The organism is Micromonospora coerulea (assembly GCF_016598485.1).
In the GTDB taxonomy this organism is placed as follows: domain Bacteria; phylum Actinomycetota; class Actinomycetes; order Mycobacteriales; family Micromonosporaceae; genus Micromonospora; species Micromonospora coerulea.
Genome location: NZ_JAEMUW010000015.1, coordinates 1 through 57671 on the forward strand (window position 1 = coordinate 1; position 57671 = coordinate 57671).

The following is a 57671-nucleotide window of genomic DNA, read 5'->3' on the forward strand; positions in this document are numbered from 1 at the left end:
TGGGCCGGGTCGAGTAGGCGTACGCCGTCGTGATGCCGGACAGCGGGCGGTGCGTCAGCCTCAAGGGCATCGAGGATGCGGACGGCGAAGGTTTCGTTCATCTCGGCGCTTACGCGTTCCGGGGTCCACCAGTCGACTGCCGCTGACTCCTCGCTCGGGTGAGGCGTGCCGTCGACGAGCTGGGCGCGGAAGACCAGGGCGACGACGCCGAGCTTCAGGCCTGTCCAAGCTCATCCTCACCACCGCACCCACCCCGGCGTCGGCCGACGAATCCGGCCCGGCTGCGGTGCCGGCCACGCCGGTCGAGTCGACGCCGACCGCGTCCGTGCCTGAGCCGGTCGCCCTGGTCCCAGTGGAGCCGACCCGTCCGGCCCGGGTCGCCCCGGTGCCGTCGACCGCGTTCGTCGGCCGCAACGGCACCCCGCTCACTCGGGAGGTAACCCGATGATTGACCACCTGCTCTCTGGCCTGTTCCTGGTCGCCGGCCTCGTCCTGTTCTGCTGGGACCAATACTGGCTCTACGTCGCCCGCTACGAACTCGCCGCCCTCCAACGCGCCTCCCTCCGCGACGGGCTGACCGGGCTCGCGAACCGTGCCGGCCTGGCCGACGCCTGGACCCAGCTCGCGCCGCTGCGGCCGTGGGTGGTCGTGGTCGACCTGGACGGCTTCAAGCCGGTCAACGACACCCACGGCCACGCCGCCGGGGACGCCCGTCCCGGTGGAGCTGGTCGACGTGACCTCGGGCGACCCGGTCCGGCGCTCCGTGCCGCTGTTGTTCACCACAACGCGGGGCAACCCGTTCACCGACCGCACCTGGTCCCGAGAGTGGGCCACTTGGCGGGAAGCCGCTGGCTGGCCAAAGGAGCACGGAACCTTCCATGCGCTGCGGCACTTCTTCGCCACGACGCTGATCACCAACCACGCCGAACCGCAGGACGTCCAGCGGCAGCTACGGCACAAGACGCTGCGGATCACGTTGGAGACGTACGTGCACTGGTGGCCGAAGCGGGACCGGCCTCGCGGCATCGTTGGGAACGTCCTGCGGTCGGCGCGATCAGGTCAAGATCAAGCCTGATCTGTACTGACGTTGTACTAGTCGATCAAGCAAAACAAGAAACCGCAGGTGAGGAGTGGAAATGGTGGAGCCCAGGGGACTTGAACCCCTAACCCCTGCCTTGCAAAGGCAGTGCTCTGCCAGTTGAGCTAGGGCCCCGAGGGCGGGCAGCGCCGCCTGGTGCTGGCAGTCGTGAGCCGGACGCTCAGCGCAGGTCGGGCGCGGTGGTCGCCTCGTGCCACAGGGCGCGCTCGTCGTTCGAGGCCTTGACCTTCTTGGCGAGGACGGCGGCCACGCCGACGACGCCGACCAGGATCAGCAGCTTCTTGAACATTGGGGCGACCCCTTGCGCTCGACAGCCGTCGGACGGTGTGCGGTGGGGCTAGCTGGAATCGAACCAGCGACCTCAGAGTTATCAGCTCTGCGCTCTAACCGACTGAGCTATAGCCCCGCGTAGCGACGAGCAAGGGTAACCCATCGCCGCGGCCGGCCCCAAATCGGGGTAACCGTGGCGCGGCCCTCACCCGTGCCAGATCGAACCTACCCGGATATGCGACGCCGGGGCGACCGCTTTACGCGGTGCCCCGGCGTCGGCGCTTGGTTCAGTCCCGCTCGGCGAGCGTCAGCTCGATCCCGCCGACCAGGTCGGCGCAGACGTTGTAGACGAACGCGCCGAGGGTGGCGAGCGCGGTGAACAGCACGACGTTGACCAGGCCGACCAGCGCGGAGCTGAGGATCACGCCCTTGGCGGTGATCCGGAAGCCGTTGGTCCCCTGCCCGCCGGCGTTGACCAGGTCGGTCAGGCTGTCGTTGACGCTCTTGAACACGCCCATTGCGTCCAGCGCCAGGTAGAGCACCGAGGTGGCGACAACCACCACGATGAAGAGCACCACCGACACGGCGAACGCGAACTTCATCACGGACCACGGGTCGATCCGCTTCAGGTTCAGCCGGGCCCGGCGCGGTCCGCGGGACGCGGCCGAACTGACCGAGGTACGCGCGGCGCGTACCGCCTCACCCACCCGCGCGGCGCCGACGGCCGCCGCGCCGCTGATGCCCGGCGGCAGCCCGCCGCCGTTGGCCGGGCGGTTGGGCGTGCCGCGCGGACGGCCGCCGTCCGGGGACGGCTTGGTGGCGGTGCCGGCGCCGGCCATCACCCGCGGCTGGGTGCCGGTGGTGCCGGTCGACGGCCGGGCCGCGGCCGCCGCCATCGGCTGTGTCGTGACGGGCTTCGCGGTGGCTGCCGGGGCGGCCAGGCCGTCGGCCGACGTCGGAGCGTCGACCTTGGTCTGCTCGGCCTTGTCGCTCGCCCCCGAGTCCTCCCCGGGATTTTCCGGCGGCGGAGTCATGCCGGGGGCGCGGGTGAATTTCGGGGCAGGCGCGTCGGCGGGGACGGTGGCCCGGCCCACGGCCGCGCGGCCGGTCGCTGGTGTGCCGCCCTTGGCGGCCTCCTCGTCGACCGGGTTGGCCGAGGTCCCCGTGTTCCCCGACTTCGCCTGTGTCTCCGTCATTCAACTAGTCCTGTTCGTCAGGCTCGTCGGCATTGCGAGCAATCGCCACGATAGTCACGCCGTCCGGGAGGTCCATCAGCTTGACCCCCATTGTGTTCCGGTCACGCGTACGGCGTACAGGCTTCACCGGAGTCCGGATGACACCACCGTTGCTGGTGATGGCGAACAACTCGTCGTCCGGGTCGATCACCACCGCGCCGACCAGACCACCGCGTCGCTCGGTGATCTTCGCAGTCAGCACGCCCTTACCTCCCCGGCCCTGGACCGGGTATTCCTCGATCGGGGTGCGTTTCGCGTATCCCCCGTTCGTCGCGACAAGCACGTCCAAGCCCTCGCGGACGACCTCCATGGCCAGCAGGACGTCGTCCTCGCTGAACCGCATGCCGATCACGCCCGAGGTGGCCCGGCCCATCGGCCGCAGCGCCTCGTCGGACGCGTTGAACCGGATCGCCTGCGCGTTCTTGGAGACCAGCAGCAGGTCGTCCTGCGGCCCGACCAGGGCAGCACCGACCAGCTCGTCCTCATCGCGCAGGTTGATCGCGATGACGCCGCCGGAACGGTTGGAGTCGAACTCCTCGAGCCGCGTCTTCTTCACCAGGCCGTTCTTCGTGGCCAGTACCAGGTAGGGGGCCACCTGGTAGTTCGGAATTTCGATGATCTGCGCGATCTGCTCGTCGGCTTGGAACGCGAGCAGGTTGGCCACGTGCTGGCCCTTGGCCACCCTACTGGCTTCGGGAAGCTCGTACGCCTTGGCCCGGTAGACCCTGCCCTTGTTCGTGAAGAACAGGATCCAGTCGTGGGTGGAGCATACGAAGAAGTGGCTGACAATGTCGTCCTGCCGCAGCGTCGCGCCGCTGACACCCTTGCCGCCACGCCGCTGCGAGCGGTAGAGGTCGACCTTGGTGCGCTTGGCGTACCCGGTGCGGGTGATGGTGACGACGACGTCCTCGCGGGCGATCAGGTCCTCCATGGAGACCTCGCCGTCGAACGGCACGATCTTCGTCCGCCGTTCGTCGCCCCACTTCGCGACGATCTCGCCCAGCTCCTCGGAGACGATCTTCCGCTGCCGCTCCGGCTTGGCGAGGATGTCCTTGAGGTCGGCGATCTCGATCTCGAGCTTGGTGAGGTCGTCGACGATCCGCTGCCGCTCCAGGGCGGCCAGGCGGCGCAGCTGCATGTCCAGGATCGCGGTCGCCTGGATCTCGTCGATCTCCAGCAGCCGGATCAGGCCCTGCCGGGCGTCGTCGACGGTGGGCGAGCGCCGGATCAGGGCGATCACCTCGTCGAGGGCGTCGAGCGCCTTGGCCAGACCGCGCAGGATGTGCGCGCGCTCCTCGGCCTTGCGCAGCCGGAACGCGGTCCGCCGGCGGATCACGTCGATCTGGTGCTCGACGTAGTAGCGGATGAACTGGGCCAGGTTCAGCGTGCGCGGCACCCCGTCGACCAGGGCCAGCATGTTGGCGCCGAAGGTCTCCTGGAGCTGGGTGTGCTTGTAGAGGTTGTTCAGCACCACCTTGGCGACCGCGTCGCGCTTGAGCACGAGCACGATCCGCATGCCGGTACGACCGGAGGACTCATCCCGGATGTCGGCGATGCCGGCGAGCTTGCCCTCCTTGATCAGCTCGGCGATCCGCTCTGCCAGGTTGTCCGGGTTGACCTGGTAGGGCAGCTCGCTGACCACCAGCGCCGGGCGACCCCGCTTGTCCTCCTCGACCTCGACCACGGCGCGCATCCGGATCGAGCCGCGCCCGGTGCGGTACGCGTCCTGGATGGCGGCGTGGCCGACGATCAGGCCGTGGGTCGGGAAGTCGGGGCCCTTGACGATCTCCAGCAGCGCTTCGAGGGTGGTCGCCTCGTCGGCCTCCGGGTGCTCCAGGCACCACTGCACCGCCGCGCCGATCTCGCGCAGGTTGTGCGGCGGGATCTTGGTGGCCATGCCGACCGCGATGCCCTCGGAGCCGTTCACCAGCAGGTTGGGGATCCGCGACGGCAGGATGGTGGGCTCCTTGGCCCGGCCGTCGTAGTTGTCCTGCAGGTCGACGGTGTCCTCGTCGATGTCCCGCAGCATCTCCATCGCCAGCGGGTCGAGCTTGCACTCGGTGTACCGCATGGCGGCGGCCGGGTCGTTGCCCGGGGAGCCGAAGTTGCCGTTGCCGTCGACCAGCGGGTAGCGCAGCGACCAGGGCTGGGCCATCCGGACCAGCGCGTCGTAGATGGCCGAGTCGCCGTGCGGGTGGAACTGACCCATCACGTCGCCGACGACCCGGGAGCACTTCACGTAGCCGCGGTCCGGCCGGTAACCGGAGTCGAACATGGCGTAGAGGATCTTGCGGTGGACCGGCTTGAGCCCGTCCCGGACGTCCGGCAGCGCCCGCCCGACGATGACGCTCATCGCGTAGTCGAGGTAGGAGCGCTGCATCTCGACCTCGAGGCCGACCGGCTCGATCCGGTCGTGCTGCGCGACGACGGCGGCGGGTGTCTCCGGGATCTCCGGCTCGTTCGGGGTGGACTCGGGAGTATCGGTCACTGTTAACCCTTATCAGACTCAGAGTCGTGTTCGTGCTGTGGATAACGGCTGTGGAAACCGGCCAAGTTGTGGATAACCCTGTGGACCACCGAGCCGGTCGGTGGATCTCCGGCCGGCCCGGGTTGGTCCGTCAGATGTCGAGGAACCGCACGTCTTTGGCGTTGCGCTGGATGAACGAGCGGCGGGCCTCGACGTCCTCACCCATCAGCACGCTGAACAGCTCGTCGGCGGTTGCGGCGTCGTCGAGCGTCACCTGACGCAGCGTACGGGTGGCCGGGTTCATCGTGGTCTCCCACAGCTCGGGATAGTTCATCTCGCCGAGACCCTTGAACCGCTGGATGTCGTCCGGCTTGGCGTTGGCCTTCTTCTGCTGGCGCAGCGCGATGAGTCCGTCCCGCTCCCGGTCCGAGTACGCGTACTGGGCGTCGTCGCCCTTCTTGTTCCACTTGATCTTGTAAAGCGGCGGGGCGGCCAGGTAGACGTGGCCCAGCTCGACCAGCGGCCGCATGAAGCGGAACAGCAGGGTGAGCAGCAGCGTCTGGATGTGCTGGCCGTCGACGTCGGCATCGGCCATCAGCACGATCTTGTGGTACCGCAGCTTCTCGATGTCGAAGTCGTCGTGGATGCCGGTGCCCAGCGCGGTGATCAGCGCCTGGACCTCGTTGTTCTTCAGCACCCGGTCGATCCGGGCCTTCTCCACGTTGAGGATCTTGCCGCGGATCGGCAGGATCGCCTGGGTCCGCGGGTCGCGACCCTGCTTGGCCGAGCCACCGGCCGAGTCGCCCTCGACGATGAAGACCTCCGACTCGCGCGGGTCGGTGGACTGGCAGTCGGCCAGCTTGCCCGGCATCGAGCCGGACTCCAGCAGCGACTTGCGCCGGGCCAGCTTCCGCGCCTGCTGCGCGGCGATCCGGGCCCGGGCGGCCTGGGACGCCTTCTGGATGATCGTCTTCGCCTCGGCCGGGTTCCGGTCGAACCAGTCGACCAGCCACTCGTTGCAGACCCGCTGCACGAAGCTCTTCACCGGGGTGTTGCCGAGCTTGGTCTTGGTCTGGCCCTCGAACTGCGGGTTGGCCAGCTTGACCGAGATGATCGCGGCCAGGCCCTCGCGGATGTCCTCGCCGGAAAGCTTCTCGTCGCCCTTGAGCAGCTTCTTGTCCGCGCCGTAGCGGTTGACGACGCTGGTCAGCGCGGCCCGGAAGCCCTCCTCGTGGGTGCCGCCCTCGTGCGTGTTGATCGTGTTCGCGAAGGTGTAGACCGACTCGCCGTACGACTCGTTCCACTGCATGGCGATCTCGACCGACATGCCCTCCTCCTCCGCCCCGAACTCGACCACCGTCTTGTGGATCGGGTTCTTCGAGGCGTTGAGGTGCCGGACGAAGTCGGCGATGCCGCCCTCGTAGAAGAAGGTGACCTCGCGCAGCTTGCCCTCTTCTCCCTCCGGGACCCGCTCGTCGAGCAGATGGATGCGGAGGGCCCGGTTGAGGAAGGCCATCTCCTGGAGGCGCCGGTAGATGGTCTGGAAGTCGAAGTCGACGGTCTCGAAGACGCTCTCATCCGGCCAGAAGGTCACGGCCGAACCCGTGCGGTCGGTGGTCTCGCCCTTCTCCAGCGGCGACGGCTTGGAGTTGTGGTACTGCTGCCGCCACACGAAACCGGACTTGTGGATCTCCACGGCCATCTTCGTGGAGAGGGCGTTCACCACGGAGACGCCGACGCCGTGCAGACCGCCGGAGACCGCGTACGCCTTGCCGTCGAACTTGCCCCCCGCGTGCAGCACGGTCAGCGCGACCTCGACACCCGGCTTCTTGAGCTTCGGGTGGAGGTCGACCGGGAAGCCACGGCCGTTGTCGGTGACCTGGACGCCGCCGTCGGCGAGCAGCACCACGTCGATGGTGTCGCAGTAACCGGCCAGCGCCTCGTCGACCGCGTTGTCCACGACCTCCCACACCAGGTGGTGCAGACCGCGTTCACCGGTGGACCCGATGTACATACCGGGCCGCTTCCGGACCGCCTCCAGCCCTTCCAGGACGGTGATCGACTCGGCGCCGTACTCCTGCTTGTCCTGCGCTGCCACCCTCGGCCACTTTCTCGCGCCGGCCGCGCCAAGGCGCGGAGGCGCGGGTTCGGCGGACAGGACACGACGTCGGCGCACGGACCGGCCCCGGATACTCCAGGTCACGGATCGCGTACGCCGGTCGCCGCGGTTGCCCGCGGATCGCGATCGGCTCGACCCGATCCGGGACAATGATCAAGGGCCCTCGGGGGCCCGTGTCCATCACTCCGGGTCGGGTCTTCGTCTCTCGGTCAATCTTACTGTGCGCACACGACTAAACCGCCACTCGGCACCCCTGCGCGGCGGCTGAGACCTCCGTAGCCGGCCGAACCGTGCTGTCCGCGACTCCCCCTACACGCCAAGCCCTCATCGAGGGCGCGACCGGCCACCGGATCGGTACCGGTGCGTAACCGCCCGGGGGTCGCGGCGGGACCGGCGGTGCCGTAGCTTTGCGGCGCCCGCCGCTGCGGTCTTGATCTTTCCGGCCCCGAACCGGGACGATCGACCCGATCGGTCCGACAACGCGCTTGTAAGAGGTGACGCCAGATGGGGCTGGACAATGTCGCGGTGCACTGGCCGCGGACCGGCCGCTTCTACGACCCGGTCGCGCCGGCCGAGTTCGTCGACTTCGGCGAGATCGTCGACCTGCCACGGATCTCCGCCCCGACCGCGGCGCTCGCCGAGCTCATCGCGAAGACCGGGACGGTGCGGGCGACCGCGTACACCGAACTGGTCGACCTGATCCTCGGCCTGGAAAATGTGCTCTACGCCACTGAGGCCGCCGCCGAGGACGAGGATCCGGTGATCGACCCCGACGGGTGCTCGTGGATCGCCGGCGGGGTGGAGAAGTTCGTCGCCCAGCACCGGCCGTTCGGCGAGACGGTGACCTTCGAGTCGGTGAGCGAGGTGCTCCGCTCGCTGCTCTCCGACGGCCGCCTCGCCGAGCAGCAGCTGCGCTGGCTGGACAGCCGGCTCGACGGGCTGCGCGACGAGGACGGCAACCCGCCGCAGTGGAACTTCACCTGCGCCGAGCTGGGCGTGCTCGCCGCCTTCTACCGGCGCTGCGCCGACCGCGGCTTCGCGGTCTATGCCGACGCCTGACCGGGCTGGTCGCCGGCGACCGGAGCGTCCGTCACGGCCCGGTTGGCCGCGGCGATCACCTGGGTCAGCACGGTGTGCAGGTGCCGCAGGTCCGCCAGCGGCAGGCCGAGCCGGGCCACGATCGCCGGCGGGATCTGCTCGGCGCGCGCCCGCAGCGCCTGACCGCTGGCGGTGAGCGAGACGGCGAGGCTGCGCTCGTCGGCGGCGTCCCGCTCCCGCCGGACGTAGCCGGCGGCTTCCAGCCGCTTCAGCAGCGGCGACAGGGTGCCCGGATCGAGCTGAAGCAACCGGCTCAGCTCCCGGACCGACAGCGGCGCGTACTGCCACAGCGCCAGCATGACCAGGTACTGCGGGTGGGTCAGGCCCATCGGCTCGAGCAGCGGGCGGTAGACCGCGACGACGCCGCGCGCGGCGACGGAGAGCGCGAAGCACACCTGCTGCTCCAGCGCCAGGGGATCCCCCTCGGGCTGGTCGGACACGTGGACCTCCTGTCCGCTTCGTCGTTGCGATGATACCGACGATTGGTGTACCAATTATTTGTACACCAATCCTTTGGGGTGGGAGAGAGGCCGGGGCGGATGAGCGACGAGAAGCGGGCAGCCAAGGCGCCCGGCGAGGGCGGCCGGCTCATGGCCTGGGCCTTCAAGAACCTGGCCGGTCCGCCCGAGGTGCAGGGCGCGGTGCAGGGCGGCTCGAACGAGGCCCGGGATGCCTGGAAGCAGGACCTGGAGCGGCGCAAGCAGTGGAGCCGCGAGCAGCGGGAACTCAAGCGCGCCGAGCGGGAGGCCCGGCGCGCCGGGCGCTGACCGTCAGCCGTACGTGTCGCGCGGGCCCCGGCCGCGGACCCGGCGCGGGCCCCGAGACCACGACGGCGCCGCCGGGCCGTGGATGTGCAGCTTGCTGACCACGTTGTGGCCGACCTCGCGAGCGATCTGCTGGATCAGCGACCCGGCGAGCAGCCGCAGTTGGGTGGCCCAGGCGGTGGAGCGGGCTTCCACGGTCAGCTCGCCGTTCTCCAGCTTCACCGGGCGGCTGTGCTCGGCCACCTCCGCCCCGACCACCCGCTCCCAGGCGCCGAAGACCGTCGCCTCGGCCGCCGGCTGCTGCCAGCCGCGCGCCTTGACCAGGCGGTTCAGCACCGCGCCGAGCGGCTGCGGGTCCCGCGGGTCCGGCCCGGGGCCGGAGTAGCCGCGCAGCCGCCGCTCGCTCCCCCCGCCCTCGCCGCCCACCGCGTTCCGGCGCGGCCTGGCGGCCGTCTGCCGCCGAGCCTTGGCCGCGTCCAGCACCGCCCGGGCCAGCTCCGGCCCCGCCGGGGCGTCACCGCCGGCCGCGCCGTCGCGGTTTCCACCGTCGGTGGCCCCAGGCGCGGGCCTGCCTGCGCCGTCCGCCCCGGCATCCGGGGTACGGCCACCGCGTCCCGGCCCCAGCCGGGCCGGTGGGAGCTGCGGCTCATCCGACACGGCGTACCGTCCCCTCGCCCACCTCGTACCGGGTGCCGAGCAGGGCCGCCGGCACGTCGTCGTCCACCGCGCAGGTCACCAGCAGCTGGCTCGCCCCGCCGACCAGCTCGGCCAACCGCTCCCGGCGGCCGGCGTCCAGCTCGGCGAAGACGTCGTCGAGGACCAGCACCGGCTCGATGCCGTCCGCGCGCAACAGGTCGTACCCGGCCAGCCGCAGGGCCAGCGCGTACGACCAGGACTCGCCGTGGCTGGCGTACCCCTTGGCGGGCATCGGGCCCAGGGTGAGCGCCAGCTCGTCGCGGTGCGGCCCGACCAGCGTGGTGCCGCGTTCGATCTCCGCCGACCGGGACTCGACCAGCGCGGCGGTCAGCGCCTCGGCCAGTGCCGCCCGGTCCACGCTCAGGTCGGGCAGCTCCAGCGACGGCCGGTACGCGATCGCGGCCGCCCCACGGCCCGCCGCCACCGCGTCGTACGCCTTGGTCACGTGCGGCGCGAGCGCGGCGACCAGCTCCAGCCGGCCGGCGAGCAACTCCGCCCCGTGCTGCGCCAGGTGGGTGTCCCACACCGCGAGGGTGGAGAGGTCCCCGCCCCGCGACCCGCCCGTCTTGCGGGCCAGGTACGCCGTCCGGAGCAGGGCGTTGCGCTGCTTGACCACCCGCTCGTAGTCGGCGCGCACCCCGGCGTACCGGGGCTGCCGGAGCACCAGCAGGTCGTCCAGGTAGCGGCGGCGCTCGGCCGGATCACCGCGGACGAGTTCCAGGTCCTCCGGGGCGAAGAGCACCAGCCGCAGCGCGCCGAGCACGTCCCGGGCGCGGCGGGCCGGCGACCGCCCCAACCGGGCCCGGTTGGCCTTACCGGGAACGATCTCCAGCTCGATCAGCAGCTCGCGCCCGCCGTGCACCACCGCGCAGCGGATCACCGCCGAGGTGGCCCCCATCCGGACCAGGGGGGCGTCCGTGGCGACCCGGTGCGAGTCCAGGGTCGCCACGTAGCCCAACGCCTCGAGCAGGTTGGTCTTGCCGACGCCGTTGGCGCCGATCAGGACGTTCGGTCCCGGCTCCAGGTCGACGCCGACCTGCTCGTACGAGCGGAAGTCGACCAGTTCGAGCCGGCGGACGTACACAGGCTGTGGATACCGGTCAGCTCTTGCGCCGGACGACGGCGTGGCCGCCGAACTGCTGGCGCAGCGCGGCGACGGCCTTCATCGCGGGCGAGTCGTCCTGCCGGGAGGCGAACCGGGCGAAGAGCGAGGCGGTGATGACGTTCAGCGGCACGGCGAGGCGGACCGCCTCGTCGACCGTCCACCGGCCCTCGCCGGTGTCCTCGGTGTAGCCGCTCAGCTCGGCCAGCTCCGGGTCCTCGTCCAGCGCGCGGTCGAGCAGGTCGAGCAGCCAGGACCGGACCACGGTGCCCTCGCGCCAGGACTTGAAAACGCCCGGCACGTTGGTCACGATCTCGGACTTGGCGAGCAGCTCGTAGCCCTCGGCGTAGGCGTGCATCAGGCCGTACTCGATGCCGTTGTGCACCATCTTGGCGTAGTGGCCGGCGCCGACCGGTCCGGCGTGCACGAAGCCGAACTCGCCGGCCGGCTTGAGCGCCTCGAAGACCGGCATCAGCCGGTCGACGTGCTCCTGCGCGCCGCCGACCATCAGGCCGTACCCGTTCTTGACGCCCCAGACGCCGCCGGAGACGCCGACGTCGAGGTAGCCGATGCCCTGCTCGTTGAGGCGCTCGGCGCGGGGGCCGTCGTCGCTGAACCGCGAGTTGCCGCCGTCGATGATGATGTCGCCCTCGCCGAGCACACCGGCGATCTCGTCGATGGTGGCGTCGGTGACGCCGGCCGGCACCATCACCCAGACGGCACGCGGCGACTCGAGCTTCTCGGCCAGTTCCGCCAGGCTCGCGACGTCGCTCAGCTCCGCGTTGCGGTCGAAGCCGACCACCTCGTGGCCGGCGGCGCGCAACCGCTCGCGCATGTTGCCGCCCATCCGGCCGAGTCCTACCAGGCCGAGCTGCATCTGCTCCTACCTCCGTGCGTCTGGGTCTGCTGGGGCGCGATCAGCGGGACACGCGGATCGGCATGATGAGGTACCGGTACCCCGGGATGACCTCGCCATCCTCGCCGGCAGGGGAAATCACCGCCGGCTTGAAGGCGTCGACGAACTTCAGCAGCGCGTACTGGGCGCCCAGGTTGGCCAGGCCGTCGATCAGGTACTGCGGATTGAAGCCGATGGTCAGCGCGTCGCCGGTGAAGGTGGCCTCCATCGCCTCGCTGGCCCGGGCCTCCTCGGTGCCACCGGCCTCGACGACCAGACCGTCGGCGCTGAAGCTCAGCAGCACCGGCGTGGTCCGCTCGGCGACCAGGGCGACCCGCTTGACCACCTCGATCAGGGTGCTCACCGGAACCCGCGCCTCGGCGTTGTGGTTGGCCGGGAAGAGCGAGCGCACCGGCGGGTAGTTGGCCCCGTCGAGCAGCCGGCTGGTGGTCCGGCGGGTCCCGCCGGAGAAGCCGATCATGCCCTCGCCCGCGGCGCCCTGCGACAGCGCCATGGTGACCTGACCGCCGAGTGGGCCGAGCGCCTTGGCGGTGTCGTTCAGGGTCCGGGCCGGCACCAGCGCGTTGATGCTCACCTCGGGGTCGTCCGGGTACCACTCCATCTCGCGCAGGGCCAGGCGGTAGCGGTCGGTGGCGAGCATCGCCAGGGTGTTGCCGGAGAGCTCGACGCGGACGCCGGTCATCATCGGCAGCGTCTCGTCGCGGCCGGCGGCGACGGCGACCTGGGAGACGGCGGCGGCGAAGGCGGCGGCGTCGATGGTGCCGGCGCTCGCCGGCATCTCCGGCAGGGCCGGGTAGTCCTCGACCGGCATGGTCGGCAGGGTGAACCGGGCACTGCCGCAGACCAGCTCCAGGTGGGCGCCGACGGCGGCGATGTCGACCGGCTTGGCGGGCAGGGCCTTGGTGATCTCGGCGAGCAGGCGGCCGGAGACGAGGGCGGCGCCGTCGGCGTCACCCTGCACCTCGACGGTGACCTGGCTGGACACCTCGTAGTCGAAGCCGGAGACCTGGAGGTTGCCGTCGGTGACCCGGAGCATCACCCCGGCCAGCACCGGTACGGAAGGTCGGTTGGGCAGGCTCTTGGCGGTCCACGCGACCGCCTCGGCGAGCGCGTCGCGCTCTACTCGGAACTTCATCAATGCCTCCGCGTCGACGTCAGCGACAACTCTCTCATGCCGACCGCTGCCTACCGACCCGCCTGACCGTGCGGGTACCCATCGCACCTTAGGGCGCGTGGGCATCGGCTGTGCGTCCGACCCCGTGGATCCAGGTGCCGGAGCGACCGCCGGCGGCGGCTCCGGGCCGATCCACAGGAAGTCCAACGGTGATGATTGGTTTTTGATTCTTTTAGAAGAGATAACTCATCGTCTTCATCGCACCTGTGCAAACTGTGGAGAACCCGCGTCTACGCAGCTCAGACAGGTTATCCACCGGTGGGTTCGCTGTGGAGAACCCGGGGTGCAACCCGTGTCGCGATCCACAGGCGCCGTCGACCCCCGGGTTGTCCACGGTTGTCCACCGGTTGTCCACCGGTAATCCACGGGTTTTCTCCCCAGGGCTGTGGACGGGCCGGACACCGGAGATCGACGTCATCCCCAGAACCTTCAACAGGCCGCCCACAGGTCGAGCGTCGTCGGTGGACAACTTCACCGCTGTCCCCAGGCGTCCACAGCCTCGTCCCCAGGAGTTGTCCACAGTCTGTGGGTAACCGAGCCTGGACGGAGCGTGGTTTTCCACCGCCTGTGGAACAGGGGATGTGGACAAGCGGGTGATCCTGTGGACGAACATGACCGTGATCCTGGGCCCTCAAGCCGGTTGAGGGTCAACCCGGGCCGCCCACGGATGCGAAGAACGCCCGGCCGAGGCCCGGCCGGGCGTTCCAGGTGCCAGCTCCGGCGGCGCGCCGGCGTGGCGTACGACTCAGGTGTTCTGCTTGATCCGGTTGGTCAGCTCGGCGATCTGGTTGTAGAGCGAGCGCCGCTCGGCCATCTGCTGCCGGATCTTCCGGTCGGCGTGCATGACGGTGGTGTGGTCCCGGCCACCGAAGGCCTGCCCGATCCGGGGCAGTGATAGGTCGGTCAGCTCCCGGCACAGGTACATGGCCACCTGGCGGGCGTTGACCAGCACCCGGGAACGGGAGTGGCCCCGCAGGTCCTCCAGGCTCACCCCGAAGTAGTCGGCCGTGGAGACCATGATCTGGTCGGCGGTGATCTCCGGCCCGGCGCCGTCGGGCATGAAGTCCCGCAGCACCTCCTCGGCCAACGACAGTTCGACGGTCGACCGGGTGAGGCTGGCGAACGCGGTGACCCGGATCAACGCCCCCTCCAGTTCCCGGATCGAGTTCGACACCCGGGAGGCGATGAACTCCAGCACGTCCGGCGGGGCGTACAGCCGCTCCTGGGCCGCCTTCTTCTGCAGGATCGCGATCCGGGTCTCCAGGTCCGGCGGCTGGATGTCGGCGAGCAGCCCCCACTCGAACCGGGTCCGCAGCCGGTCCTCCAGCGTCGCCAGTTGCTTCGGCGAGCGGTCGGAGGAGATCACGATCTGCTTGTTGGCGTTGTGCAGGGTGTTGAAGGTGTGGAAGAACTCCTCCTGCGTCCGCTCCCGGTTCTCCAGGAACTGGATGTCGTCGATCAGCAGGATGTCGACGTCCCGGTAGCGGCGCTGGAACGCACTGGTCTTGTCGTCCCGGAGCGAGTTGATGAAGTCGTTGGTGAACTCCTCGGTCGAGACGTACCGGACCGAGCGGGCGTTGCCCAGCGTGGTGGCGTAGTGCCCGATGGCGTGCAGCAGGTGGGTCTTGCCCAGCCCGGAGCTGCCGTAGATGAACAGCGGGTTGTACGCCTTCGCCGGTGACTCGGCCACCGCGACGCTGGCCGCGTGGGCGAACCGGTTCGAGGAGCCGATGACGAACGTCTCGAACATGTACTTCGGGTTGAGCCGGTTGCCGCCGCTCTCCGCGCCGCCGGGCAACCGGCGGTCGTCCCGGCCGCCGGGCCGGCGGTCCACCCCGCCGCGACCCGGTCCGCTGTCCGTACCGCCGTCCCGGGGCAGGCCGCGCATCGACTGCGGGTCGGCGGCGGCGTTCTCCCGGTACCGGGGCTCGTACCCGCGGCTCTCCGGCGGCTCGACCCGGGCCCGTTCGTCGAAGCCCCGGCGCTCGCGTGCGGGCCGGGGGGCGCGCAGCGGCTCGGCGAAGGCGGTACCGAAGAGGGTGTCCTGGCCGTCCCGGCTGGCCGGAATGAGCTGCGGCCGGCCGCCGTCGGCGGTGCGCTGCCGCGGCGCCGGCTCCTCGGCCGGTGGCTCCGAGCGCTCCTCGGGGTAACCGGGTTCGTCGGTCCGAGACGGGTAGCCGGTGTCGTCGGCTCGGGACGGGTAGCCGGTGTCGTCGGTCCGGGACGGGTAGCCGAGACCGGGGAACGCGGTGGCGTCCGGGGCCGGGCCGGTCTGGTCGAAGTTGGTGAGCAGGTCCTGGGGGCCGTCGAGCTCAGCCGGTCCGGGGCCGCCGCGGTAGCCGGTGCCCGCGGGCCGACCGGCCGCCTCCTCGGCCACCCGTACGGTGACCGCCACCTGGATGGCCCGGCCGAGCAGCCGGCTCAGCGCCTCGGTGATCGCCGGGCGGAGCCGCGACTCGATCACGTCCCGGGTGAACGCGTCCGGGACGGAGAGCAGCGCGGTGTCCTCGACGATCGCCCGCAGGCGGGTGAGGCGCAGGTACGCCCGTTGCTGCGCGGAGATGATCTCGTCGGCGAGTTCGTCGGTCGCCGCCGCCCACACCGCGGCGAGGTCGGTTGTTCCGGTCACCGTCGTGCACCCCCTCGCCTCTGCTCCCGGCCGCCGCTGCTGTCCAGCGACCGTTCCGGGCCCGCCACCGCGTTCGCGCGGGTGGTACGTCACACCCACCCGGACGGCTGACCGGTCGTCATCCACAAGTTATCCACAGCCTGTGTGTACCGACCGATCGGGGCCGCCCACCGGACGCGGGTCGGACCTGCCCCCTTGAGGTACGGGAGGCGCTGAAGCGGGTTCACCGTGCCGAACGATTCACTACCTTGTCCGGTCTTGCCGGCCAGCGACAACCGGACCCCCGACGCTGACCGCAATCGGGCACGCTAACAGCGCGGACCCCGCGTCTTCAACCGCCGAACCGGTGGCACCCTTGTCAACATCAGTGAAAACCGCCCCTTCGGCCGCGCTTCCAGCGCGGCGGAGAGGATGAGTGTGACGTTTGACGGTCATTGCGCCCCTGCGTAGGCTGGAGCGGCTGCTCTCTCGCCCTCTGCTAGGGTGATGGGTGCTTGCTGTCCGCGGTCGCTTCCCCGCATCGCCGAGGTCCCGCGTCGCCGGGCAGCACCGATCGGGGCCACCGTCGAGGTGGCCTGGACCACCACACGACCCCGGGCGATCCCCCGCGTGGGGCGTACGAAAACGGAGAGCCTGACGTGAGCAAGCGCACCTTCCAGCCGAACAACCGCCGGCGCGCGAAGACCCACGGCTTCCGGCTGCGCATGCGCACCCGAGCCGGCCGCGCCATCATCTCGACCCGTCGCGCCAAGGGCCGCACCGTCCTGTCGGCCTGACGCCGACCGGTCCGGGGACGTGGGCAGTCGTGCTGGCCGCCGCACAGCGACTGCGGCGCAGTAGCGACTTCGCCGCAGCGGTCCGGGGTGGCCGACGCGTCGGCCGTGGTGGCCTCGTGGTGCACCTGACCCTTCCCCCGACCACCGGGCCCGACGGGACCACTTTGCCGGAGCCGGCGCGGGACCTCGGTGTGGACACCTCCGCACCGAGCCGCGCCGGCTTCGTCGTGTCCAAGGCCGTTGGCAACGCGGTGGTCCGCAACACGGTCCGACGCCGGCTCCGCCATCTGGTCCGCGAGCGGCTCGACCAGCTCCCCGCCGGCAGCACCCTGGTGGTACGCGCGCTGCCCGCGGCCGCCGAGGCGTCGTACGCCCGGCTCGGCGCCGACCTGGACGCCGCGATCGCCGCAGCCCGGTCGCCACGGGGTCGGCGGTCCCGGTGAGCGGCGGAAACACCGCGCCGCGGCCCCCGTCAACCGGTGCCCGAGTGCTGTTGGCGCCCATCATCGCGTACCGTCGTTGGATAAGCCCGGCGCTGCCGGCCCGCTGCCGGTTCTACCCGTCGTGCAGCGCCTACGCCGTGGAGGCGGTCTCCCGGCACGGTGCTTTGCGGGGAGCCTGGCTGACGGTCCGGCGGCTGTCGCGCTGCCACCCCTTTCACCCGGGTGGACACGACCCGGTGCCGGAGCCGGGCGGTCGCCCCCGTGCCGATGTGACTGGAGCCTGAGAATTGAGTCTCGACTGGATCTACTTCGCGATCTCGTGGATCCTGCTGACCTGGCACTCGGCCTGGGACGCCATCGGGGTGTCGGTCGACGCGGTGCTCGGGACGAACTGGTCCTGGATCCTCGCCATCATCTTCCTGGTGGTGACGGTCCGGGTGATCCTCTTCCCGGTTTTCGTCAAGCAGATCAAGTCGCAGCGGGCGATGCAGGCGCTCCAGCCGAGGGTCAAGGAGCTCCAGGAGAAGCACAAGGGTGACCGGGAGACGCTCCAGAAGGAGATGATGGAGCTCTATCGGAAGGAAAAGGCCAACCCGTTGATGGGCTGCCTTCCGATGTTCCTCCAGATCCCGGTCTTCCTGGGCCTCTTCCACGTGCTGCGCCGGCTCGACCCGGCCAAGCAGAGCAAGTCCCTGTACGGCTGGACCGTCGACCAGTTCGACAGCGCGTCCAACGCCAAGCTCTTCACCGCCCCGATCGCCGGCAAGTTCGGCTCGACGGCCGACGAGCTGGCCCGCCTCGGCGCCAACGGCGGCACGGTCAAGCTGATCGCCGGGATCCTGGTCCTGATCATGATCGCCACCACCTACCTGACCAGCCGTCAGATGATCCTCAAGACCGGTTGGGCGGAGGACCCGCAGCAGCGGATGGTGCAGCGGCTGATGCTGTACGGCATCCCGGTGTCGCTGCTGGTCTCCGGCTCGATCTTCCCGATCGGCGTGATCATCTACTGGGTCACCAACAACCTCTTCACCCTCGGCCAGCAGCAGTGGGTGCTCCGCAAGTTCCCGCCGATGGTGACCGCCAAGCCGGGTGCCACCGCCGGCCGCCCCGCCCAGCCGGCCAAGACCGGCGGCCTGCTCGGTCGCAAGGCCGCCCCGGCCCCGGCCAAGCCGCAGGTGACCACCCCCAAGGTGGCGGGGCCGAAGCCCGGCGCCAAGCCGGTCAACCCGAAGAAGACGCGCCCCGCCAAGCGGCAGGGCTGAGCCCTCGGGCCGTCGTCGGTTTCCGGCGGCGGCCCGTTCCGGCCCCGTGCAGCCACCGTACGGTCGGCGCCGGGCCGGAACCGCCGCGCGCAGCGCGGTCACGGGCGAAACTGCCCGTACAGACGTGCCCGTGGGCACCGGCGAGACCTCCCGCCGGCCACGGGAGACCAGCGGACCCGACGGTCCGGCCGAGCGAGTACGGAGATGAGACCGTGACCGACACCAGCATCCCCAGTGCCGAGCAGTCCCTGGACGAGGAGACCGCGCCGGCCACCGTCGTCGAGGAAGCCGAGGAGACCGAGGGCGGGTTGGCCCGGGAGAAGAAGGCACCGGCCGAGAGCGAGCTGTTCCGGCAGAGCGAGATCGCCGCGGACTACGTCGAGGGACTGCTCGACATCCTCGACTATGACGGCGACATCGACGAGCTCGTCTCCGGCGGCCGTCCGGTTGTCGAGGTGGTAGGTGCAAGCCTGCAGAACCTGGTCGGCCAGCGCGGCGCCACCCTGGAGGCGCTCCAGGAGTTGGCTCGGCTGGCGGTCTTCCGGCAGACGGGCACCCCGAGCCGGCTGCTGCTCGACGTCGGCGGCTACCGGGCCAACCGGCGCAAGGAACTCGCCGCCGTGGCCAAGAACGCAGTGGAAAAGGTCAAGGAGTACGGCGAGCCGGTGCGCCTTGAGCCGATGTCCGCGTTCGAGCGCAAGTGCGTGCACGACGTGGTGAACGCGATGAGCGGCGTGGAGAGCGAGTCCGAGGGCGTCGAGCCGAGCCGGCGCATCATCGTCCGGCCGGCGGACTGACCTGGTGACCCACGACGAGACGACGGCTGGTGCCGTCTCCGGCCCGGGCGGTGCGCCGTCCGGGCCGTCCCCTGTCCGGCCTGAACCCACCGCCGAACCCGCCCCGCTCTTCTCCGACGGCATCGCCGACTCCGCGCAGTCGCCCGCTGGCGCGCCCCGGTCGGGTCCGCCGTCCGGTCCGGTAGACGAGCCGGTCACGAACGCGCCGGCGGGCTCGATCGAGCCGGCCTTCTCCGGTACGCCTGCTGGCACCGCCGATCCGGCGTTCACCGCCAAACCGGCCGGCTCGGTGGACCCGGCGTTCGTCGACGGCCCGGCCGGGTCGGTCGATCCGGCGTTCGTCGACGGCCCGGCCGAGCTCGACCCGGCGTTCGCTGCCGAACCGGCCGGCTCGGCGGATTCGACACTCGTCGACGGACCGGCCGGCTCCACCGCTCCGGGTTCCGCCGACGAGCCGTCAGCCGATCTCTACGCGGAGGCGGACGATCCTGCCGTCGAGGCGTCCGAGGAACTTCCGTCTCCCGCCGCGGTGACTCTTCCGCCCGAGCTGGCCCAGGCCGCTCGCACTCTCTTCGGTGACCGCCTCGACCTCGCCGCCGCGTACGCGGAACTGCTGGCGACGGACGGCGTGGTCCGCGGCCTGATCGGGCCGCGGGAGGCGCCCCGGATCTGGGAGCGGCACCTGCTCAACTGCGCGGCGGTGGCCGAGCGGATCCCCGAGGGCGCGACGGTGCTCGACGTCGGCTCCGGTGCCGGACTACCCGGTCTGGTGCTGGCCATCGCCCGACCCGACCTGACCGTCACCCTGATCGAGCCGCTCGCCCGGCGCACCTCCTTCCTCATCGAGGCGGTGCAGCACCTGGGCCTGACCAAGATGGTGCGGGTCTTCCGGGGTCGCGCGGACGAGGCGGCCGCCGGCTCGCGCGACGCCGCACCACTCAGCGGCGGCATCGTCACTGCGCGGGCGGTCGCCCCGCTGGACCGGCTCGCCGCCTGGTGCCTGCCGCTGGTCGTGCCCGGCGGTCGGCTGGTCGCCCTGAAGGGGGCCTCCGCCCCAGATGAGATCGCCGAACACGCCGAGGCGGTGATCCGCCTGGGTGGCGGACAGCCGGAGGTGCGTCGCTGTGGAGAGGGCGTGATCGAGCCACCCGCGACGGTGATCGAGGTGGTCCGGGAGCGGATCGTCGGTCCGGTGCGCAAGAAGGCCGCGGCGAAGCGGTCCCGGGGCGGCCGGCGCAGTGGCCGGGGTCGGGATCGCTGATTCCGCAAGGGCTTTCCGGTGGAGGGACCGGTCGTTGAAACGGTGCGAGATCACCGACCGGGCAGAACCCGACATGGACCCGCTGCGCCCGTCCGCCGTAGGCTGACCGCGCGTCGATAGTGTGGAACGGCGGTGCCGGACGGCACCGGACCCCGACCGTTCCCGCCGGGCCGTAGCCGTGCGCGGTGAGCGCGGGTGCGACCGATTGACGGGGTGCGGACCGACCATCCGGAGCGGGTAGGGATGACAGGTGCATGACGACGGCAGCTACGACGATCCACCAGTGACCGGGCCAGGAGGGCGATCCTCTGCCGCCGACCCCGTTTCACGTGAAACCGACCAGCAGGGGTGGTCGCGAGGCGCGGAGTTCCGCGACCCCGCGCCACGTCCGGCGGACCCGGACCCGGTGGTGCGGCACGACGTCCCCTCGGGCGGCGGGCTTCATCCGGTCTCGGGCGTGCCGGCCAACCTTCCACCCGGGGCAGGCGGGGCGCAGCCGATGTCGGGCGTACCGGCGAACCTGCCACCCCTGCGGGAGGCCCCGGAGTCGGCCGCCCGGCCGGCCAACGTGGCCGACCCCCGGCCGGTCCCGGTGCAGCGCAACGCCGCCCCACCCGCCCGCTTCGAGCCGCTGCCCGCCTCGGATGTGGCGCAGCAGTCCGCGCCGCAGGCGGTACCGGGCTCCGATGCGGTCGCGGCCGACACTCCACCGGTCGACGGCTACGAACTCGACGCCAACCCGAGCACGTACGTTTCACGTGAAACCCCGACGCGCGAAGAGGATGACCCACCGTTGGCTATGGAAGCGATGCGCGCCGTGCACATCCTGAATCCCAGTGGCGAGGTGACCATGCCTCGGCCGGAACGGACGCGGGTCATGTGCGTCGCGAACCAGAAGGGCGGCGTGGGCAAGACCACGACCACGGTGAACCTGGCGGTGGCTCTGGCCCTGCACGGCAACCGGGTGCTGGTGGTCGATCTGGACCCGCAGGGCAACGCCTCCACCGGGCTCAACGTCCCGCACCACACCGGCGTACCCGATGTCTACGACTGCCTAATCGACAGCGTGCCGCTCGAGGAGGTGGCCCAGGCGGTCGAGGGCATCCCGAACCTCTGGTGCGTACCGGCCACGATCGACCTCGCCGGTGCCGAGATCGAGCTGGTCTCCGTGGTCGCCCGGGAGTCCCGGCTGGCCCGGGCCATCGCCGCGTACCCCGGCCAGTTCGACTACGTCTTCATCGACTGCCCGCCCTCGCTCGGCCTCCTGACGGTCAACGCGCTGGTGGCCGCGCAGGAGGTGCTGATCCCGATCCAGTGCGAGTACTACGCGCTGGAGGGCCTCAACCAGCTCATCAACAACATCAACCTGGTTCGCCAGCACCTCAACCCGAAGCTCGAGGTCTCCACCATCCTGCTCACCATGTACGACCGGCGTACTCGGCTGGCGGATGCGGTCGAGCAGGACGTCCGGAACCACTTCGGCGACAAGGTGCTCGAGGCCGTGATCCCGCGGAACGTGCGGGTCTCCGAGGCGCCGAGTTACGGGCAGTCCGTGATGACCTACGATCCCGGTTCGCGGGGGGCGACGAGCTACTTCGAGGCCGCCCAGGAGATCGCGGACCGGGGCGCCAAGGAGCCGGTGAGCCGGAATGCGTAATGCGGAGAAGTCGCTGGGAGGCGTCGCATGAAGAACCGTCCTCGCGGCGGTCTGGGTCGAGGGCTCGGGGCACTGATCCCGACCGCACCGGTGGAGCCCGTCGCTCCGGCGACCGGTGAGGTGGAGGCCGTCGCCCCGGTGCCGAACGGGACCCCCGTGGCGGCCGTCCCGGCACCTGTAGCCCCGGTGGCGGAGTCGGGGCCGGAGCTGAGCCCGGTGCCGGGAGCCCGCTTCGCCGAGATCCCGGTCGACTCGATCGTGCCGAACCCGAAGCAGCCCCGGCAGGTCTTCGACGAGGAGGCGCTGGAGGAGTTGAAGACCTCGATCCAGGAGGTCGGCTTCCTCCAGCCCATCGTCGTACGCCAACTCGACGGCGAGAAGTACGAACTCGTCATGGGTGAGCGGCGCTGGCGGGCCGCGCAGGCGGTCGGCCGGGACAACATCCCCGCGATCGTCCGGGACACCAAGGACGACGCGATGCTCCGGGACGCGCTGCTGGAGAACATCCACCGCGCCAACCTGAACCCGCTGGAGGAGGCGGCCGCGTACCAGCAGCTGCTCGAGGAGTTCGGCGCGACCCACGAGGAGCTCGCCCGGCGCATCGGCCGCAGCCGCCCGCAGATCTCCAACACCATCCGGCTGATGAACCTCCCCGCCCCGGTGCAGCGACGGGTCGCCGCCGGCGTGCTCTCCGCCGGCCACGCCCGGGCGCTGCTCAGCCTCGACGATGCCGAGGCACAGGAACAGCTCGCGCTGCGGATCGTCGCCGAGGGAATCTCCGTACGCGCGACGGAGGAGCTGGTGGCGCTGGCGCTGGCCGACGGGCCGGCGAAGAGCCCGGCGGCCAAGCGGCGACCCAAGCCGCACGCCCCGGCGCTGACCGACCTGGCGGACCGACTCTCCGACCGCTTCGACACCCGGGTGAAGGTCGACATCGGCCGGAGCAAGGGGAAGATCACCATCGAGTTCGCCACGGTCGACGACCTGGAGCGGATCGTGGGCATCATCGGGGTCGGGCAGGAAGAGCAGCCCGAGGAGTAAGCACCTGCTCGTCGGCCCCGGCCGCGTGGTCCGCAACGGGACTGCGCGGCCGTTCCGTCTGCTGCCGGCCGGTGACGGGGCAGTGGGCTACCGGGGCGTGACGGCGTGCCAGGGTCTGAATGGCGGCCACACGGGCCCCAGAGGGCTGCAACGGCTGATCTGGTGTCCGTGTCCGGGGTGGCCGTCGCGATGGCCGTCTCGGGCGGCTGAGCGCCCTCTCCCGACCCGCGAGGTGGCGCCGCCGCTCTGGTCGGTGGGGAACGAGAGGGGTCGACTTGCCTGACCACCTCGATCAGTTTGCTGACGGAACCGCGAACGGTCGCCCCGGCCAGGGTGCGGGCGACCGGCTGCGCCTCGTGACGAACCACGCGATCCTGATGAGTCAGGACGGGCCCCTGGGCCTCCGGCTCCAGGCGAGGGCGGCGATGTGTTGTTTCACGTGAAACCAGGACCCCGGGGCGGGGTGCGCGTGGCAGGCCGGGTAGGCGGAGGCGACCAAGGGCCGGAGGCCCTCTGTCAACGCCCAGACTTCACCGCGCCGTTCCGTGTCCTGGTCTGAAGGTCGGGCATCGGTACGTCCGGGTAGGCCGACACCAAAGCCGTGATGGGCAAGGCTTGGGGGTACGGGCAGCCTGTTTCCGGTCGCCGTCAACCTTGTGCGAATAGCGCCGGGAAGCTCACCTCCCCTGCTCGTGATCCTCAGGGTGCCGGCGACTCAACGCTCAGGGCTCGCGACCTCAGCCATGGGCGGTGCCGTCGTGGTCGATCCGTTGGTGGTTGAAGTGTCGGTGGGGGCCGGACGAACGTGGCCGGACCTCGCCGTTGGTCGAGCCGTCGTTGGTCGGGCCGTCGCGGTGGAGCCGTCGCGGTGGAGCCGTCGTTGGTCGGGCCGTCCTGGCCGGAGCCGTCGCGGTCGAGCCGTTGTGGGTCGAGCCTCGAGGGTGAAGACCTGCCATAGCTCAAGCCGCTGTGGGCGGAACCATCGCAGGGAGGTTGTCGGTTCCGAGACCAATTCAGGCTCGGCACCTGCTCCGGCGGCACCTCAACCGGTGATGCCGTCGGGTCCGGACCGTAGGGGGCTGAGTGCTGGGTTGCCGACGCTCCCGCTCCGTCGAGGCTGAGCCAGTCAGTCCCAGCGCCGGCTGCTCGGGGGGCACCACGGCCAGCACCCCGGTCGGCTCCGGCGCGCGTCGAGGCTGAGCATCGGCTCCGGGCCGTCAATGCCCAGGCCGCCGAGGCAAGCCCACGTTCACGACTAGGCGCGAGCCGTAGCCACCCGGCAAAGGCCCGGCAGTTGGCACTGGGCGACACACCCCTGCGCGAGCGGGCACGGTCGGCAGCGCTCCTCAGCTCGGCCGACGGGAGGGGACCTCGCCCGCAGGGGTGTTTCACGTGAAACAAGCCGACGCACCGGGGTGAGCGACCGGCAGGTGCCACCGACTGGGGCCACCCGTGCTGGCGGGGTTGGCCCGGCAGGCGCTGAAGGTTGGCGCAGTCCGTCCCTCGACGGGCTCGCCGCACCTCCCGAATCCACCCGCGCTTCCCGACGTGGCTCCGCCGGACAGGCCCGGAGGAGGACTCGGCGAGCGACAAGGTCCAGCCGGATACTCCGGACCGGGTCGCCGCGCCGGATCACCGCCAGCGCCGGATCGCCGCCGTTCGCCACGCCGGCCTTTTCGCCTCGCGCTGCCCGCTCCAGCGAACGGCGTTCCTGCTTCGGGGCGTCCCGTGTGGGCGCGCCGGAGGCTCCGAAAGACCGCCCCTGAGGGCGGTGCCGATCGCCGGCTGGTTCGTTAGGAAGAGGGGGCTGAGCGGGTAGCCGCGACGGGACTGCGGATGCATCGCCGACGCGGTTTGGTTATCCACAGCGGTTTTCCACAGGCCACCCCCGTTTCACGTGAAACAGCGCTGAGAAACATGTGCTGACCTGTGGATGACGCGGTGTGCTGGTGATCTCAGCGGCCTGTGGACAACCTGGTGGACAAGCCCCCGGAAACTCGGAACTGGAGTCCGGGCAATCGACAGTGGGCGCTGCGTCGCACGGCGGTGATCAAGGAATCGGGTAGGGACAGGGGTCGTCGTCTCGGTTAGGGTCAGCGTCGTGCAGGACACCCCTCCCTCAGTTCCGGATTTCACCCAGTGGCCCTCCTTCCCCTTCGAGGGCGACATTCGTGTCAAGCAGCTCGACGACCCGGTCCCGGTCGAACCTCCCCGTCGCGGCGAGGAGAACCGGGAATGCACCGCCTGCAACGCACCCGACGAGGCCTACATCTGGGTGGGTGAGCGGTGGCGGGTACGCACGATGGACCGGCCCACCGGCCTGCCCATGGTGCTGATCCTGGAGTCCCGCTCCCATCTCGACCTCGGTGACCTGCCCAACCTGCTCGCCGCCGAGTTGGGCGTCATGACGGTACGACTGGAACGCGCCATCCGGTCCCTCGACGGCGTCGCCCGGGTCCATGTCAACCGCTGGGGCGACGGCTCGGCGCACCTGCACATGTGGTTCCTCGCTCGGCCGTACGGGCGGCTCCAGCTACGCGGCACGTTTCTCTCGCTCTGGGATTCGATCCTGCCCCCCATCTCCGAGGCGCAGTGGCGGGAGAACCTGGCCATGGTCGCCGCCTGGCTAGCCGAGTTCGGCGGGCGACCGCTGGCGGAGCCGCCGCGTATCCAGTGGCATGCGCCGTCGCGCTTCTCCACCTCCCCGCCCGACCAGGCGGAGACCGCCGACGAGGAGGCCGTCTCCGTGATCGAGGCCGCCGAGGAGATTCCGGAGCCGTCGGGCGAGTCCGTGGACGCGGAGGACGCGACCCCGGCGGACGTGGTCCCGGACGGCAACACCCCGGCCGCGGACGCCGACCGGCAGACCGGTTGGCGCGGGTAGCGAGGCTGGCGCGTCAGGCGCGGGACGAAGTGGGGCCGTCGGTCAGCGGCGGGCGGCGGCCCGGACCACCAGCGTCCCGAGCACCCGGCCGAAGTCGAGTCCGGCCGCCTGGATGGCCAACGGCAACAGCGACGTCTCGGTCATCCCGGGGGAGACGTTGACCTCCAACACGTGCGGCTGCCCGGCGGCGTCGACGATCAGGTCGACCCGGGAGAGGTCACGCAGGCCGAGCGCGGTGTGCGCGGCGAGGGCCACCTCGGCCACCCGCTCGCTCACCTCGGGGTCGAGCCGGGCAGGGGCGTGCCAGGTGGTCCGGCCGGCGGTGTAGCGGGCGGCGTAGTCGTAGACGCCGTTGCGGGGCACGATCTCCACCGGGGGCAGCGCCTGTGGGCCCGCGCCGAGGTCGAGTACCGACACCGCCACATCCATGCCGGGCACGTAGCGCTCCACCAGCGCCGTCTGGTCGTACGCGAAGCAGCCGACCATCGCGGCCGGGAGCGACCCGGCGTCCCGGACCACCGCGGCGCCCAGTCCGGAGCCGCCCTGCGCCGGCTTGACCATCAGCGGCAGGCCGAGCCGGTCGACGATCCGGTCCAGCACGGCCACCGCGCCCAACTCGGAGAAGCGGTCGTGCGGCAGGGCCACCCAGTCCGGGGTGGGGATGCCGGCCTCGCGGAGCACCGCCTTCGCGGACGGCTTGTCCCAGGCGAGCCGGGACGCACGGGCATCGCAGCCGACGTACGGGACGTCACAGAGGTCGAGCACGCCGCGCAGCGAGCCGTCCTCGCCGGTGGCGCCGTGCAGGGCGATCACCACCGCGTCCGGCGGGTCAGCGGCCAGCGCAGGCAGCAGGGCGATGTCGGCGTCCCGCAGTTCGGCCTCCACGCCCACGGCACGCAGCGCATCGAGCACCCGCCGCCCGGACCGGAGCGAGACGTCGCGCTCGTAGGAGAGCCCACCGGCGAGCACCAGCACGTGCAGCTCGGCGGTGACGGCGGGATCGGTCACGAGGTTCCCGGCAGCGGAGGTGACAGCCATGCCGGAATCATGCCAAGTCGGGACCGGGCGCGTCCGAGCCGCCCTGCCGGCGGCGCACCCCGGCACCGCCGACCGTGCCGAAGACCCGGCGCATGGCGATGTCCTGCTCCATCACGCCGGCCAGCCGGCGGACGCCCTCCCGGATCCGCTCCGGCGGCGGGAAGGAGAAGTTGAGCCGCATGTTGCCGCCGCCGGCGTCGCCGGCGTAGAAGCCGGTACCGGGCACGTACGCCACCCGGGCGGCGATCGCCCGCGGCATCATCGCCTTCGAGTCCAGGCCGTCGGGCAGCGTCGCCCAGACGAAGAGGCCGCCGCCGGGGGTGGTCCAGGTGGTGCCCGCCGGCATCAGGTCCGCCAGCGCGTCCAGCATCGCGTCGCGGCGCTCCCGGTAGACCTCCCGGTACACCTTCAGCTGCTGCCGCCACGGCATGGTGCCGAGGTAGGTGGAGACCGCGGCCTGGGCGTACCCGCTGGGGCAGAGGATCTGCGCCTCACTGGCGATCACCAGCTTGTCGCGGACGGCGTGCGGGGCCAGGATCCAGCCGACCCGCAGGCCGGGGGCGAAGGTCTTGGAGAAGGTGCTCAGGTAGAAGACCCCGTCGCGGCGGCGGGCCCGCAGCGGCGCGGGCGCCTCCCCCTCAAAACCGAGCTGGCCGTACGGGTCGTCCTCGACCACGAGCAGGCCCGCCCGTTCGCAGATGTCGAGCACCCGCTCCCGCCGCTCCTCGGTCAGCGTCACGCCGGTCGGGTTCTGGTAGGTCGGGATGGTGTAGAGGAACTTCACCCGCCGCCCGGCGCGGGCCAGGTCGGCGATGGCCGCCTCCAACGCCTCCGGGATCAGCCCGTCGTCATCCATCGGCACGTGCGCGACCTGGGCCTGGGCGGCCTGGAACACCCCGAGCGCCCCGACGTAGGTCGGTCCCTCGGCGAGCACCACGTCACCCGGGTCCAGGAAGAGCCGGGCCACCAGGTCCAGCGCCTGCTGGCCGCCGACGGTCACCACCACGTCCTCCGGCGACGCGCCGCAGGCGGCGTCGATCCCGGAGAGGGCCATCACCTCGCAGATCCGCTCGCGCAGCTCCAGCGTGCCCTGGCCGATGCCGTACTGGAGGGTGGTGGCGCCGTGCTCGGAGCCGAGCCGGCCGAGCATCTCGCCGACCGCGTCGAGCGGCAGCGCGGCGATGTACGGGGCCCCACCGGCGAGCGAGACGACCTCCGGACGGCTGGCCACCGCGAAGAGCGCTCGGATCTCCGAGGCGGTCATCCCGCGGACCCGCCGGGCGTACCGGTCGGTGTAGTCGTCGAGCGTCGTGCCGGTCATGACATCACCTCGGTCGGGTGTCGGCGGGGCTGCCGCCCGGTGTGGTACCCGCGATGCCGGCGACCATGGCGGCGCGCGGCCGGTTGCTCGATCGTAGTCCCCGCGGACCAGCATCGGGATGCTGAGATGAGGTCCGTCCACATCCCGGACCGGGCCGTCACCGGCTCGGGTGGGCGTTCGCGCGTCCCCTCCCGTACGGTCGGGTGGGGGCGTACGATCGCTCGTCGGGGGCAGGAAAGCGGCGGCGTGAGCACCGCGGTGGTTTCACCTGGCGAGCCTATGGGTGGGGATGCGCTGATGTCGCGACGTCTGGTCAGTCTGACCCTCGACACCTTGGAAGACCTGCCTCGCCCGTGCCGGCAGTGCGTCTACTGGGAGCTGGATCCGGTCTCCGCGGACCGCGCCTGCGCGGCTGGCGACCCGGGGCTGGAGAAGGAGGCCTGGGTCTCCCAGACCCTGCTGGAGTGGGGTTCCTGCGGCAAGCTGGTGTACGTCGACGGGATGCCCGCCGGCTTCGTCATGTACGCCCCGCCGGCGTACGTCCCGCGCTCGATGGCCTTTCCCACCTCGCCGGTGTCCGCGGACGCCGCGCTGCTGATGACCGCGAACGTGGTGCCCCCCTTCGCGGGCGGCGGACTGGGCCGGATGCTCGTCCAGGGCGTCGCCCGGGACCTGACCAAGCGTGGCATCAAGGCCATCGAGGCGTTCGGCGACGCCAAGTTCGGCGACGGCGACGATGCGACCCGGGCCTGCGTCGCGCCGGCCGACTTCTTCCTGTCGGTGGGCTTCAAGACGGTCCGCCCGCACCCGCGTTACCCGCGCCTGCGGCTGGAACTGCGCACCGCGCTGAGCTGGAAGTCCGACGTCGAGTACGCGCTGGAGAAGCTGCTCGGTTCGATGAGCCCGGAGACGCTGCTCCGGCCCGTCCGTCCGGCCCCGGTGACCCGCTCCACCACCGGCTGACGCTCAGTCCACCACCGTGCCGGCGGCCACCACCGCACGCAGTTCGCTGACGTCGATCGAGCCGGTCGGCACGTCCCGCTCGATCGGGAAGTACATCCGCTGCACCGCGGCGACGATCGCCTCGACCACCCGGTCCCGGAACCGGGGGTCGACCAGCCGGCCCCGGTCCTCCGGTGAGGTCAGGTAGCCGACCTCCACCCGGACCGCTGGCATCCTGGTCAACCGCAGCAGGTCCCACGCCTTGGCGTGGGTGCGGCAGTCGCGCAGCCCGGTCCGGACCACGATCTCCCGCTGCACCAGGCCGGCCAGCCGCTCGCCGGTGGCCGAGGTGACCCCGTTGTTGGTGCCGTAGTGGTAGGTCGCCACCCCGTTCGCGGCCGGGTTGGCGTGCCCGTCGGTGTGCAGCGAGATGAAGACGTCGGCGCCGAGCGAGTTGGCCAGCTGCGCCCGGTCGGCGTCGGGCAGGCAGGTCTCCGGGGCCGGGCCGCGGGTGAGCTGCACCCGTACGCCGGCTGCGGCGAGCCGGCCCTCCAGCCGGCTGGCCAGGTCGTGCACGATGTCCGCCTCGGTCCAGCGCAGCGGACCGTCCGGCACCACCACCCCGGGGTCGGTGCCGCCGTGCCCGGGGTCGATCACCACCGTCCGCCCGACCAGCGTCGGTCCGGCCTGCCGGATGGCGTCGGACTCGCGCAGCCACTGCGGCCGCCCGCCGACCACCTTCCGGCCCAGGCGGCGCAGCGTACCCATGGTGTGCGGGCCGCAGGCGCCGTCCGGCTTCAGCCCCATCTCCCGCTGGAACTGGGCGACCGCCCGGGAGGTGCGGATCCCGTAGATGGCGTCGGCGCGGCCCACGTCGTACCCCATCTCCAGCAGGCGTTCCTGGAGCGACCGGACGTCCTCGCCGGTCAGCGGCTCGGGTACGGCGTGGTAGAGCGTGCGGGCACCGAGCCGCCAGCGGGCGGCGTCCAGCGCCTGCCAGGTCTCCGAGCCGACCCGGCCGTCGACGCTCAGCCCGCGGGACTGCTGGAACGCGCGAACGGCCCGTTCGGTCTCCGCGTCGAACTCGTCGCCGTGACCGTCGGAGGGGAGGAGGTCGAGACCGGTGAGGACGGTGCGAATCTCCGTCACCGCGGCTCCCCGGTCACCGGGTCGGATCGGACGCACGCACGACCCCCTCTGCACGGATGCTGGCTGGCCGGGCCCCGCGGTCCCTCGAAGAGGCGAGACTCCGACGGCGGGCTTCCCCGCTGCGGATGCCTACGGAGCGTACCGTGAGCGGTCACTGCCCGGCCCGGGTTCGCGCAGGTCAACGGGTCCACGGCGGGCGGGACGGGGAAAAGAGGAACCCCGCGCCCGAAGATCGGGCGCGGGGTTCCGCGGGTCGGCGTCGGGTCTACAGCGCCGACTCGATGAGCTTTACCAACTCGCCCTTCGGCTTGGCGCCGGCGATGGACTGCACCGGCTCGCCGTTCTTGAAGACGGTAAGGGTCGGCACGGACATCACCCGGTACGCCCGGGCGGTCTCGGGGTTCTCGTCGATGTTGAGCTTGACGATGGTGACCTGGTCACCCATCTCGCCCGCGATCTCTTCCAGCAGCGGTGACACCTTGCGGCACGGTCCGCACCACTCCGCCCAGAAGTCCACCAGAACCGGCTTGTCGGACTTCAGCACGTCGCTCGCGAAGCTCGCGTCCGTGACCGCCTTGGTTGCTCCCACTATGAACCCCTCCTCCGGGTACTGCTTTACGAAGATGTTTCAGCCTTGCAGGGTGGCGATGAAGCGCTCGGCGTCCAGGGCCGCGGCGCAACCCGTACCGGCCGCCGTGATCGCCTGCCGGTAGGTGTGGTCGACCAGGTCGCCGGCCGCGAAGACACCCGGGATGCTGGTCCGGGTGCTCGGCGCCTGCACCTTCACGTACCCCTCGTCGTCGAGTTCGACCTGGCCGCGGAAGAGTTCACTGCGCGGGTCGTGACCGATGGCCACGAAGACACCGGTGACGTCGAGCACCTTGATCTCGCCGGTGTGCACGTTGCGCACCCGGACCCCGCTGACCTTGCCGTCGGCGCCGAGGATCTCCTCGACAGTGGAGTTCCACTCGACCTTGATCTTGTCGTTGCCGAGCGCCCGGCCGGCCATGATCTTGCTGGCCCGGAAGGAGTCGCGGCGGTGGATGATGGTGACGGAGTCGGCGAACCGGGTCAGGAAGCTGGCCTCCTCCATCGCCGAGTCGCCACCGCCGACGACGACGATGTGCTGGTTGCGGAAGAAGAAGCCGTCACAGGTGGCGCAGGACGACACGCCGTGGCCGAGGTACTCCTGCTCGCCCGGCACACCCAGCGGGCGCCAGGCGGAGCCGGTGGAGAGGATCACGGCCTTCGCCCGGTACGCGGTCTCGCCCACCCAGACGGTGTTGGTGGCGCCCGAGCCGGTGTCGCCGGTGTCCGTCAGCTCGACCCGGGTGACGTCGTCGGTCAGGAACTCCGCGCCGAACCGCTCGGCCTGCTTGCGCATGTTGTCCATCAGCTCGGGACCGAGGATGCCGTCCGCGAAACCGGGGAAGTTCTCCACCTCGGTGGTCGTCATCAACGCGCCGCCGGACTGCGTGCCCTCGATGATGAGCGGCTTGAGGTTGGCGCGCGCGGCATAGACCGCCGCGGTGTAACCGGCCGGCCCGGAGCCGATGATGATCAGGTTGCGGACCTCGTCCACTGCCGTCTCCCGATGTGTGTGTTCGTCATCCGTTCCGGCTGACTGCTGCCGGGCCGATGCCGATCCGAGTGCCGACGGCTGAGCGGCGTCGGCGCCTGACTTGCAGAACGTCATCGTACGAAGCGGAGATTCCCGAGCCGGTCATCCGGTGGGTCACGTCACGCAAAGCGGCAGCCGCCGATGACCGCGATCTCACCCTACCCGCGTTCGGAACCGGGTGTCCGCGCCGGACCCAGGCACCCCGCACTCCGGTCCGCTCACCCACGCCCAGCGTGCGCCAGCCCCGTCGACGAGGGTGACGACCAGGGCCGGCCGCCCCTGGAACGACGCGTAGTCGACCACCTCAACGGTCGCCGCCCCGGTCGCGTGTTCCGCGGTGATCGCGGCGAGGCAGTTCCGCAGCGCGTCCGGACCGGTGAGCCGGTCCAGCCCGCCGGCGAAGGGCGCCCGGTGGTCATCCGGTGCCACCTCGGCGGTCCCCCGGGCGCTGGTGGCCGCCGCCAGGGGGGTCTTCGACCCGTTCGCCCCGGACAGCTGCTCAGGGGTGTAGTCGATACCGCTGCGCTGCGCCGGGCCGGTCGTCCGGAACGGCTCGGCTGCCAGCGGATTCGGCGCGCCGGCGTTGTCGCCCGCAGCGCGGTCGGCCGTCACCGCCGTGTCGCCGGCGGAGGTCAGCTGGCCGAGGCCCAGCCCGACGGCGCCCACCGAGGCCGCCGCCAGGGCCACCGGTCCGGCGATCCGGGCCCAGCGCCGCGCCCGGCGGCCGGGCCCGGTGCCGCGCGCGGGGACGTCGGCGGGTCGGCTCCCCCCGCCGGTACGTCGCTGGCCGGTCGGCTGCACCGGTACGGTGCCCGCTCCGCCGGACGGTCGCCCGGGCGCACCGAGCCTCCCGGCGCCCACCGGCCGGCCGCGGTCGTCGACCGACCCCGCGTCGAGCGGGTCCGTGGCCGCGTCGGCGGCGGCCACGTCGACATCGGCCGGCGCCGGGGCCGGGCCGGCACCGGCGAGCGCCGCGGCGAGCCGCTCCGCGATGGCCAGGGGCATCTCGGGTGTGGCGGCGGCCCAACCGGCCAGATCGGCCCGGACCAGCTCCACCGCCGGCGCCAGCGCGGCGTACGCGCCGGCCCACGCCCGGTCCTCCTCGATCAGGCGGGCGACCCTGACCCGCTCCGGGGTGCCGTCCAGCGCCCCACCGACGTAGTCGGCGAGCAGGTCGTGGTCGACCTCGCTGAACTTCCCGGGAGTCACAGTTCCTCCTCGTTGGCCACCCGCCGGGACCACCCCGGCGCCGATTCGACGCCTTCCGGCGGTCGCGGGTTCCCGGCAGTGACGCGCGGCATGTCGGCGGCGCCGCGAACGTCCGGACGGGGCGCCACCGACGGACCGTCGACCCCGGTCCGCAGGTGGCCCAGCAGGGTGGCCAGCCGGGCCCGGCCCCGGGCACAGCGACTCTTGACCGTCCCCTCCGCGACACCGAGGATGCGGGCCACCTCGGCCACCGGGTAGCCCTGCACGTCGACCAGGATCAGCGCGGCGCGCTGCTCAACCGGCAGCTCCGCCAGAGCCTGCCGGACCACCAGGGCGGTGTCGTGGTCGCGCACCGGGGCGGCCGGCTCCACCCCGCCGGTGTGCCGGCCGGGCTCGCCGTCGGTGTGCACGCCGTCCGGCAGCGGGACCGTGGCGTGTGCCTGCCGGCGGCGGATCCGGTCCAGACAGGCGTTCACCACGATCCGGTGCAGCCAGGTGGTGACCGCGGATTCACCCCGGAAGCGGGCCGCCCCACGGTGCGCGGAGAGCAACGCGTCCTGCAGGGCGTCGGCGGCCTCCTCGCGGTCGCCCAGGGTACGCAGCGCCACCGCCCAGAGGCGGTCCCGGTGGCGGTGGAACAACGTGGTGAAGGCGTCCCGGTCGCCGGCCACGTGCGCCCGGAGCAGTTCGACGTCGGTCGTCCCGGTGTCCGGTCCCGCGTGGGTCGGCACGGCCACCGGCGGACCGCTCGCCGGCGTACCGACCCCTCCCTCGCCCCGGGCGTCCATCACCACGTCCGGTCGGAGTGGTGCCCGGACAGCGGCGGCTGGTTCACGACCCCTGGACGGTGATCTCCTGGACGCCGATCTTGTAGCCCCGGTCGTTCGAGGGCAGCTCGGTGAGCCAGAAGAGCAGGTAGCGGTACTTCTTGTCCGGGTCGAAGCCGTTGCTGAAGATCAGCGTGCTGCCCTCGGCCTGCGCGAAGCCCTCGCCGATCCGGTTCTTCGTGGTCACGTAATCGGTGTAGAGCTTCTTGTCGCCCGACGAGCTGGAGCCCGGATCGGTGGTGCCGGTGTAGAGCTGCGCGGTGGCCCCGTTGGCGGAGAGAACCGCCTTCACCGACTTCACGGTGTGCTCGGAGCCGAGATCGATCCAGACGCCCATGCCGCGCTTGAAGTTGCCGAACTTCGGCGCGGTGTAGGTGTCGGTCGCCCAGCCCTCGTCCTCGCTGCCGTCGATCACCTTCTCGGCGTCGTCCAGCTCGTCGCGGGTACGGCTGTCCGGGTCGATGATCCGGATGTCCTCCACGGCCAGCTTGTGCGTGGTGGCCGGCTGGGTGGGCTGGTCGGCGGGGGCGCCGCTGGTCGGCCGGGCCACCGGCTCGGTCTTCTGGTCCTTGTCGTCACCCAGGGCGCTGATCCCGATGAGCAGGCCGACCAGGGCCACCGCGAGCAGCCCGGCGATGCCCAGGGCCACCTTGCGGCCACCGGCGGCGGCCAGCGGCGACGGCTCCTCCTCCGGGTCCGCGGTGAAGCGCAGCGGGCCGGCCTGGTCCAGGAAGTGCTCGTCGGCCGGGATGTCCAGCCGGCCCAGCTCGGCGGCGAGCACGTCCGAGGAGGGCGGGGCGATCTCCGGGTCGAGCAGGTCCATCGTCAGGTCGTCGAGGTACGCCGGCACACCGGCCCGGACCTGCCGGGGAGCGGCGATCGTGCCGCCGGCGTCGCGTACGGCGTCCGGGATGGCGGCCCGGCCGTGTCCGGCGGTGGCGCCGTGCAGCGGCGCCTCCCCGTGCGGCCAGTGCCCGGTCAGGGCGAAGTAGAGCACTCCGCCGACCGCGCGGATGTCGTTCTCCTGGCTGTCCGCGCCGTCGGTCCGGGCGTCGGCGAGCACCACCCGGCCCTCGTCGCTGATCATGACCGTGCCGGGGTGGACGTTGCCGTGCACCATGCCGGTGGCGTGCACCGCGGCGAGCGCGCTGGCGACGGCGTTGCCGATGGCGGTCGCCCGGGCCGGGTCCAGCGGACCGTCGACGGTGACCAGCTCGCGTAGGGACTGGCCGTCCACCCATTCGCGGACCACGTACGCCCGGTCGGCCTCGTCGATCGCGTCGTAGACGCCGACCAGGTTGGGGTGGATGACACGGCTGGCCGCGACGGCGGCCTGGAGCATCTCGGTGGCGGAGTCGCCACCCGGGTAGCGGAGGACCACCGCGACGGGACGGCGCAGCACGACGTCGACCCCACGCCAGACCAGCCGGCCCGCACTGTCGTTGTTGATGTGCTCGACCAGCTCGTACCGCTCGGCAAGGATCTCACCGGCCGTGGGAGCACCGAAGGTCATGACCGGCGGAGCACTCTCCTCCGCCTCCTGACCCTCGCCGACCTGGGTCACCCGTCCTCCCTCGGTGATCGTGTCGATCGATGGACCCGTGCTACTGGGCATGTGGCTTCCCGCTCTGCCTTCGAAGGAACCGGCAGACCGGCGTCGACGCCCGCGTCGGCACCTGCCGTACCCGTCGAGTGCGACCTTACCCGGGATGCCCGGTTCCCCGACATGTCATCTTCCCGCCGCGACCGGTGGGGCGCCAGCGACGGGCCGTCCGATCCGATCATGACCGTTGTCAGCCACACTGCTGGTACACGCACCAGCCAATCTAGAGGTTGCCGGCAAGTAGTCGGCGCAGGGGCACACCCGGAGTGGCCGCCCTCGTGCTGCCTCACCGAATTCCCCCCGATCGGCCCAGCACCCTCACCCGTACGGTTGGTTGTCCACAGGCCGGGAGGGTGGCTGAGCGGGGAAACGCGGAGTTATCCACAGCCGCATCCCCAGGCTGGTGATCCTCGTTCACGGTCGGTGGCCGACGGACCCGACGGCGTGCCGGGCCCGGTCAGCGGCCGAGCCGGCGGCGGACCATCCCGACCACCTCGGTGATCTCGCTGATCCGCAGCACCAGGGCCAGCCCGAGGTACGTACCGCCGATCACCACCCCACCGATCACCAGCTGCCCGGCCGCCGCCAGCCAGCTGAGGTTGCCGGGGTCCCCGGGAAGCAGCCGCACCACGAGCAGGCCCACCAGCGCGGCGCCCAGCGCGGCGACGACCACCCGACCCAGGGTGCGCATGATGCCGCCGAGCCCGATCCGACCCACCCGGGGCCGCAGCAGCAGCGCGGAGATCACCGCGGCGGCCAGGTACGAGACGGCGTTGCCGAGCATCATGCCGGCCGCCGCGAAGGTGGCGGAGAAGACCAGGAAGAGCCCGATCTGGAGGAGCACCCGCAGCGCCACCACCGGGATGTTGATCAGCGCCGGGGTGCGCGTGTCCGGCAGCGCGTAGAAGGCGAAGGTGAAGAGCTGACTGATCGCGAACGGGACCAGGCCGAGCGCCGCGACCAGCAGCACGGTCGACGTGGCCACCGCGTTCTCGCCGGTGAACGCGCCGTACCGGAAGATCACGACGGAGATCGGGCCGGCCAGCACCGCGTAGCAGACCGCGATCGGGGCGAGTACCGCGGTGACCATCCGGGTGCCCCGGGACAGGTCGGCGGTCACGTCGCGGAACCGGCCCTCGGCGGCGGCGGCGCTCATCCGGGGCATCAGCGCGGTGATGATCGAGACGGCGATGATGCCGTGCGCCATCATCAGCAGCAGGAAGACGTTGTTGTAGATCAGGATGCCGGCGTTGTCCTTCCCGGCCGCCCGGGTGAGCAGGTTGACCACCACGAAGAGGCCGAGCTGGTTGACCGCGACGTAGCAGAACATCCAGGCGCCGAGCTTGGCCAGGTCGCGCAGCCCCAGCTCGCGGAAGTCGAAGCGCCACTTCCACCGGAAGCCCACCTTGCGCAGTGCCGGCAGCAGGCCGGCGGCCTGGACCGCGACACCGAGCAGGGTGCCGCCGCCGAGCAGCAGGATGCGGCCCCAGCCCATTTCGGCCGGCTGGAGGCTCCGCGCGCCGAAGATCACGATGTACAACCCGAAGGTGGCGATGACCACGAGGTTGTTCAGGATCGGCGCCCACATCGGGGCGGCGAAGTGCCCGCGGGTGTTGAGCACCGCGGCGATCAGCGCGCTGACGCCGGTGAAGAAGAGCATCGGCAGCATCAGGTAGGACAGGTCGTTGACCAGTCCCGTGTAGTCGCTGCCCTTGCCGCTGGCGTACAACGCGGTCAGGACCGGCGCCAGCACCACCGCGATCAGCGCTGCGGCGGCCAGCGCGAGCACCGCCAGGGTGAGCAGCCGCTGGGAGTACGCCTCACCCTTGTCCGGGTCGGCCTTGCGGCGGCGGACCAGCACCGGGATCAGGACGCTGGTGAGCACGCCACCGAGCAGAAACTCGTACACCTGGTTCGGCAGGAACTGGGCCGTCGTGTAGGCGTTGCCGATCAGGTTGCCCAGCGCCGCGCCGACCATCAGGTTGCGGATGAAGCCCGTACCCCGGCTGACCAGGCTGCCCACCGCCATCACCGCGCTGTTCGCGGCGGCGCTGGCCTCGCCGACCTGCTCCGGCGGCGGCGCGGTGGCCTCCACCGCGGGCTGGTTGAGCGGCTCGGCCGAGATGAAGGTCGCCTCGTCGGTGGGCGGGATGGCGCCGTCCGGCGTGGCGTTCGCGCTGCGGTAGAGCCCGCCGCTCATCTCCAGCCTCCCAGGGGGTACGTCGGGGCGGGCACCCGTCCCGACGGTCAGAACCTTAGTCAACCGGTACCTCTTACCCGCGCCCGGCGGCGGAGTTCCCGGACAAGCCCGATAGGCTGGCGATCCCATGTCCGAAGCCTCCGCATCCCACGCCACCGACCGCCGCGAGCTCACCGCCGCGCAGCGCAGCGCCGTCGCCGAGCTGCTCCGTGTCTCCCCGGTCGCCGACGAGCTCGGCCGCCGGTTCGCCACCGCGGGTCACGAACTGCACCTGGTGGGTGGCTCGGTTCGGGACGCCCTGCTCGGCCGGCTCGGTGACGACCTGGACTTCTGCACGGACGCGCACCCCGAGCAGACGCTGCGGATCATCAAGGGCTGGGCCGAGTCGATCTGGGAGACCGGCCGGGAGTTCGGCACCATCGGCTGCCAGCGCGACGGGCTCCGGCTGGAGATCACCACCTTCCGCGCGGAGGCGTACGACCAGGTCAGTCGTAACCCGATCGTCGAGTATGGGACCAGCCTGGAAGACGACCTGAAGCGCCGCGACTTCACCATCAACGCGATGGCGGTGAGCCTCCCCGAACACCGGTTCACCGACCCGCACGGCGGCCTGGCGGACCTGGCTGCCAAGGTCATCCGTACCCCCGGCACGCCCCAGGAGTCGTTCGGCGACGACCCGCTGCGCATGCTGCGGGCGGCACGGTTCGCCGCCCAGCTCCGCTTCGCCGTGCATCCGGACGCGCACGAGGCGATGGTCCGGATGGCCGCCGACCTGGACCGGATCACCGCCGAGCGGATCCGGGACGAGTTCACCAAGCTGCTCTGCGGCGCGGACCCGATCACCGGGCTGCGGCTGCTGGTCGACACCGGCCTGGCCGAGCGGTTCCTTCCCGAGCTGACCGGGCTCAAGCTGGAGATCGACGAGCACGCCCAGCACAAGGACGTCTACGAGCACACCCTCACCGTGGTCGAGAACGCCATGTCGATGGAGTCCGACGGCTGCGACTTCGTGCTCCGGATGGCCGCGCTGATGCACGACGTGGGCAAGCCGGCCACCAAGGCGGTCGGACCGGACGGGCGGGTCAGCTTCCACCACCACGAGGTGGTCGGCGCCCGGCTAACCAAGGCCCGGATGAAGGCCATGCGGTACCCGAAGGACGTCACCTCGAAGGTGGTCGCCCTGGTCGCGCTGCACCTGCGCTTCTACGGGTACGGCCGGGGCGAGTGGACCGACTCGGCGGTGCGCCGGTACGTCGCGGACGCCGGCGACCTGCTGTCCCGGCTGCACAAGCTGACCCGGTCGGACTGCACCACCCGCAACCGGCGTAAGGCGGCGGCGCTGGCCGCCGACTACGACGCGCTGGAGGAGCGGATCGCCCGGATCGCGGCCGAGGAGGACCTCGCCCGGGTCCGCCCCGACCTGGACGGCAACGCGATCATGGAGCTGCTCGGCGTACCGCCGGGGCCGGTCGTGGGCCGGGCCTGGCAGTACCTGAAGGAGCTGCGGCTGGAGCGCGGTCCGCTGGACCACGACGAGGCCGAGGCGGAGCTGCTGCGCTGGGCGCGGGAACAGGGCATCGTCGACTGACCCCGGTCGCGCGCCCCCGTCGCTACGACGAGACGCCGACGTATCGACCGAACGGATGACGCGGTCGATGGTGATCTCCCCGCATCATGGTGCGACGGTCGTCAGTCTCCCGGTGATCTCCGTGCTGAGGCTGCGCCGATCGCTCTGTCCGCCCGTCCGATTCGGACGGTCGCTGGAAACGGGGAGACCTCTCAGTGACACATCTCGGCATATTCCGCCGTTCGGTGGTGGCGGGAATGGCCATCGCCTCCGCGACATCCGTCCTCGGCGTCGCCACCGGCGGCACCGCGCTGGGTGACCCGGCCGGTCCCTCGCGGGGGCAGGTGCGGGGCGCGGAGAGCACCGACGCCGTGCCCGACCGGTACATCGTGGTCCTGGCCGACCGCAAGGCCAGCCCCAGCAAGGTCCGCGCCACCGCGTCGGCGCTCGCCGGCGAGACGGGCGGCACGGTCCGCCGCATCTTCACCAGCGCCCTGCACGGCTACTCGGCCACCATGACCAAGCGGCAGGCGGAGCGGCTGGCGGCTGACCCCGCCGTCGCCTACGTGCAGCAGGTCCAGCGCTACTCGGCCACCGACACCCAGACCAGCCCGCCGTCCTGGGGGCTGGACCGGATCGACCAGGCGGCCGCGAAGACCAACGGCTCCTACACGTACCCGACCACGGCGGCGGACGTCACCGCGTACATCGTGGACACCGGCATCGACATCAACCACCAGGACTTCGGTGGGCGGGCCAGCTACGGCTACGACGCCGTGGAGCACGACAGCGTGGCCCAGGACTGCGACGGGCACGGCACGCACGTCGCCGGCACGGTCGGCGGCACCCGGTACGGCGTCGCCAAGAACGTCAAGCTCGTCGCGGTGCGGGTGCTCGACTGCGCGGGTGGCGGCACCAGCGAGCAGGTCATCGCCGGCATCGACTGGGTCACCGCGAACGCGGTCAAGCCGGCGGTGGCGAACATGAGCCTCGGCGTCAACAGCATCGACCCGGCCGTCGACGACGCGGTCGCCCGGTCCATCGCTTCCGGCATCACGTACGCGGTCGCCGCCGGCAACGCCAGCTCGGAAGCGTGCGAGGCGACGCCGGCCCGGGTGCCCGCGGCCATCACGGTCGGGGCGACCGACCGGCTGGACTTCCGGGCCTGGTTCTCGAACCACGGTCCGTGCGTGGACACCTTCGCCCCGGGCGTGAGCATCGTGTCCGCGGCGATGGGCACCACCAGCGGTTCGGTCGCCATGAACGGGACCTCGATGGCCTCGCCGCACGTCGCGGGGGCCGCGGCGCTGCTGCTCCAGGCCCACCCCGAGTGGACTCCGCAGCAGGTCCGGGACGGCATCGTCACCTCCGGCATCGCCGGCGCGGTGCACGACGAGTGGGGTTCGACCGACCGCATCCTGCACGTCGGGGCGGCGCAGCCGGCGCGCAGCTCGTACGGGTTGAAGGCCCGGGTCAACGGTCGGTACGTGACCGCGGAGAGTGGCGGCACCAAGCCGCTGATCGCCCGGGGCACCACCCTCGGTGCGTGGGAGAAGTACGACGTCGTTGACGCGGGCAGCGGTCTGGTCGGGCTGCGGGCCAAGGTCAACGGCAAGTTCGTGACCGCGGAGAGCGCCGGCGCCAAGCCGCTGATCGCCCGGTCCGCGTCGATCGGCGCCTGGGAGAAGTTCCAGATCATCGACAACGTCGACGGCAGCGCCAGCCTGAAGGCGGCCATCAACGGTCGGTACGTCACCGCGCCGAGCACCACGCTGCCGCTGATCGCCAGCAGCACGACCATCGGGACCGCCGAGAAGTTCGACTTCGACGCGCCGCCGCCGGTGGTCAGCATCACCTCCCGGGCCAACGGCCGGTTCGTGACCGCGGAGAGCGCGGGAACCCTGCCGCTGATCGCCCGGTCCACCTCGGTGGGGGCCTGGGAGAAGTTCGAGATCGTCCAGGGCCGCACCACCGGCTACTTCGCGCTGCGGGCGCTGGTCAACGGCAAGTACGTGACCGCGGAGAGCACCGGCACCAAGCCGCTGATCGCACGCTCCAGCACCATCGGCATCTGGGAGAAGTTCGATGTCTGGGACTACAACGCGGACGGCTCGATCTTCATCCAGGCGTACGTGGACGGTGAGGTGGTGACCGCGGGCAGCACCGGCAGCAGCCAGCTGATCTCGAGCCGGCTCGTCGACTGGAACAAGCCGGACTACGGGTTCGGCCCCGGTGAGAAGTTCACCATCAACATCCTGTGACCAAGTGACGTCAAGGTGCCCGCCGAGGTCGACCCCGACCTTGGCGGGCACCGCCGTCGGTGACGTCGGAACTGCAACGGGGAGATGACTCAGTGACACACCAGGGCGCTCTGCGCCGTACCGCGGCGGTGGGGCTCGCCCTCGCCACCGCGACCACCCTCACCACGACCACCCTCGCCCCGGGCGTGGCGGCGGCGGCACCCCACGTCCCGGGGCCGCCGCGGGTCACCGAGGTCGACCCGGCCATCGTGCCGGGCCGGTACATCGTCGGGCTGAAGGACGACCGGGCCTCCGCCGCCCGGACCCGGTCCACCGTCGCCGTGCTGGCGCAGGAGAACGGCGGCGTCGTCCGCCGGGTCTTCACCGGCGCCCTGCGCGGTTGGTCCGCCGAGATGACCGTCGCCCAGGCGAAACGGCTGGCCACCCACCCCGAGGTGGCGTACGTCGAGCCGGTCCGCCGGTACAGGACGAGCGGCACCCAGACCAACCCGCCGTCCTGGGGGCTGGACCGGATCGACCAGACCACCTCGACGCTGAACCGCGCGTACACGTACCCGGCCACGCCGGCGAGCGGGGTCACCGCGTACGTCATCGACACCGGCATCAACGTCGGGCACGAGGACTTCGGTGGCCGGGCCAGCCACGGCTGGGACTTCATCGACGGGGACGCGGTCGCCGACGACTGCAACGGCCACGGCACCCACGTCGCCGGGACCATCGGCGGCACCATGTACGGGGTGGCCAAGGACGTCAAGCTGGTCGGTGTCCGGGTGCTGGGCTGCGCCGGCACGGGGACCACGGAGACCGTCCTCGCCGGCGTCGACTGGGTGACCACCCACGCCGCGAAGCCGGCCGTGGTCAACATGAGCATCGAGGCCCCCAAGGACGCGGCTCTGAACGCCGCCGTCTCGGCGTCCATCGCGTCCGGCCTGACGTACGCGGTCGCGGCCGGCAACGGCCGGAACTGGGCCTGCGTCTCCTCGCCGGCCTCGGTGCCGGAGGCGATCACCGTGGGCGCCACCGACAAGCTGGACATCCGCACCACCTGGTCGAACTGGGGATCCTGCCTGGACGCCCACGCCCCCGGCGTCGGCATCACCTCGGCGAGCATCGGCAGCGGCACCGCGAAGGCGACCCGCGACGGCACCTCGATGGCCTCGGCGCACGTGGCCGGCGCCGCCGTGCTGCAACTCGCCGCCCACCCGGCCTGGACCCCGCAGCAGGTCCGCGACGCCATCGTCACCACCGGCGTCTCGGGGGCGGTCTTCGCCGAGACGGACTCCATCGACCGGCTGGTGCACGTCGGACCGGCCCCGGTCACCCGCAGCGCGGTCGGCCTGCGGTCGCGCAGCAGCGGGGGCCTCGTTTCGCCCGGCGTCGACGGCAGCCAGACGATGCTGGCCAGCGGCTATGCCCTGGAGGCTTGGCACCGGTTCGACGTCGTCGCCGCGGGCGGCGGTCTGGTCGCGTTCCGGTCCAAGGCCAACGGAAAGTACGTGACGGCGGAGAGCGCCGGGTCGAAGCCACTGATCGCCCGGGCCACCGCCGTCGGGGCCTGGGAGAAGTTCCAGCTCGCGCACCTCCCCGACGGCAGCATCACGATCAAGGCCCAGATCAACGGCCGGTACGTCGTCGCCGACGCGGCCGTCGAGCAGCCGCTGATCGCCAGCGGAACGACCATCACCGAGGACGCGAAGTTCGACCTCCAGGCGCCCAACCCGATCATCAGCCTCCGCGCTGGCGTCAACGGCCGGTACGTGACCGCGGAGAGCGCCGGGACGAAGCCGCTGATCGCCCGGGCCACCGCGGTCGGCCTGTGGGAGAAGTTCGAGCTGGTCGACTGGCGGTACCACAAGTTCGCGCTGCGCGCCCTGGTCAACAACCGGTACGTGACCGCGCAGACCGCCGGCGCGAACCCACTGCTCGCCCGCGGCACCTGGATCGGTTCGTGGGAGCTGTACGAGGTGATCGACCACAACCCGGACGGCAGCATCTACTTCATCGCGGGCGTCAACACCAAGGCGGTCTGCGCGGAGAGCCGCGGCAGCCTGCCGCTGATCGCCAGCCGGCCCCTCACCTGGGACGCGCCGAACCGCGGCCTCGGCACCTGGGAGAAGTTCTTCCTCGCCGCCGCGTAGCGGCCGGCACCACGGCGCCCGCCGAGCCCGCCCCGGAGGGGGCCGGCCGGCGGGCGCCGCCAGTTCAGCGGGGCCCCACCGTGAGCTGCCGGTCGACCAGCTCCTTCGGCAGCGGCTGGCGGACCAGCTCCCGACCGGTCAGGTCGGCGAGCACGACGTCGCGGGCACCGTACGGCCGGCGGTAGAGCAGCCGGTCGTCGGAGATCCAGACGACCTCGGCGGTGGGCAGGGTGCGGACCACCCGGCCGGTGGCCGTCTCCACCAGCAACGGATCCTGCTGGCCTTGGACCACCACCAGCTTCCCGTCCGGCGACCAGGCCAGCGGCCCGGCCGGATCGCCGGGCACCGGCAAGAACCGGGTGGGCCGGCCGTCGGCGGCGGAGAAGAGCCGTACGCCCGCCCGCAGGTCCCGGACCGACTCGTCGTGGTCAGCCTGGCCGGTCTGCGGGAGCAGCACCTCCGTGCCGTCCCGGCTCCAGGTGAAGTCGCACTGGTCCGTGCAGAAGTACCGCTCCCGGTCCACCCGGAAGGTGCGCCTTTTGCCGTCCGGGTCCAGCAGGATGAAGCCGAACCGGTCGAGCTGGTGGGTGGTGAAGAGCAGGCGCCGGCCGTCCGGTGACCATTGTGGGGCGGAGAGCGCCCGCCCCACCTCGTACCAGCGGGTCGTGCCGCGGGCCAGGTCGACCAGGCCGACCGCACGAGGCCGGTCGGTGTCCGTCACCGCGCTCAGCGAGCCGACTGGGGCCGGGAAGACGCCGTCGTATCCGTCGGCGACCAGGTAGCGGCCCCGGATGCGGTCCAGCACGAAGCCCTTCCCCGGCGCGCCGACGAAGGTACCCCCGGTCACCACCCAGTCCCCGGGCAGGACCAGCGGCTTCGCCGACCAGTCGGGACCGGGCACGGGCCGGACCGGGGGCGCCGGGGTGACCGTCGCGGTGGGGTGCGGGGTGGCGGGGCGCGCCGCCGGTTGCGGGCGGAGCAGCACGAACGGCAGCGCGATCGCGACCACCGCCACCACCGCGCCGCCCGCCGCCAGGGCCCGGCGCCGGCGCCGCAGCCGACGACCGCGGCCAAGGGCGCGAACGGCCAGGTCGGGCGCGGGCCGCGCCCCGTCCGCGAGCTTGTGTACGGCCGCCCGCAGCGCATCCTCCACCGGCCCGGTCATCACTTCACCTCCGCACGGGTCGTCAGCTCGTCGAGGGCCGGCACCAGCTCGCGGAGCTTCGCCAGCGCCCGGGACGCCTGGCTGGCCACGGTGCCGGCGCGGCAGCCGAGGATCGCCGCGGTGCGCTCGACGCTCAGGTCCTCCAGATAGCGCAGGGTCAGCACGGCCCGTTGCCGGGGCGGTAGGGCGCGCAGCGCCTCCCGCAGCAGGAGCCGTAGGTCGGTGTCGTGGCCGCCGTCGCCCGTCGCCCGTCGCCGGGCGTTCCGGCAGCTCCGCGACGGGCACCTCGGCCCGCCGCGACCGGCGCCGCCAGCCGGACACCTGGTCGTGGTAGAGGATCCGTTTCACGTACGGCTCCGCGTCACCCCTGATCCGGGGCCACCGGGCGTACGCCTTGGCCAGCGCGTTCTGGAGCAGGTCCTCCGCGGCGTGCTGGTTGCCCGTGAGGGCGTACGCGACGCGCAGCAGTGCGTCACCCCGCTCGGTGACGAACGTGGTGAACTCCCCGTCGATGACCTCTGCCACCGTCCACCTCCGTACTACAGACGCACGGGGTCGGGGAAACCTTGCCTCACCACCGCCACGGGTTTGCTCCGGTGTCGGGGGCGCCCGGCAGAATGGGCGGCATGCACTGGACCGTGCTCGACTCGCCGATCGGGGAGTTCTCCGTGGCCACCGACGACGAGGCGGTCTGCGGGGCGCACTTCGGGCGGGTGGAGTCGGCGACCGACGAGCCCGTCGACGCGCTGGCCGGCCGGGCGGTGGCCGAGCTGCGGGCGTACTTCGCCGGTGAGCTCATCGACTTCACCGTGCCGGTGGCGGCGCGCCGGGGCTCGGAGTTCGAGCGTGCCGTCTGGCGGGAGATGACCCGCATTCCGTACGGCGGGACGCGCACCTACGGCGAGGTGGCGAAGGCGGTCGGTGAGCCGGGCGCGGCCCGGGCGGTCGGGGTCGCCTGCAACCGGAACCCGGTTCCGGTGCTCGTGCCCTGCCACCGGATCGTCGGGGCGGGCGGCAAGCTGGTCGGCTTCGGCGGTGGCCTGCCGCGCAAGGTGACGCTGCTGGAGTTGGAGGCCGCGGTCGCCCTGCAACGCGCCTGGTCCTGACGTACGCCGAGGTCCGCACCGCACGCGCGAGGGCCGGGTCCGTGCGGACCCGACCCTCGATGGTGCTGGTGGTCGGCGCGTCAGCGCTCGATCTCGCCGGCGATGAACGCCTCGACGGCGGCGTGCGCGTCGTGGTCGGCGTACTGCTGGGGCGGGGACTTCATGAAGTACGACGAGGCCGACAGGATCGGGCCACCGATCTTGCGGTCCAGCGCGATCTTCGCGGCCCGGACGGCGTCGATGATGACGCCGGCCGAGTTCGGCGAGTCCCACACCTCGAGCTTGAGCTCGGCGTTGAGCGGGGTGTCACCGAAGGAGCGACCCTCCAGGCGGATGTACGCCCACTTGCGGTCGTCCAGCCACGGCACGTGGTCCGACGGGCCGATGTGCACGTCGCTCTTGCTCATCTCGTGCGGGATCTGGGAGGTCACCGACTGGGTTTTCGAGATCTTCTTCGAGACCAGGCGGGTGCGCTCCAGCATGTTCATGAAGTCCATGTTGCCGCCGAAGTTGAGCTGGTACGTGCGCAGCAGCTCGACACCGCGGTCCTCAAAGAGCTTCGCCAGGGCGCGGTGCACGATGGTGGCACCGACCTGGCTCTTGATGTCGTCGCCGACGATCGGCAGGCCCGCGTCGGTGAACTTCTGCGCCCACTCGGGGTCGGAGGCGATGAAGACCGGCAGGGCGTTGACGAACGCGCAGCCGGCGTCGATCGCCGCCTGGGCGTAGAACTTGTCGGCCTGCTCGGAGCCGACCGGCAGGTAGGAGACGACGACGTCGACCTGGGCGTCACGCAGCGCCTTGACCACGTCGACCGGCTCGGCGTCCGACTCGTCGATGATTTCGCGGTAGTACTGGCCCAGACCGTCAAAGGTCGGACCGCGCTGCACGGTGACGCCGGTCGGCGGCACGTCGCACAGCTTGATGGTGTTGTTTTCGCTGGCCACGATGGCCTCGGCGAGGTCCATGCCCACCTTCTTGGCGTCCACGTCGAACGCCGCGACGAACTCCACGTCCGAGACGTGGTAGTCGCCGAAGGTGACGTGCATGAGACCCGGGACGCGGTCGTTCGGGTCGGCGTTCCGGTAGTACTCCACGCCCTGCACGAGGGACGAGGCGCAGTTACCCACACCGACGATGGCGACGCGGACGGAGCCCATAGCGTCTGCCTCCTTCTTCTTCATCACGGCCGCTCTTTCCTGGACTCTCCAGGCGGAGGCGGGCTGTTGTCTTCTCGTCGGCCGCCGGCTGTCCCGGGGTGCGGGACGGTCGGGGCTCGGCCGGAGCGCTCATTGGCGATGAGCTCCTCCAGCCAGCGGACCTCACGCTCACAGGCGTCGAGGCCGTGGCGCTGCAGTTCCAGGGTGTACGCGTCGAGCCGCTCGGCTGCCCGGCCGAGCACGTCACGAAGTCCTTCGCGACGCTCCTCGATCTTTCGACGACGACCTTCCAGGATCCGGAGCCGGGTGGCCTGGTCGGTCCGGGCGAAGAACGCGAAGTGCACGCCGAAGCCCGTGTCGTCGTACGTCTCGGGACCAGCCTGCGCTATCAGTTGGGCGAAGCGTTCCTTGCCCTCCGCGGTAATGGTGTAGACCACCCGACCGCGTCGGCTGGTCAGCGCGGGAACCTCCTCGGCGGTCGCGGGTGTCTCGGCGGCTTCGGTGATCCAGCCCGCCGCCTGCAGCCGGCGCAGGGTCGGGTAGAGCGAGCCGTAGCTGATCGCCGCCCGGATGGCGCCGAGCTTGGCGGTCAGCTCCTTGCGCAGCTCATAGCCGTGCATGGGAGCCTCCTGCAGGAGGCCGAGGATGGCGAACTCGAGCACGGGCCATCCCTTCTTACCCCCGGCGCGGAGCGGTAACCGCCGCGATGTATCGGACCGATACATCGCACGTTAGCGGAGACCCATGATCAGGGCAAACCCCCGTTCCGAGGTGCTGTCGTCACGGATCGTCACCATGGTCGCTTCGCCCGGCCGGACCGCGTACCCTTTGCCGCATGCGTACGTCTCGCCAGGTGGTCGACTACTCGCTCCAGAAGCGAGCGGTGCTGCGTGAGCTGCACGCCGGCCGGATCGGCACGTACGACGTCTGCGATGCCTCGCCGTACCTGAAGAACGCGGCTCGGTTCCATGGCGAACCGACCGACGAGCGTTGCCCGATCTGCCGCAGCGAGAACCTCATCCACGTCCACTACATTTACGGGGACGAACTCAAGCAGTCCGCCGGCCAGGCGCGAACCCGGGCCGAGTTGCCCGTCCTGGCGATGACGCTGCGTGAGTTCCAGGTCTTCGTGGTGGAGGTGTGCCTCGGCTGTGACTGGAACCATCTCATCGAGCAGTTCCTGCTCGGCCGGGACGGGCTGGCCGGCGGCACGGAGGACGGGTCGGAGCAGGGCGCGGTGAAGGGCTCGGCCGCGCCGAACGGTTCCACCCCTCGTCGAAGGCGAGAGGCGCAACGGTGATTCCAGCTGTATCGGCCGACCCCGGCCCGGTGGACGACGGGTGGGTGGACCGACAGCTTCGACGTCTGATTGGTCCGATTACTTCGGATTCGACGCCTGCGCCCCGGCCCGTCCGGGGTGTAGCGTCTCGTGGTCCAGCTCACGGCAACCCGGTGGTGGCGCGTCCGCGCCCCACCGCGACCGGCAGGGTGTGAGGAATGAACTACGGCGATCCCAGTTCTTCGCGTGGGCGGGCTCAGATCCCGGGCCCGAACGGCGACCCCGGTGGGAGCCCGCACGGCAACGGCTGGTCAACCGCGCCGGAGGGTGGGGCCTCGGCCCGCGCCTCCGTGCCGGCCCGGGGCTCCGCGTCCGGCGGACGCGCCTCGGTCGGCGGCGCGGCCCCGGTACCGCGCGGCGGCGCCGCGGGCTCGGCCTCGGCGGGCCGGGCCGGCGCGGGACGAGCCTCGGTGCCGGTCTCCCCGGCGCCCGGTGGCGCGTCGGGTCGGGCCGGCGCCGGGCGTGCGTCGGTGCCGGTCTCCCCGGCCCCGGGTGGCCCGGCGGGTCGGGCCTCGGTCGGCGCGGCGGCGGTGGGCTCGGCCGGTCGGGCGAGCGTCGGCTCGGCGGCGGTGGGTGGCCGGGCCGCCGTGGCCCGCGCCGGGGTGCCGGGCATGGCGGGCGGCGGCCCGGGTGGACCCGGTGGACCGAACGGCCCCGGCCGGGGGCGCGGTGGTCGCGGTGACGACCCGGACGCGGTGGCGCGGGCGAAGAAGCGCCGGCGGATCAACATCCTGATCGCCGGCTTCGCGGTCTTCATCATGCTCGCCGGCATCGGCGTCGTCGGCTTCACCTACTACTCCACGAATGTCATCCTCCCGGAGGACACCACCCCGCCGCTGGCCACCACGATCTACTCCGCGGACAAGAAGGTCATCGCCAAGGTCGGCGACCAGAACCGCGAGTTCGTCGCGATCAAGGACATCCCGCAGTGGGTGCAGGACGCGGTCGCCGCCGCCGAGGACCGGAACTTCTACCGGCACTCCGGTGTGGACTACAAGGGCATCGCCCGCGCCGCGTGGAACAACTTCACCGGCGGCGACAAGCAGGGCGCCTCGACCATCACCCAGCAGTACGCCCGCAACGCCTACGACAACCTCCAGCAGGACACGTACGGTCGGAAGGTGAAGGAGGCGATCCTCGCCTCCAAGCTGAACGACCGGTACGACAAGCCGACGATCATGCAGCACTACCTGAACGTCATCTACTTCGGGCGGGGCGCGTACGGCATCCAGGCGGCGGCGCAGACGTACTTCGGCAAGCCGGCGAAGAACCTCACCGTGGCCGAGGCCGCGGTGCTCGCCGCGCTGATCAAGCAGCCCGAGGCGAGCACGACGCCGGGCGGGCACAAGGGCTACGACCCGGCGGTCAACAAGGAGGCCGCGCTCGAGCGGTGGAACTACGTGATCGGCGGCATGATCACCGAGGGCTGGCTGGACGCGCCGGGCAAGCCGCAGCACCCGACCGAGTACCCGCTCAAGACGCTCAAGAAGCCCAACTCGAAGGGCGTCGGGGTCGACTTCGGCATCAACACGCCGTACGGCAACGTGATCAACTATGTCTCGCAGGAGATGCGGGACATGAAGCTCTGCACCGACACCGACACCGAGGTCACCCCGACCAGGCCGCTCTGCGCGCAGGCGCTCGCCAAGGGCGGCTACCGGATCACCACCACCATCGATACCAAGGTGCAGAAGGCGGCGCTCGAGGCAGCGCAGCGTGCCACCAAGGGCTCCGAACTGAACGGCCAGCCGAAGAACCTGATGGCGGCCCTGGTGTCGATCAACCCGAAGAACGGCCGGGTGCTCGCCTACTACGGCGGCGACAACGGCACCGGCACCGACTACGCCGGCAAGAACTACGACAACGGCGTCATCAGCGGCGGCCACTCGCCGGGCTCGAGCTTCAAGATTTACACCCTCGCCGCGGCACTGGATGCCGGCAAGGCCCTCGACTCCCGGTGGAAGGGCAAGGCGTTCACCCCGGAGGGGACGAAGTTCAAGGTCAGCAACGCTGGCTTCGACAACCCGTCCTGCGGCAACTCCTGCACCCTCGAGGTGTCGACGCTGAAGTCGCTGAACGTGCCGTTCTACTACGTGACGCAGGAGATCGGCCCGGACAAGGTCGTCGAGATGGCCCGGAACGCCGGCGTCTCGATGATGTGGCAGACGGACACCAACCCGCCGAAGCCGCACGACCTGACCAAGGAGAACCCGAAGGACCTGGCGCCGTCGCCCTTTTTCCACGTGGTCGGCTACGGCCAGTACCCGATCACCGTGCTGGACCACGCCAACGGGGTCGCCACCTTCGCCAACGAGGGCAAGTACAACAAGGCGCACTTCGTGATGCGGGTGGAGAAGCAGGACCAGCAGACCGGTACCTGGCGCCCGCTCGGTGGCGAGAAGCTCAACCCGCAGCAGCGGATCAAGAAGGACGTCGTGCACGACGTGACCTCGGTGCTGGAGAAGTACCCGGCCGCGGTGAATCGCCGCCTCGAGGACGGCCGCAAGGCCGCCGAGAAGACCGGTACCTGGGAGCTGAACGAGAAGACCCTCGACAACGGTGACGCCTGGATGATCGGCTACACGCCGCAGCTCGCCACCGCAGTCTGGGTCGGCAACGCCGGGCCCCGCAAGAAGATCGAGGACAAGGACGGCAACAAGATCAGCGGCGCCAAGATGCCGGGTGCCATCTTCCAGCGGTTCATGAACGAGGCGCTCAAGGGCGAGGACAAGGTGGACTTCCCGCCGGCGGCGCACGTCGGTGACCCGGAATCCGGCAACGGCGAGGCCCCGCCGCCGACCGCCCCGCCGGTGCCGCCGGGCTGCCCGGACCCGCTGAACCCGTTCTGCCCGCCCGTCAACGGCAACGGCAACGGCGGAAACACCAACCCGTTCGACCCCCGGCCGGGTGGTGGCGGTGGTGGCGGCGGGATCCTCCCGACCACGGCACCACCGCGGCAGCCGTACTGATCGACAAGCACCGCCGACGGCGGCCGGACCATGCGTCCGGCCGCCGTCGGCGTATCCGGGTACCGGAATTTGTGCGGTCGGACGGGACGGCGGCCCCTGCCGTACGGCAGGATTCCTCTCCATGAGCACCCAGTCGACGGCAGGCATCGACGACGCCGGGACCACCGACCACCCGTCCCGCTCGGACGGCTTCGTCCGCGGCGTCTCCGAGGTGATCGGCGGACCGCTGGGCGACCACGCGGTCGCGCTGGACCGGCCCGCCGGCCGGGAGGGGCGGTTCTGGACGGCCGCCCGGATCGTGCTGGCCCTGGTCTGCCTGACCCTGGCCCTGCACTGGGTGCAGAAGTCGCCCTGCCAGGACGGCGCCTGGCAGAACAACGTGCAGTACACCCGGATGTGCTACACCGATGTGCTGGCGCTCTACTACGCCGAAGGACTCAACGAGGGCAAGGTGCCCTACGCCGACCACCCGGTGGAGTACCCGGTGCTGACCGGCTACTTCATGGGCGCGCTCGGGCTGCCGGTGCACGCCCTGGGCGCCGACGACCCGGGCATCAACCAGGGGCAGTGGTTCTACAACCTCAACGCGCTGGTGCTCAGCGCCCTCGCGGTCGCCACGGTGGGGGTGATCCTCGCGCTGCGCCGCCGCCGACCCTGGGACGCGGCGCTCTTCGCGCTCGCCCCCGCGCTGCTGCTCACCACCACGGTGAACTGGGACTTCCTTGCCATCGGACTGGCCGCGTTCGGGCTCGCCGCCTGGGCCAAGCGGCGCCCGGGCGGTGACGGTCCGCTGTGGAGGGTTCTGCGTCCGGTGTTGGCCGGGGTGCTGCTGGGCCTGGCCGGTGCGGCGAAGATGTGGCCGCTGTTCCTGTTCTGGCCGATCCTGGTGCTGGCCCTGCGCGCCGCCCGGCTGCGGGCCGCGCTCACCGCGATCGCCGCCGGGGCGGTGGTGCTGATCACGGTGAACCTGCCGGTCGCCCTGCCGTACCGGGAGAACTGGTCCCGCTTCTTCGAGCTGAACACCACCCGGCCCATCGACTGGGGCACCCTCTGGTACATCGGCCGCTACCTGGACGGGAAGGTCAGCCCACCCACCCCCGGCAACCTCGGGCCGTTCGAGTGGCTGAACGTCCACATCCCGACCCTCAACGCGCTGTCGTACCTGCTCTTCGGGCTGGCCTGCCTGGGCGTGGCGGCGCTGGCGCTGCTGGCGCCGCGCCGGCCGCGGCTCGCCCCGCTCGCCTTCCTGGTGGTCGCCGCCTTCCTGATCTTCAGCAAGGTCTGGTCCCAGCAGTTCGTGCTCTGGCTGCTCCCGCTCGCGGTGCTCGCCCGGCCCCGCTGGGGTGCGTTCCTGGCCTGGCAGGTCGCCGAGGTGTGCTACTTCGCCGCGTTCTACGGCGAGCTGCTCGGTGCCGCCACCAGCCGACCGGTCTTCCCCGAGGGGGTGTTCGTGCTGGCGGCCAGCCTGCGCCTGATCACCGTCGCGGTGCTCTGCGGCTTCGTGATCCGGGACATCCTCCACCCGGAGCATGACGCGGTCCGCCGCACCTACGCCGACGACCCGGACGGCGGTGTCCTCGACGGCGCCCCCGACGCGCCCTGGTACACCAGGCTGCGCGACCGCCCCATCAGCACCCACGGCGAGCCGGCTCAGAGCCGGTAGACCACCGCGTCGCCGACTTCCTCGCGGGTGATGCCTAGGCCGTCGACCGGGTTGTCGATGATCCGCTCCCAAGGGGTCCCGGCCAGCTGGCCGCGCAGGACGACCACGTTGCGGATGCCGAGCGTGCGCAGGTAGTCGACGCTGGGCTGGTCCGGGAAGCCGAGGGTGAGCTCGCGGACCCGGGCCTGACTGTCCGGGGTGAAGCCGCTGCCCCCGTTGACCATGTCCTGGAACCGGCTGGTCGACCAGAGCATCACCGGCTGGTCCAGGTTCTGGCTGCTGGGCAGGACCAGCAGCGGACCGTCCACCGTGCGCAGGGCCGCGGGTTGCACCGGTAACACCGGGTGCGGGGTGGTGTTCAGACCCTCGACGAGCACCAGCAACAGGGGCAGCAGGGTGGCCAGCCGCAGCCACGGCCCGGGCCACGCCGGCACCCGCTCGGCGGCGAGCTCGCGCACCCGGGCGCAGAACGCGGTCACCGCGCCGGCGGCGAGCACGCCGAGCAGCAGGGTCGTCCAGAGCATCATCCGGCCCGGCGTCCGCAGCCCGTTCCACCCGGGGAGGTACTCGAAGAGCGGCACGTAGGTGAAGGTGCCGCCGAAGAACCGGGTCCCCATGGCCAGGGCCATCGTGACCAGCACCCCGGCGAGCAGCAACAACCGGTGCCGCAGCCGCCAGACCGAGAAGAAGAGACCGCCGGCGGCCAGCGCGTAGAGCACGAAGCCGGGCAGCAGCGTCATCTCCGGGTGCCAGGGCAGCGCGGCGCGCGCCCCCTCATGCAGGCCGCCCCAGATCCGCGATTCCGCTGGCGCGGTGAAGAAGCCGCTCACCGGCGGCGAGTAGATGTCGATGTCGCCGAGCGTCCGCTGGGCGTTCGGGTGCAGCTCGGCGACCTTGAAGTACGGCACGGCCAGCAGCGCGCCCACCGCGGCGAAGAGCGCGCCGCCGACCAGGTCGGCCAGGAGCAGCCGGAGGCCGAACGGGCGCTTCTCGCGCCGGCCCGACCAGCGCCGGCCGCACCAGACGGCGATCGAGACCAGCACGATGCCGCCCAGCAGGTACGCGAACGGCAGCCCGATGCCGAAGCCGAGGCTGAGCTGCCACGCCGCCACCACCCACCCGGCGTACGCCCACCCGGCGTGCCGGCGCCGGGGGCGGTAGCCGTACCGCAGCGACCAGCCGTGCCCCCGGGCGAGCATGGCCAGCGCCAGCGGGATGCCCCCGTTGGAGAGGATGTGCAGGTGCCCGGCCTGGGCCAGCAGCCAGGGGGCGTACGCGTAGCCGGCGCCGGCCACTGCGGCCCCGATCCGGCCCGCGCCCAGTTGCCGGGCAAGCGCGTACGCCCCGAACGCGGCGAGGGCGTGGGCGAGCACGAACATGATGTTGTAGCGCAGCACCGCCGCCTCGGGACCGGTGCCGATCATGCCGGCCGGGGCGTACCCGAGGAGGGTGTCGGAGAAGGCGAAGCTCCACTTCTCCGGAAAGAATGTGTTGGACTGCCAGAGCTGGGCCGGGTCGGTCAGCAGGATGTGCCCGGACCAGGCCAGCTGCCAGGACTGCAGGCTCGGGTCCCAGTAGTCCTGCGGCAGCGTGTAGAGCGGATAGCGCAGCGTCGGCCAGGTGAGCAGGACGGCCAGGGCCAGCGCGGCCACGCCGGCCAGCGTCCACTCGTGGACCAGGAACCGGCCGACCGCACGGAGCGTCCGGCGGGGGCGGCCGAGCACCGGGTCGGGGGCGGGACCGAAGGCGGACCAGGCGGCTGCCTGCTCCGTACCCTCGGCGGGCGGTTCCTTGCCGGCGCTGCCGCCCTGCTCGCCGGTCGCGGCGGCGCCGTCGGTCGCGGGCCTTCTTCCGGTGCCCTCGCCCGGGCCGGCGGTGGGCTCGTCGACGGTGGGCGTGGGCCCGCCCTTCGCGGTGGTCGGGTGCCGATCGCCGCTGGTGACGCCGTCTCCCGCCCCGGTGCCGCCGGCGGCCGCACCGTCCCCGCCGGCCGCACCGGCCGGTCCGTCCCCGCCGGCCTGTGCCGCGGCCGGTCGGTCCTTCGCGTCGGACTGCTCGGTGGTCATGCGGCCGGCGTCCCGGTGCCGAGCTGCCCGCGCAGGAGGGCGATGTCGGCGGCCTGGCCCTCGACCCCGCCCGGGGTCTCCACGATGACCGGGGCGCCGGCGGCCCGGATCACCGCCACCACCAGGTCCGGGTCGATCGTGCCGCCGTCGAGGTTGTCGTGCCGGTCCTGCCCGGAGTTGAAGGCGCCCTTGGAGTTGTTGGCATGCACCAGGTCGATCCGGCCGGTGATCGCCTTGACCCGGTCGACCAGCCCCAGCAACTCCTCGCCGCCGGCGTGGGCGTGGCAGGTGTCGAGGCAGAAGCCCACCTCGTAGTCGGACAGGGCGTCCCAGAGCCGGGCCAGCGCGTCGAGGTGCCGGGCGCAGGCGTTGTCGCCGCCGGCGGTGTTCTCGATCAGGACCGGGAGCGGGAAGCCGCCCGAGTCGGCCGCGTACGCGAAGGTCTTCCGCCAGTTGTCGAAGCCGACCGTCAGGTCGTCACCGGCGTTGACGTGACCGCCGTGCACGATGAGCCCCTTCGCGCCGATCGCCGCCGCAGCGGTGGCGTGGCCCAGCAGCAGCTTGCGGCTCGGGATCCGGATCCGGTTGTTGAGCGTGGCCACGTTGATGACGTACGGCGCGTGGACGTAGAGGTCGACGTCCGCATCGCGCAGCCGGTCGGCGTCCGCCCGGGGCTTCGGCGCCTTCCAGCCCTGGGGATCGGAGAGGAAGAACTGCACGGCCTCGGCGTCGCGGGCGGCGGCCTCGGCCAGCGGGTCGGTCGGATCGACGTGGGCTCCGATTCGCATGCAGGGGAGCCTACGTCGCGCCCCCGACGTGCGGGGTCACGGCGGCGCCGGGTGTCCGCCACGCGGTTCGGCGGCGCGGTGCGCGGGCCGGCGAAGGGGGTGCGTCACCCGGCGGGCGGGCGGTCGTTGTCCGAAGTGGGATCGATGGTCGACGCTCCGCTCGGCGCGGTTCACCCGCGCCCGGCCGGGAAGAGACCGCCGGAAAATGCGTCGCCCCGCCGTGCGGCCCGGCACGACGGGGCGGCATCCCGGCTCGCGTCACCGGTGGCCGGATCCGCGGGTGTTGGGGCAAATTCCTCCATTTACCCCAACAGGTGATGAGAGCCGTTGTATGGTCAGATCAGCTGACAACACGATAAAGCTCCGCGGGGCGTCCTCGATCCAACCTCATCGGTGTGGTCGTTCCTCCCCAGGTCCCACCCAAGGAATGCGGACGGGACGCCCCGCGGCCTCGTGGACAGGGGTCCACCTCCGGTGCTCGACACCGGCGGTGGGCCCCTGTTCGCGCGCCCGGCCGGTGCGGCCGACCGGCCCCGGGCATGATCGTCCGGACCGGGTATCCTGGTCCGGTTGTCCGCGTCCGGCCGGGTCCCCCCGGTACCGGGCGGGCCACGACGCAGACCTCCTGCCACGGAAGGACCGTGGCCGCTTAGCCCACAGGAGGTGAGTACGTCTTGCGTCATTACGAAGTCATGGTGATCCTCGACCCCAGCCTCGAGGAGCGCACCGTCGCCCCGTCGCTCGACACGTACCTGAACGTGATCCGGACCGCGGGTGGCTCGGTGGAGAAGACCGACGTGTGGGGCCGCCGGCGCCTCGCGTACGAGATCAACAAGAAGGCCGAGGGCATCTACGCCGTCGTCGACCTGCAGGCCACGCCTGCGGCGGTGGCCGAGCTGGACCGTCAGCTGCGGCTCAACGAGTCCGTGCTGCGCACCAAGGTCATCCGGCCGGAGATGCGCTAAGCATTCAACCCCGGTTCGCCCGGATCAGCCTCATCGGCTCTGTCGTACGGCTCTGAGAGCCTGTACGCGGGATCTGATGAGTGCGCGAGGAGATGGTCATGGCAGGAGACACCACCATCACGGTCATCGGCAACCTGACCGATGACCCCGAGTTGCGGTTCACCCCGTCGGGTGCGGCGGTCGCCAAGTTCCGGGTCGCTTCGACGCCCCGGTTCATGGACAAGACCACCAACGAATGGAAGGACGGCGAGCCGCTCTTCCTGGCCTGCACGGTGTGGCGCCAGGCGGCGGAGCACGTCGCCGAGTCGCTGCAGCGGGGCGCCCGCGTGATCGTCTCGGGTCGGCTGCGTCAGCGGTCGTACGAGACCCGCGAGGGTGAGAAGCGCACCGTCATCGAGCTCGAGGTCGACGAGATCGGCCCGTCGCTGCGCTACGCCACGGCGAAGGTGCAGAAGATGTCGCGCTCCGGCGGTGGCGGCGGTGGCTTCGGCTCCGGTGGTGGCGGCGGTCAGGGCGGCGGCGGAGGCAACTTCGACGACCCCTGGGCTTCGGCTGCGCCGGCTGCTCCCTCGCGCGGTGGTTCGGGCGGCAACTTCGACGAGGAGCCTCCGTTCTAATGGCGCCGAGCGCCCGCGATCGCAAACCAGGAGCACGAGCAATGGCCAAGGCTGCGGCACTTCGCAAGCCGAAGAAGAAGGTGAACCCGCTCGACAAGGACGGGATCACCTACATCGACTACAAGGACACCGCGCTGCTGCGCAAGTTCATCTCCGACCGCGGCAAGATCCGCGCTCGGCGGGTGACCGGCGTTACCTCGCAGCAGCAGCGGCAGATCGCCCGTGCGGTCAAGAACGCCCGCGAGATGGCGCTCCTGCCGTACA

The 57671-nt window shown here is 71.4% G+C and carries 45 protein-coding genes, 2 tRNA genes and 5 pseudogenes (1 of these 52 running past the window's edge); 24 read left to right on the forward strand and 28 right to left on the reverse strand.

The features are described from left to right. Nucleotides 1-444: 444 nt before the first annotated feature. Together I8N68_RS19530 and I8N68_RS19535 are read left to right on the forward strand one after the other, a co-directional pair. Nucleotides 445-651, forward strand: a pseudogene (locus I8N68_RS19530) (GGDEF domain-containing protein); the annotation flags it as partial. Nucleotides 652-709: 58 nt separating this feature from the next. Beyond that, nucleotides 710-1075, forward strand: a pseudogene (locus I8N68_RS19535) (tyrosine-type recombinase/integrase); the annotation flags it as partial. Between the two features lie 62 nt (nt 1076-1137). On the opposite strand, the gene I8N68_RS19540 reads toward I8N68_RS19535, so the two are convergent. From I8N68_RS19540 to gyrB, 6 genes are all read right to left on the reverse strand, one after another. Continuing rightward, nucleotides 1138-1213 (reverse strand) — tRNA-Ala (locus tag I8N68_RS19540). 46 nt (nt 1214-1259) lie between these two features. Next, nucleotides 1260-1388: a DLW-39 family protein gene (locus I8N68_RS32970; RefSeq protein ID WP_234040182.1), complete on the reverse strand. Its 129-nt coding sequence runs from the start codon at nt 1386-1388 to the stop codon at nt 1260-1262. A gap of 43 nt (nt 1389-1431) precedes the next feature. Next, nucleotides 1432-1505, reverse strand: a tRNA-Ile gene (locus tag I8N68_RS19545). Between the two features lie 151 nt (nt 1506-1656). After that, nucleotides 1657-2565, reverse strand: coding sequence for a DUF3566 domain-containing protein (locus I8N68_RS19550; RefSeq protein WP_200212012.1), 909 nt, complete (start codon nt 2563-2565; stop codon nt 1657-1659). A gap of 4 nt (nt 2566-2569) precedes the next feature. Further along, nucleotides 2570-5092, reverse strand: a complete 2523-nt coding sequence (gene gyrA / locus I8N68_RS19555; protein ID WP_200212014.1) for a DNA gyrase subunit A — start codon at nt 5090-5092, stop codon at nt 2570-2572. A 130-nt stretch (nt 5093-5222) separates the two neighbouring features. Next, nucleotides 5223-7169 (reverse strand): DNA topoisomerase (ATP-hydrolyzing) subunit B, encoded by a 1947-nt coding sequence (gyrB, locus tag I8N68_RS19560; protein WP_200212016.1) that lies wholly within the window; start codon nt 7167-7169, stop codon nt 5223-5225. Nucleotides 7170-7694: 525 nt separating this feature from the next. Here gyrB and I8N68_RS19565 point away from each other — a divergent pair. Beyond that, nucleotides 7695-8249 carry a hypothetical protein gene (locus I8N68_RS19565; protein ID WP_200212018.1) on the forward strand — a complete coding sequence of 185 codons (555 nt, stop codon included), beginning with the start codon at nt 7695-7697 and terminating at the stop codon, nt 8247-8249. Here I8N68_RS19565 and I8N68_RS19570 read toward each other — a convergent pair. Next, on the reverse strand, nt 8234-8728 hold the full coding sequence (locus I8N68_RS19570; RefSeq protein ID WP_200212020.1) for a MarR family winged helix-turn-helix transcriptional regulator: 495 nt from the start codon (nt 8726-8728) through the stop codon (nt 8234-8236). The two genes, I8N68_RS19565 and I8N68_RS19570, sit on opposite strands and share 16 nt — an antisense overlap. Nucleotides 8729-8827: 99 nt before the next feature. Here I8N68_RS19570 and I8N68_RS19575 point away from each other — a divergent pair, with 99 nt between their 5' ends. Next, nucleotides 8828-9055: a hypothetical protein gene (locus I8N68_RS19575; protein WP_200212022.1), complete on the forward strand. Its 228-nt coding sequence runs from the start codon at nt 8828-8830 to the stop codon at nt 9053-9055. A gap of 3 nt (nt 9056-9058) precedes the next feature. On the opposite strand, the gene I8N68_RS19580 is transcribed toward I8N68_RS19575, so the two are convergent. The 6 genes and pseudogenes from I8N68_RS19580 to I8N68_RS34560 all read right to left on the reverse strand — a co-directional run. Then, nucleotides 9059-9676: a DciA family protein gene (locus I8N68_RS19580; protein ID WP_234040199.1), complete on the reverse strand. Its 618-nt coding sequence runs from the start codon at nt 9674-9676 to the stop codon at nt 9059-9061. A gap of 22 nt (nt 9677-9698) precedes the next feature. After that, on the reverse strand, nt 9699-10832 hold the full coding sequence (recF, locus tag I8N68_RS19585) for a DNA replication/repair protein RecF (protein WP_200212029.1): 1134 nt from the start codon (nt 10830-10832) through the stop codon (nt 9699-9701). A gap of 16 nt (nt 10833-10848) precedes the next feature. Further along, nucleotides 10849-11727 carry a phosphogluconate dehydrogenase (NAD(+)-dependent, decarboxylating) gene (gnd, locus tag I8N68_RS19590; protein ID WP_200212031.1) on the reverse strand — a complete coding sequence of 293 codons (879 nt, stop codon included), beginning with the start codon at nt 11725-11727 and terminating at the stop codon, nt 10849-10851. Nucleotides 11728-11767: 40 nt separating this feature from the next. After that, on the reverse strand, nt 11768-12901 hold the full coding sequence (dnaN, locus tag I8N68_RS19595; protein WP_200212037.1) for a DNA polymerase III subunit beta: 1134 nt from the start codon (nt 12899-12901) through the stop codon (nt 11768-11770). 784 nt (nt 12902-13685) lie between these two features. Then, nucleotides 13686-14825, reverse strand: a pseudogene (gene dnaA, locus I8N68_RS34555) (chromosomal replication initiator protein DnaA); the annotation flags it as partial. A 446-nt stretch (nt 14826-15271) separates the two neighbouring features. Then, nucleotides 15272-15569: pseudogene (locus I8N68_RS34560) on the reverse strand (chromosomal replication initiator protein DnaA); the annotation flags it as partial. Nucleotides 15570-16207: 638 nt separating this feature from the next. Here I8N68_RS34560 and rpmH point away from each other — a divergent pair. From rpmH to I8N68_RS19645, 9 genes are all read left to right on the forward strand, one after another. Beyond that, nucleotides 16208-16345, forward strand: a complete 138-nt coding sequence (rpmH, locus tag I8N68_RS19605) for a 50S ribosomal protein L34 (RefSeq protein ID WP_200212048.1) — start codon at nt 16208-16210, stop codon at nt 16343-16345. 29 nt (nt 16346-16374) lie between these two features. Further along, the gene (rnpA, locus tag I8N68_RS19610) at nt 16375-16788 is read left to right on the forward strand and encodes a ribonuclease P protein component (RefSeq protein ID WP_200212054.1); all 414 of its coding nucleotides are present in this window, start codon (nt 16375-16377) and stop codon (nt 16786-16788) included. Between the two features lie 44 nt (nt 16789-16832). Next, nucleotides 16833-17072, forward strand: coding sequence for a membrane protein insertion efficiency factor YidD (gene yidD / locus I8N68_RS19615; RefSeq protein ID WP_307812886.1), 240 nt, complete (start codon nt 16833-16835; stop codon nt 17070-17072). A gap of 3 nt (nt 17073-17075) precedes the next feature. Then, the gene (yidC, locus tag I8N68_RS19620; protein WP_200212058.1) at nt 17076-18053 is read left to right on the forward strand and encodes a membrane protein insertase YidC; all 978 of its coding nucleotides are present in this window, start codon (nt 17076-17078) and stop codon (nt 18051-18053) included. Between the two features lie 212 nt (nt 18054-18265). Further along, nucleotides 18266-18850, forward strand: a complete 585-nt coding sequence (locus I8N68_RS19625; protein WP_200212060.1) for a Jag family protein — start codon at nt 18266-18268, stop codon at nt 18848-18850. A gap of 529 nt (nt 18851-19379) precedes the next feature. Continuing rightward, a complete protein-coding gene (gene rsmG / locus I8N68_RS19630) occupies nt 19380-20111 on the forward strand; it encodes a 16S rRNA (guanine(527)-N(7))-methyltransferase RsmG (RefSeq protein WP_307812896.1) in 732 nt (243 codons plus the stop codon). A 250-nt stretch (nt 20112-20361) separates the two neighbouring features. Next, a complete protein-coding gene (locus I8N68_RS33965; RefSeq protein ID WP_307812887.1) occupies nt 20362-21768 on the forward strand; it encodes a ParA family protein in 1407 nt (468 codons plus the stop codon). Between the two features lie 27 nt (nt 21769-21795). Continuing rightward, a complete protein-coding gene (locus I8N68_RS19640) occupies nt 21796-22809 on the forward strand; it encodes a ParB/RepB/Spo0J family partition protein (protein WP_200212069.1) in 1014 nt (337 codons plus the stop codon). 2101 nt (nt 22810-24910) lie between these two features. Then, a complete protein-coding gene (locus tag I8N68_RS19645; protein WP_372433769.1) occupies nt 24911-25693 on the forward strand; it encodes a hypothetical protein in 783 nt (260 codons plus the stop codon). A gap of 42 nt (nt 25694-25735) precedes the next feature. On the opposite strand, the gene I8N68_RS19650 is transcribed toward I8N68_RS19645, so the two are convergent. Then, nucleotides 25736-26731, reverse strand: coding sequence for a D-alanine--D-alanine ligase family protein (locus I8N68_RS19650; RefSeq protein WP_200212078.1), 996 nt, complete (start codon nt 26729-26731; stop codon nt 25736-25738). Between the two features lie 7 nt (nt 26732-26738). After that, nucleotides 26739-28052, reverse strand: a complete 1314-nt coding sequence (locus tag I8N68_RS19655; RefSeq protein ID WP_200212080.1) for an aminotransferase-like domain-containing protein — start codon at nt 28050-28052, stop codon at nt 26739-26741. Between the two features lie 297 nt (nt 28053-28349). Here I8N68_RS19655 and I8N68_RS19660 point away from each other — a divergent pair, with 297 nt between their 5' ends. Further along, entirely contained in the window at nt 28350-29015 is a 666-nt protein-coding gene (locus I8N68_RS19660; RefSeq protein ID WP_200212084.1) for a GNAT family N-acetyltransferase, read from the forward strand. 3 nt (nt 29016-29018) lie between these two features. Here I8N68_RS19660 and I8N68_RS19665 read toward each other — a convergent pair whose 3' ends face one another. The 7 genes from I8N68_RS19665 to murJ form a co-directional block, all read right to left on the reverse strand. Continuing rightward, nucleotides 29019-30179 carry an N-acetylmuramoyl-L-alanine amidase gene (locus tag I8N68_RS19665; protein WP_200212092.1) on the reverse strand — a complete coding sequence of 387 codons (1161 nt, stop codon included), beginning with the start codon at nt 30177-30179 and terminating at the stop codon, nt 29019-29021. 229 nt (nt 30180-30408) lie between these two features. Further along, entirely contained in the window at nt 30409-30732 is a 324-nt protein-coding gene (trxA, locus tag I8N68_RS19670; protein ID WP_091199733.1) for a thioredoxin, read from the reverse strand. Between the two features lie 39 nt (nt 30733-30771). Continuing rightward, entirely contained in the window at nt 30772-31725 is a 954-nt protein-coding gene (gene trxB / locus I8N68_RS19675; protein ID WP_200212095.1) for a thioredoxin-disulfide reductase, read from the reverse strand. Nucleotides 31726-31917: 192 nt separating this feature from the next. After that, nucleotides 31918-32973, reverse strand: coding sequence for an RsmA family anti-sigma factor (locus I8N68_RS19680; protein ID WP_200212097.1), 1056 nt, complete (start codon nt 32971-32973; stop codon nt 31918-31920). Further along, complete coding sequence (sigM, locus tag I8N68_RS19685; RefSeq protein ID WP_200212105.1) at nt 32970-33761, reverse strand: RNA polymerase sigma factor SigM; 792 nt, start codon at nt 33759-33761, stop codon at nt 32970-32972. The genes I8N68_RS19680 and sigM overlap by 4 nt, the downstream gene beginning before the upstream one ends. Nucleotides 33762-33804: 43 nt before the next feature. Next, nucleotides 33805-35415, reverse strand: a complete 1611-nt coding sequence (locus I8N68_RS19690; RefSeq protein WP_200212107.1) for a protein kinase family protein — start codon at nt 35413-35415, stop codon at nt 33805-33807. A 445-nt stretch (nt 35416-35860) separates the two neighbouring features. Next, the gene (gene murJ, locus I8N68_RS19695) at nt 35861-37603 is read right to left on the reverse strand and encodes a murein biosynthesis integral membrane protein MurJ (RefSeq protein ID WP_200212109.1); all 1743 of its coding nucleotides are present in this window, start codon (nt 37601-37603) and stop codon (nt 35861-35863) included. Between the two features lie 127 nt (nt 37604-37730). Between murJ and I8N68_RS19700 the strand changes: the two genes are divergently transcribed. The 3 genes from I8N68_RS19700 to I8N68_RS19710 all read left to right on the forward strand — a co-directional run bounded on the left by I8N68_RS19700 (nt 37731) and on the right by I8N68_RS19710 (nt 43569). Beyond that, entirely contained in the window at nt 37731-39191 is a 1461-nt protein-coding gene (locus I8N68_RS19700; protein ID WP_200212111.1) for a CCA tRNA nucleotidyltransferase, read from the forward strand. A 236-nt stretch (nt 39192-39427) separates the two neighbouring features. Continuing rightward, nucleotides 39428-41431, forward strand: coding sequence for a S8 family serine peptidase (locus I8N68_RS19705; protein WP_200212112.1), 2004 nt, complete (start codon nt 39428-39430; stop codon nt 41429-41431). A 92-nt stretch (nt 41432-41523) separates the two neighbouring features. After that, nucleotides 41524-43569: a S8 family serine peptidase gene (locus I8N68_RS19710; RefSeq protein WP_200212113.1), complete on the forward strand. Its 2046-nt coding sequence runs from the start codon at nt 41524-41526 to the stop codon at nt 43567-43569. Nucleotides 43570-43633: 64 nt separating this feature from the next. On the opposite strand, the gene I8N68_RS19715 is transcribed toward I8N68_RS19710, so the two are convergent. Continuing rightward, a complete protein-coding gene (locus tag I8N68_RS19715) occupies nt 43634-44734 on the reverse strand; it encodes a WD40 repeat domain-containing protein (RefSeq protein WP_200212114.1) in 1101 nt (366 codons plus the stop codon). Continuing rightward, nucleotides 44734-45259 (reverse strand): annotated as a pseudogene (locus I8N68_RS19720) (SigE family RNA polymerase sigma factor). Before I8N68_RS19720 ends, I8N68_RS19715 begins: the two are co-directional and overlap by 1 nt. A 101-nt stretch (nt 45260-45360) precedes the next feature. On the opposite strand from I8N68_RS19720, the gene I8N68_RS19725 reads away from it, so the two are divergent. Further along, nucleotides 45361-45840: a methylated-DNA--[protein]-cysteine S-methyltransferase gene (locus tag I8N68_RS19725; protein WP_200212115.1), complete on the forward strand. Its 480-nt coding sequence runs from the start codon at nt 45361-45363 to the stop codon at nt 45838-45840. A gap of 80 nt (nt 45841-45920) precedes the next feature. On the opposite strand, the gene I8N68_RS19730 is transcribed toward I8N68_RS19725, so the two are convergent. Further along, a complete protein-coding gene (locus tag I8N68_RS19730) occupies nt 45921-47000 on the reverse strand; it encodes an inositol-3-phosphate synthase (protein WP_200212120.1) in 1080 nt (359 codons plus the stop codon). Between the two features lie 23 nt (nt 47001-47023). Next, a complete protein-coding gene (locus tag I8N68_RS19735) occupies nt 47024-47662 on the reverse strand; it encodes a PadR family transcriptional regulator (protein ID WP_200212122.1) in 639 nt (212 codons plus the stop codon). 173 nt (nt 47663-47835) lie between these two features. Between I8N68_RS19735 and I8N68_RS19740 the strand changes: the two genes are divergently transcribed. The 3 genes from I8N68_RS19740 (at nt 47836) to I8N68_RS19750 (ending at nt 52971) form a co-directional block, all read left to right on the forward strand. Then, nucleotides 47836-48300 (forward strand): DUF5318 domain-containing protein, encoded by a 465-nt coding sequence (locus tag I8N68_RS19740; protein ID WP_200212125.1) that lies wholly within the window; start codon nt 47836-47838, stop codon nt 48298-48300. 197 nt (nt 48301-48497) lie between these two features. Beyond that, entirely contained in the window at nt 48498-51308 is a 2811-nt protein-coding gene (locus I8N68_RS19745; protein ID WP_200212127.1) for a transglycosylase domain-containing protein, read from the forward strand. A gap of 121 nt (nt 51309-51429) precedes the next feature. Next, a complete protein-coding gene (locus tag I8N68_RS19750) occupies nt 51430-52971 on the forward strand; it encodes a glycosyltransferase family 87 protein (RefSeq protein WP_200212137.1) in 1542 nt (513 codons plus the stop codon). Here the strand turns inward: I8N68_RS19750 and I8N68_RS19755 are convergent. Then, nucleotides 52959-55037: a hypothetical protein gene (locus I8N68_RS19755; protein ID WP_234040183.1), complete on the reverse strand. Its 2079-nt coding sequence runs from the start codon at nt 55035-55037 to the stop codon at nt 52959-52961. The two genes, I8N68_RS19750 and I8N68_RS19755, sit on opposite strands and share 13 nt — an antisense overlap. Beyond that, nucleotides 55034-55825 (reverse strand): deoxyribonuclease IV, encoded by a 792-nt coding sequence (locus I8N68_RS19760; protein WP_200212141.1) that lies wholly within the window; start codon nt 55823-55825, stop codon nt 55034-55036. The genes I8N68_RS19755 and I8N68_RS19760 overlap by 4 nt, the downstream gene beginning before the upstream one ends. Nucleotides 55826-56499: 674 nt before the next feature. Here I8N68_RS19760 and rpsF point away from each other — a divergent pair. The 3 genes from rpsF to rpsR all read left to right on the forward strand — a co-directional run. Next, complete coding sequence (gene rpsF / locus I8N68_RS19765) at nt 56500-56790, forward strand: 30S ribosomal protein S6 (RefSeq protein ID WP_074315517.1); 291 nt, start codon at nt 56500-56502, stop codon at nt 56788-56790. An 80-nt stretch (nt 56791-56870) separates the two neighbouring features. Further along, nucleotides 56871-57407, forward strand: a complete 537-nt coding sequence (locus tag I8N68_RS19770) for a single-stranded DNA-binding protein (protein ID WP_200212145.1) — start codon at nt 56871-56873, stop codon at nt 57405-57407. A 41-nt stretch (nt 57408-57448) separates the two neighbouring features. Beyond that, on the forward strand, nt 57449-57671 hold the 5' portion of the coding sequence (gene rpsR / locus I8N68_RS19775) for a 30S ribosomal protein S18 (protein ID WP_013289355.1). Its footprint extends 17 nt past the window's final position; only the first 223 of its 240 coding nucleotides appear in the window; its start codon is at nt 57449-57451; the stop codon falls past the right edge of the window.

Bases quoted from the DNA above. Each gene is read 5' to 3' on its own strand.
- I8N68_RS32970 (WP_234040182.1), bottom strand. From the start codon at position 1,388: ATGTTCAAGAAGCTGCTGATCCTGGTCGGCGTCGTCGGCGTGGCCGCC.
- I8N68_RS19550 (WP_200212012.1), bottom strand. From the start codon at position 2,565: ATGACGGAGACACAGGCGAAGTCGGGGAACACGGGGACCTCGGCCAAC.
- I8N68_RS19565 (WP_200212018.1), top strand. From the start codon at position 7,695: ATGGGGCTGGACAATGTCGCGGTGCACTGGCCGCGGACCGGCCGCTTC.
- I8N68_RS19575 (WP_200212022.1), top strand. From the start codon at position 8,828: ATGAGCGACGAGAAGCGGGCAGCCAAGGCGCCCGGCGAGGGCGGCCGG.
- gnd (WP_200212031.1), bottom strand. From the start codon at position 11,727: ATGCAGCTCGGCCTGGTAGGACTCGGCCGGATGGGCGGCAACATGCGC.
- dnaN (WP_200212037.1), bottom strand. From the start codon at position 12,901: ATGAAGTTCCGAGTAGAGCGCGACGCGCTCGCCGAGGCGGTCGCGTGG.
- I8N68_RS19640 (WP_200212069.1), top strand. From the start codon at position 21,796: ATGAAGAACCGTCCTCGCGGCGGTCTGGGTCGAGGGCTCGGGGCACTG.
- I8N68_RS19650 (WP_200212078.1), bottom strand. From the start codon at position 26,731: ATGGCTGTCACCTCCGCTGCCGGGAACCTCGTGACCGATCCCGCCGTC.
- I8N68_RS19655 (WP_200212080.1), bottom strand. From the start codon at position 28,052: ATGACCGGCACGACGCTCGACGACTACACCGACCGGTACGCCCGGCGG.
- I8N68_RS19660 (WP_200212084.1), top strand. From the start codon at position 28,350: ATGTCGCGACGTCTGGTCAGTCTGACCCTCGACACCTTGGAAGACCTG.
- sigM (WP_200212105.1), bottom strand. From the start codon at position 33,761: ATGGACGCCCGGGGCGAGGGAGGGGTCGGTACGCCGGCGAGCGGTCCG.
- I8N68_RS19690 (WP_200212107.1), bottom strand. From the start codon at position 35,415: ATGCCCAGTAGCACGGGTCCATCGATCGACACGATCACCGAGGGAGGA.
- murJ (WP_200212109.1), bottom strand. From the start codon at position 37,603: ATGAGCGGCGGGCTCTACCGCAGCGCGAACGCCACGCCGGACGGCGCC.
- I8N68_RS19700 (WP_200212111.1), top strand. From the start codon at position 37,731: ATGTCCGAAGCCTCCGCATCCCACGCCACCGACCGCCGCGAGCTCACC.
- I8N68_RS19705 (WP_200212112.1), top strand. From the start codon at position 39,428: ATGGCCATCGCCTCCGCGACATCCGTCCTCGGCGTCGCCACCGGCGGC.
- I8N68_RS19715 (WP_200212114.1), bottom strand. From the start codon at position 44,734: ATGACCGGGCCGGTGGAGGATGCGCTGCGGGCGGCCGTACACAAGCTC.
- I8N68_RS19725 (WP_200212115.1), top strand. From the start codon at position 45,361: ATGCACTGGACCGTGCTCGACTCGCCGATCGGGGAGTTCTCCGTGGCC.
- I8N68_RS19730 (WP_200212120.1), bottom strand. From the start codon at position 47,000: ATGGGCTCCGTCCGCGTCGCCATCGTCGGTGTGGGTAACTGCGCCTCG.
- I8N68_RS19740 (WP_200212125.1), top strand. From the start codon at position 47,836: ATGCGTACGTCTCGCCAGGTGGTCGACTACTCGCTCCAGAAGCGAGCG.
- I8N68_RS19745 (WP_200212127.1), top strand. From the start codon at position 48,498: ATGAACTACGGCGATCCCAGTTCTTCGCGTGGGCGGGCTCAGATCCCG.
- I8N68_RS19750 (WP_200212137.1), top strand. From the start codon at position 51,430: ATGAGCACCCAGTCGACGGCAGGCATCGACGACGCCGGGACCACCGAC.
- I8N68_RS19755 (WP_234040183.1), bottom strand. From the start codon at position 55,037: ATGACCACCGAGCAGTCCGACGCGAAGGACCGACCGGCCGCGGCACAG.
- I8N68_RS19760 (WP_200212141.1), bottom strand. From the start codon at position 55,825: ATGCGAATCGGAGCCCACGTCGATCCGACCGACCCGCTGGCCGAGGCC.